The 57,671-nt window shown below is 39.8% G+C and carries 54 protein-coding genes and 5 tRNA genes (2 of these 59 only partly in view); 38 read left to right on the top strand and 21 right to left on the bottom strand.

Features of this window, described 5'->3' with window-relative positions:
• Nucleotides 1-1,338, bottom strand: the 5' portion of a protein-coding gene (locus tag MMU07_RS04080; protein WP_241124563.1) for a tetratricopeptide repeat protein. Its footprint begins 333 nt before the window's first position; only the first 1,338 of its 1,671 coding nucleotides appear in the window; it begins with the start codon at nucleotides 1,336-1,338; its stop codon lies off the left edge, out of view.
• A 705-nt stretch (nucleotides 1,339-2,043) separates the two neighbouring features.
• Between MMU07_RS04080 and MMU07_RS04085 the strand changes: the two genes are divergently transcribed.
• Complete coding sequence (locus tag MMU07_RS04085) at nucleotides 2,044-2,313, top strand: hypothetical protein (RefSeq protein WP_241124564.1); 270 nt, start codon at nucleotides 2,044-2,046, stop codon at nucleotides 2,311-2,313.
• Between the two features lie 138 nt (nucleotides 2,314-2,451).
• Here MMU07_RS04085 and sucD read toward each other — a convergent pair whose 3' ends face one another.
• On the bottom strand, nucleotides 2,452-3,333 hold the full coding sequence (gene sucD / locus MMU07_RS04090) for a succinate--CoA ligase subunit alpha (RefSeq protein ID WP_241124565.1): 882 nt from the start codon (nucleotides 3,331-3,333) through the stop codon (nucleotides 2,452-2,454).
• A gap of 128 nt (nucleotides 3,334-3,461) precedes the next feature.
• On the opposite strand from sucD, the gene MMU07_RS04095 reads away from it, so the two are divergent.
• From MMU07_RS04095 to MMU07_RS04115, 5 genes are all read left to right on the top strand, one after another.
• Nucleotides 3,462-6,902: an ATP-binding protein gene (locus MMU07_RS04095; protein ID WP_241124566.1), complete on the top strand. Its 3,441-nt coding sequence runs from the start codon at nucleotides 3,462-3,464 to the stop codon at nucleotides 6,900-6,902.
• A 51-nt stretch (nucleotides 6,903-6,953) separates the two neighbouring features.
• Nucleotides 6,954-8,132 (top strand): hybrid sensor histidine kinase/response regulator, encoded by a 1,179-nt coding sequence (locus tag MMU07_RS04100; RefSeq protein WP_241124567.1) that lies wholly within the window; start codon nucleotides 6,954-6,956, stop codon nucleotides 8,130-8,132.
• Nucleotides 8,132-8,767, top strand: coding sequence for an ABC transporter ATP-binding protein (locus MMU07_RS04105; RefSeq protein WP_241124568.1), 636 nt, complete (start codon nucleotides 8,132-8,134; stop codon nucleotides 8,765-8,767). The genes MMU07_RS04100 and MMU07_RS04105 overlap by 1 nt, the downstream gene beginning before the upstream one ends.
• Entirely contained in the window at nucleotides 8,764-9,987 is a 1,224-nt protein-coding gene (locus MMU07_RS04110) for an ABC transporter permease (protein ID WP_241124569.1), read from the top strand. The genes MMU07_RS04105 and MMU07_RS04110 overlap by 4 nt, the downstream gene beginning before the upstream one ends.
• Nucleotides 9,988-10,062: 75 nt before the next feature.
• Nucleotides 10,063-10,473: a hypothetical protein gene (locus tag MMU07_RS04115; protein WP_241124570.1), complete on the top strand. Its 411-nt coding sequence runs from the start codon at nucleotides 10,063-10,065 to the stop codon at nucleotides 10,471-10,473.
• A gap of 73 nt (nucleotides 10,474-10,546) precedes the next feature.
• On the opposite strand, the gene MMU07_RS04120 is transcribed toward MMU07_RS04115, so the two are convergent.
• Nucleotides 10,547-11,371, bottom strand: a complete 825-nt coding sequence (locus MMU07_RS04120) for an aminotransferase class IV (RefSeq protein WP_241124571.1) — start codon at nucleotides 11,369-11,371, stop codon at nucleotides 10,547-10,549.
• A 285-nt stretch (nucleotides 11,372-11,656) separates the two neighbouring features.
• Between MMU07_RS04120 and MMU07_RS04125 the strand changes: the two genes are divergently transcribed.
• Entirely contained in the window at nucleotides 11,657-12,082 is a 426-nt protein-coding gene (locus MMU07_RS04125) for a hypothetical protein (protein ID WP_241124572.1), read from the top strand.
• On the opposite strand, the gene MMU07_RS04130 is transcribed toward MMU07_RS04125, so the two are convergent.
• The 3 genes from MMU07_RS04130 to MMU07_RS04140 form a co-directional block, all read right to left on the bottom strand.
• The gene (locus MMU07_RS04130) at nucleotides 12,083-12,523 is read right to left on the bottom strand and encodes a c-type cytochrome (RefSeq protein ID WP_241124573.1); all 441 of its coding nucleotides are present in this window, start codon (nucleotides 12,521-12,523) and stop codon (nucleotides 12,083-12,085) included.
• Between the two features lie 3 nt (nucleotides 12,524-12,526).
• A complete protein-coding gene (locus MMU07_RS04135; RefSeq protein ID WP_241124574.1) occupies nucleotides 12,527-13,189 on the bottom strand; it encodes an SCO family protein in 663 nt (220 codons plus the stop codon).
• A gap of 109 nt (nucleotides 13,190-13,298) precedes the next feature.
• Nucleotides 13,299-13,847 carry a CopD family protein gene (locus MMU07_RS04140; protein ID WP_241124575.1) on the bottom strand — a complete coding sequence of 183 codons (549 nt, stop codon included), beginning with the start codon at nucleotides 13,845-13,847 and terminating at the stop codon, nucleotides 13,299-13,301.
• A gap of 50 nt (nucleotides 13,848-13,897) precedes the next feature.
• Between MMU07_RS04140 and MMU07_RS04145 the strand changes: the two genes are divergently transcribed.
• Genes MMU07_RS04145 through MMU07_RS04155 form a run of 3 tightly spaced genes read left to right on the top strand, consistent with a single transcriptional unit; the run spans nucleotide 13,898 to nucleotide 16,127 of the window.
• The gene (locus MMU07_RS04145; RefSeq protein ID WP_241124576.1) at nucleotides 13,898-14,302 is read left to right on the top strand and encodes a hypothetical protein; all 405 of its coding nucleotides are present in this window, start codon (nucleotides 13,898-13,900) and stop codon (nucleotides 14,300-14,302) included.
• Nucleotides 14,303-14,346: 44 nt separating this feature from the next.
• On the top strand, nucleotides 14,347-15,351 hold the full coding sequence (gene meaB / locus MMU07_RS04150; protein WP_241124577.1) for a methylmalonyl Co-A mutase-associated GTPase MeaB: 1,005 nt from the start codon (nucleotides 14,347-14,349) through the stop codon (nucleotides 15,349-15,351).
• A 14-nt stretch (nucleotides 15,352-15,365) separates the two neighbouring features.
• The gene (locus MMU07_RS04155; RefSeq protein WP_241124578.1) at nucleotides 15,366-16,127 is read left to right on the top strand and encodes a DUF3298 and DUF4163 domain-containing protein; all 762 of its coding nucleotides are present in this window, start codon (nucleotides 15,366-15,368) and stop codon (nucleotides 16,125-16,127) included.
• 56 nt (nucleotides 16,128-16,183) lie between these two features.
• On the opposite strand, the gene dnaA is transcribed toward MMU07_RS04155, so the two are convergent.
• A complete protein-coding gene (gene dnaA / locus MMU07_RS04160) occupies nucleotides 16,184-17,605 on the bottom strand; it encodes a chromosomal replication initiator protein DnaA (RefSeq protein WP_241124579.1) in 1,422 nt (473 codons plus the stop codon).
• Nucleotides 17,606-18,098: 493 nt separating this feature from the next.
• Between dnaA and MMU07_RS04165 the strand changes: the two genes are divergently transcribed.
• From MMU07_RS04165 to MMU07_RS04175, 3 genes are all read left to right on the top strand, one after another.
• Nucleotides 18,099-19,520, top strand: coding sequence for a methylmalonyl-CoA mutase family protein (locus MMU07_RS04165; RefSeq protein WP_241124580.1), 1,422 nt, complete (start codon nucleotides 18,099-18,101; stop codon nucleotides 19,518-19,520).
• Nucleotides 19,517-21,640, top strand: a complete 2,124-nt coding sequence (gene scpA / locus MMU07_RS04170; protein WP_241124581.1) for a methylmalonyl-CoA mutase — start codon at nucleotides 19,517-19,519, stop codon at nucleotides 21,638-21,640. The genes MMU07_RS04165 and scpA overlap by 4 nt, the downstream gene beginning before the upstream one ends.
• Before the next feature lie 150 nt (nucleotides 21,641-21,790).
• Nucleotides 21,791-23,956, top strand: a complete 2,166-nt coding sequence (locus MMU07_RS04175) for a cation:proton antiporter domain-containing protein (RefSeq protein WP_241124624.1) — start codon at nucleotides 21,791-21,793, stop codon at nucleotides 23,954-23,956.
• Between the two features lie 27 nt (nucleotides 23,957-23,983).
• Here MMU07_RS04175 and MMU07_RS04180 read toward each other — a convergent pair whose 3' ends face one another.
• The 4 genes from MMU07_RS04180 to MMU07_RS04195 all read right to left on the bottom strand — a co-directional run bounded on the left by MMU07_RS04180 (nucleotide 23,984) and on the right by MMU07_RS04195 (nucleotide 26,807).
• Nucleotides 23,984-24,304, bottom strand: a complete 321-nt coding sequence (locus MMU07_RS04180) for a 2Fe-2S iron-sulfur cluster-binding protein (RefSeq protein ID WP_241124582.1) — start codon at nucleotides 24,302-24,304, stop codon at nucleotides 23,984-23,986.
• A 15-nt stretch (nucleotides 24,305-24,319) separates the two neighbouring features.
• Nucleotides 24,320-25,324, bottom strand: coding sequence for an NAD(P)/FAD-dependent oxidoreductase (locus MMU07_RS04185; protein WP_241124583.1), 1,005 nt, complete (start codon nucleotides 25,322-25,324; stop codon nucleotides 24,320-24,322).
• Nucleotides 25,325-25,421: 97 nt separating this feature from the next.
• A complete protein-coding gene (locus MMU07_RS04190) occupies nucleotides 25,422-25,853 on the bottom strand; it encodes a MarR family winged helix-turn-helix transcriptional regulator (RefSeq protein WP_241124584.1) in 432 nt (143 codons plus the stop codon).
• Between the two features lie 93 nt (nucleotides 25,854-25,946).
• Nucleotides 25,947-26,807 (bottom strand): toxin-antitoxin system YwqK family antitoxin, encoded by an 861-nt coding sequence (locus MMU07_RS04195; RefSeq protein ID WP_241124585.1) that lies wholly within the window; start codon nucleotides 26,805-26,807, stop codon nucleotides 25,947-25,949.
• Between the two features lie 135 nt (nucleotides 26,808-26,942).
• Between MMU07_RS04195 and MMU07_RS04200 the strand changes: the two genes are divergently transcribed.
• From MMU07_RS04200 to amaB, 4 genes are all read left to right on the top strand, one after another.
• Nucleotides 26,943-28,145, top strand: coding sequence for a pyridoxal phosphate-dependent aminotransferase (locus tag MMU07_RS04200; protein ID WP_241124586.1), 1,203 nt, complete (start codon nucleotides 26,943-26,945; stop codon nucleotides 28,143-28,145).
• Between the two features lie 254 nt (nucleotides 28,146-28,399).
• Nucleotides 28,400-29,110 carry a glycosyltransferase gene (locus MMU07_RS04205; protein ID WP_241124587.1) on the top strand — a complete coding sequence of 237 codons (711 nt, stop codon included), beginning with the start codon at nucleotides 28,400-28,402 and terminating at the stop codon, nucleotides 29,108-29,110.
• A gap of 747 nt (nucleotides 29,111-29,857) precedes the next feature.
• Nucleotides 29,858-30,931, top strand: a complete 1,074-nt coding sequence (locus tag MMU07_RS04210; RefSeq protein ID WP_241124588.1) for a DUF4421 domain-containing protein — start codon at nucleotides 29,858-29,860, stop codon at nucleotides 30,929-30,931.
• Nucleotides 30,932-31,010: 79 nt separating this feature from the next.
• A complete protein-coding gene (gene amaB, locus MMU07_RS04215; RefSeq protein WP_241124589.1) occupies nucleotides 31,011-32,555 on the top strand; it encodes an L-piperidine-6-carboxylate dehydrogenase in 1,545 nt (514 codons plus the stop codon).
• 40 nt (nucleotides 32,556-32,595) lie between these two features.
• Here amaB and MMU07_RS04220 read toward each other — a convergent pair whose 3' ends face one another.
• From MMU07_RS04220 to MMU07_RS04235, 4 genes are all read right to left on the bottom strand, one after another.
• A complete protein-coding gene (locus MMU07_RS04220) occupies nucleotides 32,596-32,898 on the bottom strand; it encodes an outer membrane protein assembly factor BamE (RefSeq protein WP_241124590.1) in 303 nt (100 codons plus the stop codon).
• A gap of 176 nt (nucleotides 32,899-33,074) precedes the next feature.
• Nucleotides 33,075-33,527 (bottom strand): hypothetical protein, encoded by a 453-nt coding sequence (locus MMU07_RS04225; RefSeq protein ID WP_241124591.1) that lies wholly within the window; start codon nucleotides 33,525-33,527, stop codon nucleotides 33,075-33,077.
• A 25-nt stretch (nucleotides 33,528-33,552) separates the two neighbouring features.
• A complete protein-coding gene (locus MMU07_RS04230) occupies nucleotides 33,553-34,767 on the bottom strand; it encodes a hypothetical protein (protein WP_241124592.1) in 1,215 nt (404 codons plus the stop codon).
• 897 nt (nucleotides 34,768-35,664) lie between these two features.
• The gene (locus tag MMU07_RS04235) at nucleotides 35,665-36,138 is read right to left on the bottom strand and encodes a hypothetical protein (RefSeq protein ID WP_241124593.1); all 474 of its coding nucleotides are present in this window, start codon (nucleotides 36,136-36,138) and stop codon (nucleotides 35,665-35,667) included.
• A gap of 278 nt (nucleotides 36,139-36,416) precedes the next feature.
• Between MMU07_RS04235 and MMU07_RS04240 the strand changes: the two genes are divergently transcribed.
• From MMU07_RS04240 to MMU07_RS04265, 6 genes are all read left to right on the top strand, one after another.
• Nucleotides 36,417-36,491, top strand: a tRNA-Val gene (locus tag MMU07_RS04240).
• 345 nt (nucleotides 36,492-36,836) lie between these two features.
• A tRNA-Val gene (locus MMU07_RS04245) sits at nucleotides 36,837-36,911 on the top strand.
• A gap of 25 nt (nucleotides 36,912-36,936) precedes the next feature.
• Complete coding sequence (locus tag MMU07_RS04250; protein WP_241124594.1) at nucleotides 36,937-37,188, top strand: GIY-YIG nuclease family protein; 252 nt, start codon at nucleotides 36,937-36,939, stop codon at nucleotides 37,186-37,188.
• A tRNA-Ile gene (locus tag MMU07_RS04255) sits at nucleotides 37,187-37,248 on the top strand. Before MMU07_RS04250 ends, MMU07_RS04255 begins: the two co-directional genes overlap by 2 nt.
• A gap of 32 nt (nucleotides 37,249-37,280) precedes the next feature.
• Nucleotides 37,281-37,532 (top strand): GIY-YIG nuclease family protein, encoded by a 252-nt coding sequence (locus MMU07_RS04260; protein WP_241124594.1) that lies wholly within the window; start codon nucleotides 37,281-37,283, stop codon nucleotides 37,530-37,532.
• Nucleotides 37,531-37,592 (top strand) — tRNA-Ile (locus tag MMU07_RS04265). The genes MMU07_RS04260 and MMU07_RS04265 overlap by 2 nt, the downstream gene beginning before the upstream one ends.
• A gap of 342 nt (nucleotides 37,593-37,934) precedes the next feature.
• Here the strand turns inward: MMU07_RS04265 and MMU07_RS04270 are convergent.
• The gene (locus MMU07_RS04270; protein ID WP_241124595.1) at nucleotides 37,935-39,776 is read right to left on the bottom strand and encodes a TonB-dependent receptor plug domain-containing protein; all 1,842 of its coding nucleotides are present in this window, start codon (nucleotides 39,774-39,776) and stop codon (nucleotides 37,935-37,937) included.
• A gap of 167 nt (nucleotides 39,777-39,943) precedes the next feature.
• Between MMU07_RS04270 and MMU07_RS04275 the strand changes: the two genes are divergently transcribed.
• A complete protein-coding gene (locus tag MMU07_RS04275; RefSeq protein WP_241124596.1) occupies nucleotides 39,944-41,905 on the top strand; it encodes a M1 family metallopeptidase in 1,962 nt (653 codons plus the stop codon).
• A gap of 17 nt (nucleotides 41,906-41,922) precedes the next feature.
• On the opposite strand, the gene MMU07_RS04280 is transcribed toward MMU07_RS04275, so the two are convergent.
• From MMU07_RS04280 to ruvC, 5 genes are all read right to left on the bottom strand, one after another.
• The gene (locus MMU07_RS04280) at nucleotides 41,923-42,090 is read right to left on the bottom strand and encodes a hypothetical protein (protein WP_241124597.1); all 168 of its coding nucleotides are present in this window, start codon (nucleotides 42,088-42,090) and stop codon (nucleotides 41,923-41,925) included.
• Between the two features lie 209 nt (nucleotides 42,091-42,299).
• Nucleotides 42,300-43,427 (bottom strand): SO2930 family diheme c-type cytochrome, encoded by a 1,128-nt coding sequence (locus MMU07_RS04285; protein WP_241124598.1) that lies wholly within the window; start codon nucleotides 43,425-43,427, stop codon nucleotides 42,300-42,302.
• 3 nt (nucleotides 43,428-43,430) lie between these two features.
• Nucleotides 43,431-44,732, bottom strand: coding sequence for a parallel beta-helix domain-containing protein (locus MMU07_RS04290; protein WP_241124599.1), 1,302 nt, complete (start codon nucleotides 44,730-44,732; stop codon nucleotides 43,431-43,433).
• 126 nt (nucleotides 44,733-44,858) lie between these two features.
• Nucleotides 44,859-45,422, bottom strand: a complete 564-nt coding sequence (locus MMU07_RS04295; RefSeq protein ID WP_241124600.1) for a Crp/Fnr family transcriptional regulator — start codon at nucleotides 45,420-45,422, stop codon at nucleotides 44,859-44,861.
• Between the two features lie 98 nt (nucleotides 45,423-45,520).
• A complete protein-coding gene (gene ruvC, locus MMU07_RS04300; protein ID WP_241124601.1) occupies nucleotides 45,521-46,102 on the bottom strand; it encodes a crossover junction endodeoxyribonuclease RuvC in 582 nt (193 codons plus the stop codon).
• Nucleotides 46,103-46,123: 21 nt separating this feature from the next.
• On the opposite strand from ruvC, the gene MMU07_RS04305 reads away from it, so the two are divergent.
• From MMU07_RS04305 to MMU07_RS04370, 14 genes are all read left to right on the top strand, one after another.
• Complete coding sequence (locus tag MMU07_RS04305) at nucleotides 46,124-47,242, top strand: glycosyltransferase (RefSeq protein WP_241124602.1); 1,119 nt, start codon at nucleotides 46,124-46,126, stop codon at nucleotides 47,240-47,242.
• A 24-nt stretch (nucleotides 47,243-47,266) separates the two neighbouring features.
• A complete protein-coding gene (locus tag MMU07_RS04310; RefSeq protein WP_241124603.1) occupies nucleotides 47,267-47,518 on the top strand; it encodes a hypothetical protein in 252 nt (83 codons plus the stop codon).
• Between the two features lie 11 nt (nucleotides 47,519-47,529).
• Entirely contained in the window at nucleotides 47,530-48,741 is a 1,212-nt protein-coding gene (locus MMU07_RS04315; RefSeq protein WP_241124604.1) for a PP2C family protein-serine/threonine phosphatase, read from the top strand.
• Between the two features lies 1 nt (nucleotide 48,742).
• Complete coding sequence (locus MMU07_RS04320; protein WP_241124605.1) at nucleotides 48,743-49,372, top strand: polysaccharide deacetylase family protein; 630 nt, start codon at nucleotides 48,743-48,745, stop codon at nucleotides 49,370-49,372.
• A complete protein-coding gene (locus MMU07_RS04325; RefSeq protein ID WP_241124606.1) occupies nucleotides 49,369-50,475 on the top strand; it encodes a glycosyltransferase in 1,107 nt (368 codons plus the stop codon). The genes MMU07_RS04320 and MMU07_RS04325 overlap by 4 nt, the downstream gene beginning before the upstream one ends.
• Complete coding sequence (locus tag MMU07_RS04330; protein ID WP_241124607.1) at nucleotides 50,472-51,242, top strand: TatD family hydrolase; 771 nt, start codon at nucleotides 50,472-50,474, stop codon at nucleotides 51,240-51,242. The genes MMU07_RS04325 and MMU07_RS04330 overlap by 4 nt, the downstream gene beginning before the upstream one ends.
• A gap of 2 nt (nucleotides 51,243-51,244) precedes the next feature.
• Nucleotides 51,245-52,318 (top strand): asparaginase, encoded by a 1,074-nt coding sequence (locus MMU07_RS04335; RefSeq protein WP_241124608.1) that lies wholly within the window; start codon nucleotides 51,245-51,247, stop codon nucleotides 52,316-52,318.
• Between the two features lie 384 nt (nucleotides 52,319-52,702).
• Nucleotides 52,703-52,790: transfer RNA gene (locus MMU07_RS04340), tRNA-Ser, on the top strand.
• A gap of 376 nt (nucleotides 52,791-53,166) precedes the next feature.
• Nucleotides 53,167-53,973, top strand: coding sequence for a MotA/TolQ/ExbB proton channel family protein (locus MMU07_RS04345; RefSeq protein ID WP_241124609.1), 807 nt, complete (start codon nucleotides 53,167-53,169; stop codon nucleotides 53,971-53,973).
• A 56-nt stretch (nucleotides 53,974-54,029) separates the two neighbouring features.
• On the top strand, nucleotides 54,030-54,359 hold the full coding sequence (locus tag MMU07_RS04350; protein WP_241124610.1) for a hypothetical protein: 330 nt from the start codon (nucleotides 54,030-54,032) through the stop codon (nucleotides 54,357-54,359).
• Complete coding sequence (locus tag MMU07_RS04355; protein WP_241124611.1) at nucleotides 54,359-55,000, top strand: ExbD/TolR family protein; 642 nt, start codon at nucleotides 54,359-54,361, stop codon at nucleotides 54,998-55,000. Before MMU07_RS04350 ends, MMU07_RS04355 begins: the two co-directional genes overlap by 1 nt.
• 1 nt (nucleotide 55,001) lies before the next feature.
• On the top strand, nucleotides 55,002-55,463 hold the full coding sequence (locus MMU07_RS04360; RefSeq protein WP_241124612.1) for an ExbD/TolR family protein: 462 nt from the start codon (nucleotides 55,002-55,004) through the stop codon (nucleotides 55,461-55,463).
• 113 nt (nucleotides 55,464-55,576) lie between these two features.
• On the top strand, nucleotides 55,577-56,854 hold the full coding sequence (locus MMU07_RS04365) for an MFS transporter (RefSeq protein ID WP_418884503.1): 1,278 nt from the start codon (nucleotides 55,577-55,579) through the stop codon (nucleotides 56,852-56,854).
• Nucleotides 56,847-57,671, top strand: the 5' portion of a protein-coding gene (locus MMU07_RS04370) for an NAD(P)H-hydrate dehydratase (protein WP_241124614.1). The gene runs 651 nt beyond the window's last position; only the first 825 of its 1,476 coding nucleotides appear in the window; its start codon is at nucleotides 56,847-56,849; the stop codon falls past the right edge of the window. Before MMU07_RS04365 ends, MMU07_RS04370 begins: the two co-directional genes overlap by 8 nt.

Below are 57,671 nucleotides of genomic sequence, written 5' to 3' on the forward strand. Positions count from 1 at the left end.
CTGTTCTTCCAGCTTTTCAATTAGGCTGGTTTTCTCAACGATATGAGAGGTAAAGTTATTTATTTGTTCCCTTGCTGTTTGAATTTCCTGTTCCATCAGCATTTTTGCTTTTTCTGCTTTTTCTAATTCCAACTTATCATTTAACCGTCCTCTGCTAACGATCAATAAAACGATCATGGACACAGCAAAGATGGCCGCGATCAAACTATTTCTGATAAATAGCTGCTTCTCCTTTTCTTTATTTATTTTTTGAATTTTGAAACGACTTTCTTCACTGTTTAATCTTGCTTTTGAGATAGCAAGGCTGCTTGTAGCCACTTGTTTTTCCAGTGAATCATTCAGTAATATGTAGCGGTCTGTGAAATAAAATGCACTATCATAGTTTCCCATTGCCCTATGTATTTGATTGAGGGTATAGTATGTATCCCGTCGATATTGGGCGCTGGGCCAAAGGCTTAATAGGCGAAGGGCTTCCATTGCATCAGCTTGGGCAGCCTCCATATTTCCTCTCGCCAGATTTGCCTTGGCCATCCATTGCGATGCGTTGGCTGCTTGGTTATAAGCACTATCGAGTATACTGAAATGGTAATCGGTTTTGAATAGGGCCCATGCTGAGTCATATTGACTTTGTGCATAGATTATCTTGCCGATATTGCCAGATACCTTTCCTGCCAAAACCGTATCCTTATTATCTGTTGCTAATTGCAATGCATATTGCAAGTAAAAAGTAGCAGAGTCATACTCATTTTTATTATAATAACTGCTTCCAATTGTTGTTAAGGCATTTACCTTGTATTTGTAAGGATCCTCATAACTCTCTTCAAAATCACGGGTTTTCCATGCTGCAATTCCTTTTTTTGCATAAATAATAGCTTCATCATATTCCTTTACCTGGTGCAGCAATGCTGCCAGGTCTGTGTAAACCGGAGGCTCAACAGCATAATTTATCTTTTCAAAAAGATCCACCCCGTTTTTTGTGTACATCACCGCCCAACCTGTTTCTCCAAAAGAAAGAATTCGGCGAGCGGAATAAAAATTCACCCACCCAATCAGTAAATCATCCTCAGTATAAAATGCTGCATCAAGAGCATCGGCATAGAGTTCCATCAACTGTTCCTTGATGGGGATCAATGCTACTGAACTGCGGTCCTTATACTTGTCGTATCCGGCAAATTTTTCGTAGAGAACATCTGACTTCACCATACAAAAATAGGTTTTGAAATAATTTCCCTTTGCCTTCGGCGACCTCTCAAGAGAATCTAAAAACTGAATTGTCTGAAGACTATCCCCTTCAATCAATTGCTCCATCAAATTTCCCAAGCTGTTCACTTCATTCAATTTATTTTTACTTAGTTCGATAGCCCACTTCTCGGGATCAAGGCCAAGCTTTTCGGGTTCCTGTGCCAATACGGGAGAAAAAAATCCTGGAAATAATAAAAAACAGATTTTGGAAAAGTGATCTCTCAGTTTTTTCATAAACAGTGCAAACATTTTAAAGAATTTAATACCAAGCCTATATTTCACCTGTTCTATCAGGTGATGGGCTATCAGACAACAGCAAATTAATCGTTCGGTCACGTTTAATGTGGGGGTTTGCTTCTAAGCAGGTGGCATACAAAAAGAAACAGGCATCCATAAAAAAACAGATTTAATCCAGTTTGGCAATGAAATTTTTGATAATTAAAAGCTAAAATAAGTAAATTATCGGAACCATTGACTTTTCAATTTTAAATGCTTCAAAAGAAATTACTTGTTCAGAATCAGAATATCCAGAGCCAAGATATCAATGAGAAAAGTTTCAATTGAGATAAGCTAGAGATTACATACCACACTTTTTAAAATAATCAGCCTAGAAAAAAATTTTAAAGATATCACCTTTCAAACCCTAGGATTTCGTAGAAATCACCATGCTGTTAAGTTTCGGCTTTAAGAAAATATCAAAGTTCTTCCTCTCCTGTCTTGATTTTATTTTTTAAAACAAAAACAATTTTTAATATCACTTAGGAATGGTTATTGTATAATTTATTGAAAAAATCAAATAGTATGGATAACAGAGAGAAATTAGTAAAAATGGATAGGGCTTTGATGTTGTTGGAAGATCTCAAAAACAGTCAGATCGCCATGGTGGAAAAAGCCTCCCAGTTACAGGTGGATGCCATGCAGTTTAATTTTGGAGAAATGGAAAAAAATATCGGCGAATTATTTACCCGATATAATGAATCGTTGGACATGGTCAATGCCGAGGCGGAGAGATTTGAATTGAAGAGAAATGCTTTTGAGAAAAAACATGGCTTGAATATCGTAGAAGAATAAGTTGTCTGGAATTCTTTTTTGAACTCAGCACCAATTTTTATCAAAACAAAAAACCGTTCTGAAATCAATCAGAACGGTTTTTTTAATCTCCAAATATCCAATATCAATAAATATCAGATTACAAATTTTTTATATTGATTATGCTGTAACTCCCAATACCTTCGCCATCACAGCACCGATCTCAGCAGGAGATTCAGCTACATGGATTCCGTTTTCGGCCATGATGCGCATTTTGGCTATTGCCGTATCGTCAGCACCACCGATGATGGCACCTGCGTGACCCATTCTACGTCCCGGAGGTGCAGTCTGTCCGGCAATAAATCCTACTACCGGTTTTTTGTTGCCGTTTGCCCTGATCCACCTTGCAGCGTCAGCTTCGTAATTTCCCCCGATCTCACCGATCATGACGATGGCATCCGTCTCAGGGTCTTCCATCAACAGCTGAACAGCGTCTTTGGTGGACGTCCCGATGATAGGATCTCCACCGATACCGATGGCAGTGGATACACCGAGACCTGCTTTGGCGATTTGATCTGCTGCTTCATAGGTCAATGTCCCTGACTTGGAAACAATTCCGATTCTGCCTTTTTTGAAGACAAAGCCCGGCATGATGCCCACTTTGGCTTCTCCCGGAGTGATTACACCCGGACAGTTAGGTCCGATAAGCGTAGCGCCTCTTTCCTTGATATATGGTTTTGCCCTCATCATATCTGCCACAGGTATGCCTTCAGTGATGGTAATGATGACTTTGATCCCTGCGTCTGCAGCTTCCATGATGGCATCAGCAGCGAATGCCGGCGGAACAAAAATAATCGAGGTATTTGCACCTGTCTTTTGGACAGCTTCTTCTACCGAGTTAAAAACCGGCTTCTCCAGGTGGGATGTGCCACCTTTACCCGGAGTCACACCGCCAACGACGTTGGTTCCATATTCGATCATTTGCTGTGCGTGAAAAGAACCTTCCGAACCGGTAAAGCCCTGCACAATTATTTTGGAATCTTTATTGACTAAAACACTCATGCTGCGATTTTTATAGTTTGCACAAAAATAAAGGATAAACCCCGTCCACAAAAAGAAAAGGGAAACAATATCCAATTAATTTACACTATCAGTATCTTTTTCTAATTTAGACGGCGTACGGTACCCTCATGAAAAAAGCATTTCTATTTATTTTCTTTATTTTGATCGGGCAAAAGGGCTTTTCTCAAACCTTTCAGTTTAACGATCAGATCAAAGGTGTAGAACTGCCTTCGGATATCATTTATCAGGTGATTCAGGACAAAGAGGGTCTAATCTGGTTCAATACTTCACTGGGGATCTTTTATTCTGATGGATTTTTCACTTATCCCATTCCAAGTGAAGTTCAAAATCAACTCAGTAACGAAGTCAGGATTTTTAGGGATGAAGAAGATAAAATCTGGGTAAGCAATTTGACCAAAGAACCAAAAGCTTTTTTTTTCAATGATGGGAAATGGGAAGAGTTTGACCTGAGAGAAAACCTTCCCCTAGACAATTTCCAAAATCATTTGCTTTTTCTACCAAAAAAGACAAACAAAGGGTGGAAATACCTTTTGTTCACAGAGAAAAAATTATTTTTCAGAAAAGAAAATGACAAGGAATGGACTTCTCAGGATTTTGATTTTATCGATTCGGGAGTATACAAATCTGACCTATTTACCGAAGAAGGTATTTTGATCCTTTTCCGATACCAATCATTTATATTTAGTGATGGTGAACTCAGGCCCTTTATTTTTCAAGGGATTGACTTGCCTGCCAAAGTTCAACATATTGCCTTCGATGAGGTCACTGACGGATACTATTTTTTGGGGCTAGATTTTTTAGCTTATGGTAAATTTTACCACTCTCCGGAGAAAATTTTGAGACAAAATTTTGAAAGGGAGATTTTCAGCGTTCTCGACTTCAGTCATCTGCAGGTTTTTGAAGGAAGGGTTTATTATAACTACAATTCACAGCTTTATAAATTTGATCCTAAACTGGACAAAAGCCTCGAAATAGATTCCTATGATGTTTTGAAAGCATATTTTATATTCAGCTTTCTGGTAGACAGGGAAGGTATCAAGTGGGTAGCGACCAACCGTGGATTGGCCAACATCAACTCTCTCCGATTCATCAATTACAGTTCAAAATCCCTTTTGGATGATGAAGTCACAGCTGTCATCAGATTGGATTCGTCTAGGTATTTAATTGGATTTAATAATGGGTTGCAGGTCTGGTCAAATGATGGGAAGATTCAGACCATTTATGGATACAATAGTCTTGTAGGTCATCCAAAGTTCAGGATAACCAATTTTGACAGAGATAGAAATGGAATTGTTTGGATTTCTTCCAATCTCAAGGGATTGGGGAGATTTGACCCAAAGACCTCTAATGTCGAATTTGTTGTCAGTCCGGGCCAAAAATTTGTAACCTCAGTAAGGGTTGTAGGTGACAGTCTGTACATAGGAGCCCGGGATGATTTATATCTTTCCTCTATCAGTAACAGTATGTCCTCACATTTCAAAAATAATATTACAGAAGATGTTGTGAAAAAGCTGGGTCAAAAGGAGATTTTTGTTCGGAAGACAGGCAAATTGAAGGATGGAAGGATTCTTTTAATGCAGGGGGGAAATGCTTCTTTTGATGAGGGATTGGTTGAAGCTGGTGACTTTGTTGCCGCGGTGGGATTTGATTTTGTGGAAGAAGAAAACGGATGCTTGATTCTTGCCACAGAAAATGGGCTAAAACAATATTGTGAAGGCAAGCTTAATTTCTTAACAACAGATGATGGGATCATAGACAGGCCTGTATATTCACTTTTGAAAGATTCAACAGGTTTTTTGTGGGTAGGCACTGATAAGGGCGTTTTTAGGATTAAAGATGGGAAATCTGATCACTATACTGAAATCAGTGGGCTGTCTGGTTTAGAAGCAAATAGGGGTGCGCTCATAGAAGGTGAAAATAACCGAATATGGATTGGGACGAGCAAGGGACTTTCAGTTTTTATCCCTGAAGAAAACATTGAAAGAATAAATTATCCATTTGTTAAAGTTGTTTCTGTCAAGGTCCTTGGAACCGACAAAGGGGAAGTGGACTTGAAAAAAATTCCCTTTGGAATCAATAACATCGAAATTGCTTTCAGGGCTGTCACATTTCTTCAGCCCGATAAACTTGTAATCAGGTACAAGCTTGAGGGTTTTCAGGATGATTGGGTAGAAATTGTAAATCCCAGGACCAATGTGCTTACATTTAACAACCTGCCTGCAGGAAGTTACAAATTACTTCTTCAGGCTGGTATTGACGGGGATTTTATTTCGACGGAGGCTGTTTCTGAGGAATTCAGGATTTTAAAGCCTGTTTACCTTCAGGCTTGGTTTGTGATCTTAGTACTTTTTGTTTTTCTCCTTATTGGATTTTTATTCAATACCTTGCTCAATTCATTAAGAAAGCAAGGATTGTTAAAAAAGACTATTGATGAAAAAATCAAGGAGGTATTTAATACCGAGGATCAGTTTAGGAATGTATGGAACAGTTCCAAGGATGGATTGATGCTTTCGACCGATGAAGGAAAAATCATAGCTATCAATCAAAGTCTTGCCCGTTTGGTTTCAGTTTCAGCAAAAGAACTTGAAAACGGTTTTGTGTCTGATCTTTTTTCTGACCCGGGGTTTTACAAAAGCAAAAAAACTATTATCCAAGAAGCAATCAATAAGGATAAAAATAAGGGTATGACTTTTGAATTTCCAATGCCCTTAAAAGGAGGAACAAAAGAAATAGAACTTTATGTTGCGAGGTTAAAATCTGACTATGCCGGGGATCCTTTGATTTTGACTGTTTTCAGAGACATTACTGAAAAAAAGGCTTTTGAAATGGGGCTTCAAATTGCAAAGGAGAAAGCTGAAGAGGCCAACAAGCTTAAATCCAACTTTCTATCCAACATAAGCCATGAAATCCGTACCCCGCTCAACGGGATTTTGGGAAGTACCGAGAACATCATTTTGCAGAGAAAAGATGATCCCAATCTGATTTCCCAATTGGAGATCATTCAGGAATCAGGGGAACGGCTATTGAGTACAATCAACAGCATCCTTGACCTTTCCCGCATCGAGGCAAAAAAACTGGAGGTGGTCTACAAGGAATCCAATATCAATGACCTTTTGGCCACAATCCTTTTGCCTCTTAAAGGACTTGCTGTCAGAAAAGGTCTTTTACTCTCTGTAAAATATGAAACGCAGCCTTTGAAGGGTTTGATAGACCAAAGATACTTTGAGATGATAATTAATAATCTTGTAGGCAATGCCATCAAATATTCTGATAAAGGAATGATTTCAGTCAGGTTAAAAGGAAATGAGGAAAATATTGAACTTACTGTTTCTGATCAGGGAATAGGTATGAGCGAAGATTTTCAGAAGATTTTGTTCAAACCCTTTGAGCAGGAAAGTAAGGGAAACAGCAGAATTTATGAAGGCACAGGCTTGGGTCTTACCATTACCAAAAATCTCGTAGATATTCTTGGTGGAAGTATTGACATAAAAAGTGCCAAGCAAAAGGGGACTAAGGTAGTTATAATACTTCCCTTAGGTAAAAAATGATTTTTGGAAATGATTTAAACTTGTAATTTGCACCCACATTAAAAAGCAAACATGTTTCCACTTCGGATATTAATTACAGAGGATGACCACGTTTCAGCGCTTTTGTTAAAAAAGGCACTTGAAAAAAATAACCACGAAATCATAGGCATTTCGGACTCGGGTGAAAAGGCCCTTGAAATCCTCGAGCACAATCAGGCTGACATCGTCATGATGGACATCAATCTGGCAGGAGAGTTGGACGGGATAAAGACCACTGAAATCATCAATGAAAAATATGATATTCCTGTTGTCTATCTCAGTGCAAGTTCGGATGCCGAGACGCTCACCAAGGTAGTCGGGACAAATCCGAGTGCTTATGTGATCAAACCTTTCAATATCCGTGAGCTGAACATGGTGATCGAATTGGCGATTTTTAAGGACAGGAAAGAAAAAGAACTCCAAAAACTCAATAATGAACTGGAGGAAAAAGTCAGACAACGTACCAAGGACCTTGCCGAAGCCAACAAAGAACTTACAAGAGCCTTGGAAAAGGAAAGGGAAATCGGTGAATTGAAATCAAGGATAGTGCTGAATGTGTCCCATGGTTTCAAAACTCCATTGACCTCTATTCTTAGTTCTGCTCAGCTACTGCAGCAGTACGCTGAAAAAGAACATCCATTCAAAGCGAAGATCGTCAAGCACGCCAATAAAATTGAGAATTCCGTAAGGAGTTTAAATAGCTTGTTGACTTCTGTTCTTTTCTTCGGAAAGGCAGATGCAAACAAGATTGACTTCAGACCTAAGAAGATGTTTGTAGCTGCGCTTTTTAATGAAATATTGGATGTCGTCAAAGCAGGGTCAGAGCATGATGTCAAAATAAATGTGAAGCTAGAAAACCTTCCAAAAACAATCTTCTCAGATTCTGACTTATTATATCAGATCTTTGAAAACCTACTCTCCAACGCCGTGAAATACTCCAAAGATGGACAGGAAGTTGATTTTACAGTTTGGTTAGAAAAAGGGAACCTCAAAGCAATTGTCAAAGACAAAGGTATCGGTATACCTGAAAAGGAGCATGACCAACTTTATGACCGGTTTTTCAGAGCTAAAAATGTCGGGATCATCGAGGGTTCAGGCTTGGGATTATCCATCGTCAAAAAAAGTATAGAAGTACTAAATGGTGACATCACCTTTGAAAGCGCACAGGGCAAAGGAACCACATTCCAAATCAGCATACCCATACAGGAATAATGATTCTAAGAGCGAATAATATCGAGTTTTATTACGATTCTAAACAAAAGTTTAAGATACCTGATATCAACCTTGATACAGGAGAACAAATGTTGATTCTGGGAAAATCCGGTAGCGGAAAGACGACCATTCTCAATATAATAGCGGGATTACTCAAACCGAGGTCGGGAAAAGTAGAAATCGGCCAAACAGATATTTACGCGTTAAAGGGTTCCCAGTTTGACAAATTCAGGGGGAAAAATATTGGAATAATTTTTCAAAAACCCCATATTCTTGTACCCTTGACGGTGGAGGAAAATCTTCAGCTTGCTAATTTTTTTGTTGAGGAAAACACCCATTTGATAGAACCCCTGCTTAAAGAACTTGGGATCTGGGATAAAAGAAAAGCCAAAATCAACACATTGAGTGAAGGAGAAGCCCAACGTGTATCCATTGCACGGGCATTGGTCAACAAACCGAAACTTATTCTAGCTGACGAACCAACAGCAAGTCTGGATGATGAAAATGCGGCCTCAGTTGTCAGATTACTGCAAGAGCAGGCAAGGAAATACGGAGCAGCATTGATCATCGTCACCCATGACCAGCGTGTCAAGGATCATATTTCCAACCAAATAATCATAGGAGGCCAATTATGAATATGATCAAGTTGAGTTGGAAATACCTGATCGCCAAGCCGCTCAGTACAGGTTTGAATATCCTGCTATTGGCTTTGGGATTGGCTATAATCACAGTTTTGATTTTGATTCAAGATCAATTTGAAAACAAAATGACCAAAGATGCTGAGGGGATCGATCTTGTCGTCGGAGCCAAAGGAAGTCCGCTGCAGTTGATTCTTTCGAGTGTGTACCATATCGATTTTCCTACTGGAAATATTGATTTGAAAGATGCCATGGCACTTTCCAAAAACAGACTGGTAAAGAATATCATACCGCTTGGCCTGGGAGACAATTACCAGGGATATAGAATTGTGGGTACCAACCATGATTATCTAGCTTTGTATTCGGCTACATTTTCTCAGGGGATTGCTTGGGAAAAGCCTTTTGAAGTAGTTTTGGGCCATGAAGTAGCTGAAAAAATCGGATTAAAAACAGGAGATACATTCATAGGTTCACACGGAATCGGGAGCAGCAGCCACGAGCATGATGCGCATCCTTATGTGATTACAGGAATTTTGGCCCCGATGGGAAATGTCCTTGACAAATTGATCCTCACTAGTATCGAGTCTGTATGGTATACCCATGACGAGGAACATGACCACGCCACGCATGAAGCCCCCGTTGCCAAAAAAGGTTTTCCGGTCACTGACCAAGACAGGGAAGTTACTGCTCTCCTGATCCAATACCGAAATCCCATAGCAGCGGTACAGTTACCGAGATTTATCAATAGCAAAAGCGCCCTTCAGGCAGCCTCACCATCCTTTGAAATATCAAGATTGTTCGAATTATTGGGAATTGGGGTCAAGCTGATTCAGGGATTGGCCATCGTCATCATCATCATTGCAGGTTTGGGGATTTTCATTGCTTTATTTAATTCATTGAAAGAAAGAAAATATGATCTTGCGGTGATGCGTACTTTGGGGGCTTCGAGTTGGCAGCTTTTTCTCCATATTGTTTTGGAAGGGGTGATTTTGACCATCTTGGGAGCAGTTGTCGGCATCGCTATTGGGCACCTTTTCTTGGTCATTCTCGTTATGCAAAATGATCAGGGTGCCATCAGTACTTTGAGTGCCGCAGTTTTTCTGAAAGAAGAACTTTGGATCCTCGGGTATGCAGTTATTGTGGGGATTCTTGCCTCTCTTATCCCTGCGTGGAACGCTTATCAAACAGATATTGCCAAACAACTGACCAAAGCATAGATTTGCTTGTCAGATTATCATCAATAATTAATCAAAATGGGAATTACCATGATAGTGAAGAGAACCGTAGTCTTAATGATATTAGCCATTGTTACAAACTTTGCTTATGGACAAAGCACAACTGTTTGGAAGGATTTGGCCCAAGTGACCTACAAGATAGGTCAGGATGAGTTTGGGGAACTTTATATTCCAGTGTTTGGCCCAAGTATCAAAGGCATGGAAGGAAAAGTGGTGGAAGCTGACGGATACATCATTCCTTTTGAAGGCATGTTTAAGCCCGAACATATCATCTTGTCTTCATTGCCGTTGGCCGAGTGCTTCTTTTGTGGTTCGGGAGGACCTGAGACAGTCATGGAAGTAATGCTAAAAACACCGATCAAATACACTTCTAAAAGAGTGAGGGTAAGGGGAAAACTTACCCTGAATGACAAAGACCCTGAAAAACTCATGTACATCCTCAAAGAGGCAGAGCTTCTTGCAAACTGAGAGTGTTAGATAGCAAGTAAAAAAAATGTCAGTGGTTTCCACTGACATTTTTTTTGAGGTTTTTGCTAGGGATTTAGACCAAAACACTCTTTTTTTCCATAGTAGCAAATGCAGCCATGAGTTCAACTGTCTTTGTACCCGGCTTGCCATCTTTGATTTTTACATCATCAATCATGGTGACAGGCAGGATTTTTTTGGTAGTAGCCGTCATAAATACCTCGTCAGCATCTAGTATTTCGCTGAAACTTATAGGCCTGATTTCGATATTTTGGTCAAGTTCCAATACCCTTTTTCTGGTGATGCCATGAAGGATATTTTGATCAGGCGTAGCGATTTTGCCATTTTTTATCACAAAAATATTAGAACGCGAGCTCTCGGAAATATATCCATTGTGGTGGTAGATCAAATCTTCTGCACCTGCTTTTTTCCAATCTGCGCTGTGCCAAACGGGGAATGCATAATTGGTGGTCTTTACATCTGCAATCGCACGTACATGGTCCGCAGATAAAAGTTTGACACCAATATCATATTTTGAGGCTGCAGGAAAATCCAGGTCCTCACAAAAAATGAAAAAAGAACCGGTTGTTGGGGAAAAATGATTGTGTGAAACTCCCCCTGTGAGAAGCATCCTTATTCCTCCTTGTTCCAAGTCATTTTTTTGTATCAAGTCATGGATGACCTGTGCTAGTTCCTCTTTGGAAAAAGAAAGCTGGAGATGGGTTTTTTCTGCTGATCTGATAAATCTGTCAAGGTAATCTGACAAAAAAAGAGGCGTGTACGCAGAAGTTCTAAAAAAATCAAAAATTCCATAACCCCTAATCAATCCAATATCCATAGGATGAATTAATGCGTTTTTAGAATCAATGATCCGGTCGTTGGAGAAGCAAAACTGTTTCATATAATCAGGAATGTAGACAAAGTATTTCCGTTGGTTGCGGGTATTAGGGGTTTTGGTCAAAAATACAAATTCCTGCCGGATATAAACATGATAGATATTTCACTTTTTTCATATTCGTACAGCTTATTTAGGTTAATTGGTTTAAGTTGAAGACAGGGTTTAATAATATGGCATAAAGTTTAATAATCATATTATAAATATGAAAAATTATAAAAAAATGAAATAAATTAAGATTAATTTCTTTTTTTAGTTAAATTGTTTTTTCTTTGGTCAAAACCCAGATTCATGAGCCCAAACTATGTAAGATTTTTATTTGCGATCTTTTTCTTTTTATCTGCCTGTGCACCTGATAAAAATGAATCAAATGATAACCTAAAGGAGGAAGTCATCGCCATTCATGATGAGGTAATGCCCAAAATGGATGAATTGAAAAAACTCCAAAAAGAAATTATACAAAAATCCCAAGACCTAGCAATAGACAGTATTGCAAACTCCCAACAGATAGAAACCCTTAATGCAATTGCTACAGATCTTAATGCTGCTTTTGAAGGGATGTTTGTCTGGATGCGCCAATTTAAATCAACCTATGAAGAAATGACTCCTGAGGAAGTTGAAATATATCTTCTTGACCAAAAAATCAAAGTGCAGGTAGTCAATGATCAGATCAAGTCCTCAATTATTGCTGCCAATAAGGAATTGGGGAAAAACTGATCAGTTTTTTAAGTAATCTTCCACCATTGTGGCATCTATCACCCCCATTTCATTTCCCCATATATTGTATAGGTAAGTCATGATGTGTGCGATTTCAATATTGGTCAGTTTGGAATTGGCGGGCATTTCTTGGTTGTAAGCCACGCCATTTACGATGATTTCGCCTTTTTGGCCATGCTTGATGATTTTAGCAGTTCTTGGGACATCTTCTAAAAAATAGTCAGATTGGAAAATAGGCGGGATAAGTTTGCCCAATCCGGTTCCGTTTTTTTGATGACAGTTGGCGCAGTTTGCTTCGTATAGTGCTTTACCCTCTATGGCATATTGGAGTACTTTGGTATCCGAAATGCTCGCAAGTGTATTTTCAGGATTGGAGGATTTTGGTTTGCAGGAGTTTAATCCAATGATAACAATGGCAAAAGCAAAGATTAATTTATTCATGGTTTACTTCTGAAGCAATTTTGGAATATCATTCATCAGGCGATCGACCTGATCTTCCTTGGTGCCGTCATAGACTCCTCTGATGTGTCCATCCTGATCCACAAGTAAAAACGCGCCGGAATGGAGATATCCTCCGGGTTCGGACTGGTCTGACATTGCGGTGGTCATATAGCTGGTTTGGCCGATTTCAAAGATTTTTTCCTGATCTCCTGTTAGAAAGTGCCATGTTTGATCGTTCTCCACCCCGATTTTGTGAGCAAAATCTTTTAATAATTCAGGTGTATCATGAGTTGGATCCAAAGTGTGGCTTAGGATAAGAAAATCAGGTTGGTCCTTGAATCTTTCATAAACCCGGAGCATTTGGGTTTTCATGACGGGACAAATAGTAGGGCAACTCGTAAAGAAAAAGTCAGCAACATACACTTTTCCTTTCACTGATAGATTGTTGACTTCCTTTCCTTCCTGGTTGGTAAAGGAGAAATCCGCAATTTTGTGGTACACGGTATCCTGTACCTTTTTCCCATCTCTTTCAATTTCCTCGACATGCCTATTGCCTAGGATTGGAAGTGAAAGGTAAGAATTCTCCTGACTATTTTTTTGGGAACAATTCCAAACCAATAACGCTAGAGCGGTAATCAATAATTTATTTAGAAATGATGTCTTCATAATTTTGGTTTTTGAATTTACTCTATTTTTTCACCAACCATTTAAAACTTTGATTGAAAATCCATGGCTGTGGCTATGGACTGTCGACGGTGGACTATGGACCAGTTTTTTAATTTTCGGATTGATTCTTTTCCCTGACTTTTTTATACCATCTGATTCCAAGCATCATCGTGATGCTCAATATCAAAAGACCGCCGATCCCCCAAACCACGCTGATAAGGCTTTTGAGCACAATAAGGAAAACTATCGCAAATAGTAAAATTGTCGCGACCTCATTCCACATTCTTAATTGCGTGGAGGTCCATTTTGTTTTGCCATCCTGTAAATCTTTGTAAATTCTGTGGCAGATGTAGTGGTAAATGTAAAGGACCAAAACAAATCCTAGTTTGGCCTGCATAAATCCCGAATAGATATAACCCCAACGGTAATAAAAGACCCAAGTACCAAAAATCAGAGTTAGGATTGCAGAAGGCCAAGTTATGATATACCAAAGCCTGTTTGCCATCAGGTTCAATTGGGGAGCGAGGATTTTCTTTTCTTCTTCAGGTTTTTCTAAAGCTTCTGTCTGGTAGATAAAAAGTCTGACAATATAAAATAGCCCTGCAAACCACGTAGTTACAAAAATGATATGCAATGCCTTGATGTATTCGAATGCCATCTTGAAATTTTTCTTCTAAATTAAAGCTTAAAATCTAAAAACCTCTAAATATGGGCTCGCGAAAGTTTTTTTATGGATTAATCATTGTGGTAGGAGCTTTGGTAATTTGGATTGTCGTAGATAGTCTTTCACAACCCGGCTTGGGAGAGTTGAAAGGGGAATATACAGAAGTGGCATTTTTCAGAAATGAAAACAATACCGGGCCAATAATCAGGATTTATGCAATACATTCTCCGGATTCTTTGTGGGAAGAAATGGAAAAATATGGCAACTACATGCCACATTCCAAATATGGAAGTACCAAGGTCTATTTCTTCAGTCTGAGGGAAAAAACGCCAAAGGAAGTATTTCCTGAATCCCCGTATTTTGATCCTGTCTATTCTGAATATTGCCTAGCCATGTATGAAAAGGCCGCAATGGGGCAGGTCAGGTTTGTCAAATATCCTTTCAAATAATTCCTTTAACTTTAAGTGATTTATTTCTAAACAACACATCAGTTTTGGCCAAAAACAGACTTTCAGTATCCGAATACATCCAAGGAGTTCTCCATTCTGACAGGGTGATTCTCAGCCGGGCGATAACCTTGGTGGAAAGTACCCTTTATTCGGACCAATTGATTGCCGAAAAGGTCATGGAAGGAATCTTGCCATATTCGGGAAATTCGATCAGAATAGGAATTACCGGAGTGCCTGGTGTAGGCAAGAGTACTTTTATAGAAAGTTTCGGTAAGGCTCTGGTAGATAAGGCTCATAAAGTGGCGGTCTTGGCTGTAGATCCCAGCAGTCAGCAATCTCATGGTAGCATCTTGGGAGACAAGACAAGGATGGAAAATCTAGCCTCTGATAAAAGGGCTTACATCCGCCCTTCTCCCGCAGGAAGTAATCTAGGGGGGGTGAGTGCACGGACTAGGGAAGGAATGTTACTTTGTGAAGCAGCCGGCTTTGACGTGATATTGATAGAAACAGTGGGAGTGGGACAATCAGAAATCGCAGTCAAAGGAATGGTTGATTTTTTCCTGTTGCTGATGTTGGCAGGTGCAGGTGACGAACTACAGGGAATCAAAAAAGGCATCATTGAAATATGCGATGCAATGGTTATCAATAAGGCTGATGGAGTCAATCAGGATGCTGCGAAAAATGCCCAAAGGGAATATGCCAATGCCCTTCATCTTTTTCCTGAAAAGCAGAATGGTTGGATCCCTCAGGTCAAAACCTGTTCGGCGGTAGAAAAAACCGGATTGGATGAAATCCTTGAGATGATCATGGGCTATAGGGAAAGAATGCTTGCAAACGGTTATTGGGACCATAACCGGTCCGAACAGAGAATCAATTGGTTACATGAACATGTTAGGTATCTTTTGGAAAAGCGTCTTTACCAAAATGAAAAAATCAAAAACCATTTGGATCAAATACTGCCTGATATTAGGTCAGGTAGGCTTTCGGCAATCGCCAAAGCAAGGGAATTGGTAGATTTGTTTACAGAAAAAAGTAAGGGGGATAAATAAAAACTATCGCACAAATGAAAAATTTAAGACCAGCCATTTTAATTTTTACAGCTATACTGTTGCATTCTTGCCAATCCGAGACAACGGAATCGGGTGTTTTAGATTTTCAGCAAAAAACATTTGAAAAAGTGGACTGTGCAGGGCAAGATTGCGCCAAAGTCAGTTTATCCTATCCGTTCTTTACTGGATCATCCGAATCAGCCAATTTCCTTAATGCCCATGTGGAGCAACAGTCGGTGATGTTTTTGAATATTGGAGAAAACCAATCAATAATTACTTTAGATTCGGCGATTTCTACATTTCTAAGATCTTATGTGAATTTCAAAAACGAATTTGATTCTCAGCAGGAATGGGAGATTTCAATTGATTCCAAGGTTACATTTCAGGTAGAATCCTTGATTAGTATTGTTTTCGACACTTTCTCCTTTACAGGAGGTGCTCACCCAAATTCTTACCGACTGTACCTGAATTTTGATCTGATCAAAAATTCACCTCTCAAGAATGAAGATCTTGTTTTGGATAAAAATGCCTTACTCGAATTGGCAGAGTCCAAATTCAGGGATCTGCATTCCGTTGCTGACAATGTCACCTTGGCCGAGGATAATAGGTTTTTTCTTGAAAATGGGGAAGATTTTTTCCTCCCTACAGCCATGGGTTTTGAGGGAGAGGAATTTGTCATGTATTATAATCCCTACGAAATAGGACCCTATGTGATGGGTTCGACAGAACTGAGATTTACAAAAGAAGAAATAAAAGGTTTGGTCAGAATTCCATAAAGGGGAAAAAGTTACTAGAATGATTTTCTATTTTATTTTTGAAAGCCTAAAAAAAATCAATATGACCTCATTTTAAACTTTTTCTTCAATTCATTCACAGAGTTTCTAAAAGTAGTATCAGTTTCCATCAAGTCATTTACTGTTTGCACAGCATGTATGACCGTACTGTGGTCACGACCGCCAAAGTGGTATCCGATGGACTTCAAAGAATGATTGGTAAATTCCTTGGCAAAATACATGGCCACCTGACGGGCAGTCACAATTTCTTTTTTCCTGGTCTTTGCTTTGAGGTCGTCTATCTTGATATCGAAGTAATCAGAAACAGTCTTTTGGATAAAGTCTATCCCGACTTCCGTTTCAATGTCCTTGACAATATTTTTCATGATTGCCTTGGCCAAAGCAAGGTCGATTTCCACCCTATTCAACGAGGCATGTGCCAAAAGTGAAATCATGACACCTTCAAGTTCCCTGACATTGGTGTCAACGGTGTAAGCCAAATATTCGATCACATCATCGGGAATATAGATTCCCTCTGACTGCATTTTGCGCTTGATGATAGCCACTCTCGTCTCAAAATCCGGCATCTGCAGATCAGCTGTCAATCCCCATTTGAACCTGGAAAGTAACCTTTCTTCCAAGCCCTTCAAATCCTTTGGGGGACAATCGGAAGTCATGATGATTTGCTTTTTGTTCTGATGAAGGTGGTTGAAGATATGAAAAAACATTTCCTGTGTCCTGTCTTTTCCTGCCAAAAATTGAATGTCATCAATGATCAATACATCTACCTGCATGTAAAAATTAGTGAAGCTCTTTACGTTTCCGTCTTTGATGGAATCCATGAACTGATTCACAAACTTTTCTGAAGAAACATACAGTACAAATTTCTCTTCAGGACCGTTTTTGATTTCGTTTCCGATTGCTTGTACCAAGTGGGTTTTTCCCAAACCAACACCGCCATAAACCATAAGGGGATTGAATGATGTTACGCCGGGTTTGGTTGCGACAGCAAAACCCGCTGATCTAGCCAATCTGTTACAGTCACCCTCAATGTAGGTGTTGAAAGTATAATTTGGATTTAGATTGGACTGCAGCAAGGTATCACTATTGAGCGACTGCATGTCAAAAGGGCTTCGGTTCTCTGTAGGTAAAGGAGTTTTTTTTGTCGGCGTATTGGAGTTTCCCTGAGGGAAATTAACCATGTAGGGTTGATTCTGCGAATTGCCCCTGTCGACTACCACCGCATATTCTAACCTTCCGGAATTACCCAAAGTTGATTTAATGGCGAGTTTCAATACATTGACATAATTATCCTCTAACCACTCGTAAAAAAACTGACTTGGAACTTGTATGGTTAAAGTTCCCCCTTCTAATCGTACAGGATTGATGGGTTTAAACCAGGTCGAAAAACTCTGTTCATTGACGTGTTGCTCTATCACACGCAGGCATTCATTCCAAACTGCATTTGCCTCTGAACTCATTTATTTTTTAATAAACTATAGATAGTGTATTGAGAAAACCCTCCTCTTTTTTGAAGGGCTTCAAAATTGCGGAAAATATATTTAAATAAAAAATCCAAAAGCCCTTGACTTTTGAATAAATAGACAAACTTTTTTTCCTTTTACACTCATTTTTTTTTTATTCCAAAAGGACAATCTTATAATTATCCGGCACTTTGTCAATATCTAGTGTTTTAAAGAGCAATTAGCGGTAATTGGATTCATTTTTTCCGGAATCAATATTTATAGAATAAAGAAAGAAAAGGCTCAGGAAAATGAATGTAATGAGATTTTGATTTGAAACTATAAAGACACTACTTGTTTGGATAATTCTACTTTGAATTCCAATCAAAAAATGGGTTTTGAAAGTTGTAAACCCTATTTTTACTTACCTGAAAAAGTACCCATCTACTCCTTCGTTTTATATAATTTGAAGTGAGGGTAGGAGTTTTTGGATAAATTTATAAACCCAAATATGAAAATTAATTTGTTTGAAAACTTTCCCGTTCATTCCAAGGAGGATTGGATAAATCAGGTCATCCTTGATCTCAAAGGAAAGGATTTTGAAAAAACCTTGACATCTTTTACAGAGGATGGGATTAAAATCAATCCGGTCTACACGAAAGAAGATAATGACAATTTAGAAGACCTTTTTTTTTACCGGAATAGGGTCAATGTGGAACCTCAAATTCCAGGTTTGCCACCTAGGATTTGGGCCAATGTTTCCTCATTTGATGGGGCCAACGAAATCCTGACAAATCAAGAAATCCTTGACTCCCTTCTTAATGGTGCAGATGCCCTGATGCTGGAGCTTTCCGGTAACGAAAACTTTGATGTATTGCTTCAGGGAGTCTTACCCCAATATGTTCAGATTTTTTTGTCACCAAAAGAGGATCCTGCTAAAGTTTTTAAGCAGTTCATTGAATGGATAAGCCGGAATCATTGGCAAAAAGAATCCATCAAAGGGGGGATTTTATGGGATGGCTTTGGATCCGCCCTGACCAATAAGACCCAAAAAAAGACTCTTGTAGAAACGGCCAAAACGCTCCTTCAATTGGGAGATGATATGGAAGGATTTAAGATTTTTTGTATTGATGCTGCGATTTATCACAATTCAGGAGCAAGCCCTGTACAGGAATTAGCTTTTGGCTTGGCGTCTTGGGTGGATTTGATTGATGCCATGGTTGGAGAAGGGTTTTATCCCTTTGAGATCATTCAGAAGTCAATGTTTAAGCTTGCAGTAGGTTCAGATTATTTCCTTGAAACGGCCAAATTGAAAGCGGCCAGAATATTGATGCACAGATTGATACAACTTTATCAGGTAGATATTCCGGCCGAGGATATTTTTCTTTTTGTGGAGACAAGTTTTTGGTCTAAGACAATGAAAGACGCAGATACCAATATGTTGAGAAATACTACAGAGGCAATGGCAGGGATTCTTGGAGGTGCAAATGCACTTTATGTGCTTCCCCATGATGTTGTATCCGGAAATCCTGGTTCGTCATCAAAAAGAATGGCTAGAAACGTATCAAATATTTTGAAAGAAGAAAGCTATTTAGATAAGGTTGTAGACCCGACGGCTGGATCTTATTTTATCGAAAGTATAATTTACTCGATTTTTCAAAACGTGAAAGAGGCCATACAACAGATAGAAGAAAAGGGAGGGTGGTGGACTTGTTATGATTCAGGATTTGTTCAAAATGAAGTCAAAGCCCGACGAAATGATAAAATGAGGAAAGTGCTCGAAAAGGAAAAAACCAAAATTGGAATCAATAAATATATCAATCCCAAAGATGTCTTCTCCTCAGTTGTTTTTGTTTTTGAAGAGCAGGAATGGGCTTTATTGCCTTGTTTTGAAAGTATGTTGGTCGAAAAATTCCAAATGACAAATCCATGAGACCGGACCTAAGCCAATTAAATCTTAATCCTGTTTTAGGAAAGGGGCCGGTTACTTCTACACATGTTTGGGAAACTGCCGAGAAAATCAGTGTTCCAAGTGTGGTTTCTGAAATAGAAATGAAGAAATTCACCCATACCGAATATGTAGCGGGATTACCTCCTTATTTACGAGGTCCTTACAGTACCATGTATGTGATGCGTCCTTGGACCATCAGACAATACGCCGGGTTTTCGACAGCTGAGGAGTCCAATGCCTTTTATCGCCGAAACCTTGCCGGAGGGCAAAAAGGACTTTCCGTTGCATTTGATTTGGCTACACATAGAGGTTATGATTCGGACCATCCAAGAGTTGTTGGTGATGTCGGCAAAGCAGGAGTAGCTATTGATTCTGTTTTGGATATGAAGATACTTTTTGACGGGATTCCATTGGATGAAATGTCCGTGTCAATGACCATGAATGGGGCAGTAATCCCCATTCTTGCATTTTATATCATCGCAGCGGAAGAGCAAGGTGTCAGTCCCGAGCAACTCAGCGGTACCATTCAAAATGATATTTTGAAAGAATTTATGGTGAGGAATACCTATATCTATCCTCCATTGCCATCGATGCGGATCATTGCCGATATTTTTGAATATACTTCCAAGCACATGCCGAAGTTCAATTCCATCTCGATCTCAGGCTACCACATGCAGGAAGCAGGCGCTACGGCGGAGTTGGAGTTGGCTTATACCTTGGCAGATGGATGGGAATACCTGAGAACAGGAGTCGCCACCGGTCTTGATATCGATGACTTTGCTCCTAGGTTATCTTTTTTCTGGGCTATTGGGATGAACCATTTCATGGAAATTGCTAAAATGCGGGCTGCACGATTGCTTTGGTCAAAAATCGTCAATCAATTTAATCCCAAAGATCCCAAATCACTTGCCTTGAGGACCCATTGTCAGACATCAGGTTGGTCGCTCACTGCGCAGGATGTTTTCAATAATGTAACAAGGACAACGGTCGAGGCATTGGCAGCTGCACTTGGACATACCCAATCCCTTCACACCAATTCTTTTGATGAAGCGATTGCATTGCCCACGGATTTTTCGGCAAGGATAGCGAGGAACACACAGCTTTACCTTCAGGAAGAAACCGGAATTACCAAAGTGGTCGATCCATGGGCAGGCTCCCATTATGTGGAGTATCTGACAGACCAATTGGTTGAAAAGGCTTGGGGCCTGATCATGGAAGTGGAGCAAGTTGGAGGAATGGCCAAGGCAATCGAAGCAGGAATACCTAAAATGCGCATTGAAGAAGCTGCAGCAAGAAAGCAGGCTAGGATTGACAGCGGCAAAGATGTGATCGTGGGTGTCAACAGGTACCAAAATGAGGACAAAGCGGAATTTGAAATCAGAGAAGTTGACAACGATGCAGTCAGACTTTCTCAAATCGAAAGATTAAATAAATTGAAAAAAGAGCGGAATAGTGAAGAGGTCGAAATGACGTTAGCTGCTATCACTCAATGTGCCAAAACCGGAGAAGGCAACTTGCTGGCTATGGCTGTGGAGGCAGCAAGAAAAAGAGCTACTTTAGGAGAAATATCAGATGCTATGGAAAAGGAATTTGGCCGACATAAAGCCACGGTAAAATCCATCTCTGGAGTTTATTCGGCAGAAGCAAAGGATGATTCAAGCTTCAAAGAAGCAAAGGAATTGGCTGATAAATTTGCGGAAATGGAAGGACGGAGGCCTAGAATCATGGTGGCGAAAATGGGGCAGGACGGACATGACAGAGGAGCCAAAATCATTGCTACAGGATTTGCAGATTTGGGTTTTGATGTGGATATCGGGCCGTTGTTTCAGACACCTGAAGAAGTCGCCATGCAGGCCGCAGAAAATGATGTCCATATTGTGGGTGCTTCATCCTTGGCGGCTGGACATAAGACTTTGGTCCCGGCATTAATTAATGAATTGAAAAGATTGGGTAGGGGAGATATCATGGTCATTGCAGGCGGGGTCATACCCCCAAATGATTATGAATTTCTGCAAAACGCCGGAGTTGCTGCAGTTTTTGGACCCGGGACAGTGTTGTCCAAGGCAGCAATTGAAATATTAAAGAAGCTTATGGAAGCGTAAATACCCTACACTAGTGGGAGTCATAAATTCATCCTCAAAATAAATATAACCTGAATAATAATCAGTCTATATTTTTTTGAAAGCAGATTTTGCAAAGGATTTTATTGGGATATTTTATCGTAATTTAGAGTTTATTTGAAATTCGATACTATGGTTTTTTGTGCAGACTTGAGCTTTAAACTTCCCTGGGAAAACCCAGTCTTGATTTTTTCGAGCATCCTTTTTATCATTTTATTTGCTCCTATTTTATTGAATAAAATAAAAATACCCCAACTGATAGGTTTGATCTTGGCAGGTGCGGCTATCGGGCCAAATGGGATAAACCTTTTGGAGCGGGATAGCAGTGTTGTTCTATTTGGGACTGTAGGATTGCTGTATATCATGTTTTTGGCCGGACTTGAAATTGATCTTGGTGACTTTAAGAAAAATAGCAGCAAAAGCATGGTGTTTGGTATGTATACCTTTTTGATTCCCATGGCATTAGGAACCTTGGCGGGGATTTATGTGCTTAATTTCAGTATTCCGACTTCCGTTCTTTTGGCAAGTATGTTTGCTTCCCATACCCTGATCGCCTATCCGATCATCAGTAAGATGGGCGTGATCAAAAACAAAGCAGTGAGCGTCGCTGTGGGAGGAACTTTGATCACTGATACGCTTGCTTTATTGGTCCTAGCCGTTGTCGTAGGAATGTCCACGGGTGAAGTGACCGGAGGCTTTTGGTTGAAACTGGGTGTATCAATTCTGGTTTTTGCAGGGATTATCATTTTCCTGTTTCCAATACTTGGAAGGTGGTTTTTCAAGAGGAATGATGACAATATTTCCCAGTATATTTTTGTTTTGGCCTTGGTTTTCCTTGGAGCTTTTTTGGCTGAAGCTGCAGGTATTGAAGCCATCATCGGAGCATTTCTTGTGGGATTGGCCTTGAACAGGCTTGTTCCCCATACCTCACCATTGATGAATCGGATCGAGTTTGTAGGCAATGCATTGTTTATACCATTTTTCCTTATTGGTGTCGGAATGTTAATAAATTTTAGGGTTTTTTACATGGACAAAGAAACCATATTTGTTGCCATAGTGATGACTGTTATCGCTACCCTGTCCAAGTTTTTAGCAGCTTATTTCACTCAAAAAACATTCAATTTTTCACGGGCTCAGAGAGATGTTATTTTTGGATTGAGCAATGCCCAAGCAGCCGCGACATTGGCTGCGGTTTTGGTAGGTTACAAAGTTATTGTAGGAGAAACGGAATCAGGTGAACCTATCAGGTTGCTGGGCGACAGTATTTTGAACGGAACAATTTTGATGATTTTGGTGACTTGTACCATAGCATCTCTTGTGGCACAAAAAGGTGCTGCCCAACTTGCATTGGAAGAGGATGCAACTGAAAGTGACGCTGACAGTGAGAAAGAAGTTGAAGAAAGGATTTTGATCCCCGTCAATTATCCTGAAAATATCGAGGAGCTGATTCATCTTGGCGTAACCATCAAATCCAAAGCTTCAAAGAATTCCCTCTATGCTTTGAATATTGTTCCTTCTGATTCCTCAGACGAAAGCAAAGAGAAATTTGCAAAAAAGCTTTTGGAAAAAGCAAGCATCAGTGCAGCCGCTACTGATAACAAATTGACCGAATTGATCAGGTATGATTCTAATCTGGTCAACGGAATCACCAATGTGGTTAAAGAAAACAAAGTCACAGACATTATTTTGGGGCTTCACAAACAACATGGAATCTCTGATTCATTTTTAGGAAAACTTACAGAAGGGATTTTGAGCAAAAGCAACATCACGGCTTTTATTTACCAAAGTCATCAACCGCTAAATACTGTAAGCAGGTACATTATAGTAGTACCTGAAAATGCTGAAAAGGAAATGGGATTTGTTTTCTGGCTATTGAGAGTCTGGAATATAGGAAGAAATACCGGCTGTAAGTTGGTGTTTTATGGCGCCAAAGAAACGCTTAAATACATTGCAGAAGTACAGAAAAAATACAGCATCGAAACTGGGTTTGTTGAATTTTCAGATTGGGAAGATTTTTTGATTATCTCAAGGGATTTGAAGGAAAATGATGCACTGATGGTGGTGTTGAGCAGAAAAAGTGGCGTGTCGTTTGATCCTGTGATGAATAAGATCCCTAAATTTTTGAACAAATATTTCAATAAGAACAATTACATCCTCATTTATCCCATGCAGTTTGACCTCGAAGAAGGTGGACGGCACAATTATATCGGAACTTCCATTATCAATCCGTTACTTTCCGGGATTCAGGATTTTGAGGGATTCTCAAATACTGTTTCTAAAATTTTCAGGAAAAAATAAAACCCCGTTTTTGGCCGGGGTTTTTAATCAATTGTCTTCTCCTCTTAACTTGACTACAGCTCCTTCAAGCATGGGGCTTATCCTGACCTGACACGCAAGTCTGCTGGTTGGATAGTATTCGGGAAGATTTTCTAATTGGTCAAGCTCCGCATCCGAAGCATGACCAAGTTCATCCTTCCCTTCTAAAATCTCTACATGGCAGGTAGCACAAAGTGCCATGCCACCACAAGTGGCCAAGACAGGATATTCACAGGCTTTTAATATTTCCATTAAGTTCAACCCCATATCAATGGGAGCTTCCACAGGTTGACGGTTGCCGTCGTGATCTTCTACAGTAAATGTAACCATGTTCCAAAAGTAAGATTAAAATGAATTGACACCATTGACGGTAGTATATTTAAAGCTTAATTTTTGGTCAGGGTATACAAATTTGAATGCCGAATGCATCATGATGGCCGCCTCATGGAATCCACAAAGTATCAGCTTCAATTTTCCGGGGTAAGTGTTGATATCACCGATGGCATAGATTCTTTCCACACCGGTAGAATAATCCCGCGTATCGACTTCGATGGCATTTTTATCAATGTTTAGTCCCCAATCCGCTATAGGGCCGAGTTTTGGACTCAATCCGAATAGGGGAATCAAGTAATCAGTATCGACCGAAATCTCTTCTTTGCTTTTTCCTTCCAAGACCACTTTTTTCAGTGTTCCGTTTCCGCCAAGTTCCTTCAGATTGGCAGAAAGAATCAAATCAATTTTTCCCTGATTGGCAAGGTCGTATACTTTGGCAGCAGAGTCGGGCGCGCCTCTAAATGTTTCATTTCTGTGTACCAAAGTGACCCTTTCCGCCACATTGGAAAGGTATATCGCCCAATCAAGCGCGGAATCACCACCACCTGCTAGCATCACTTTTTTATCTCTGAAGTGCTCAGGATTCTTGACCATATAAGTCACTCCTTTACCTTCAAATTTCTCAAGATTTTCGAGAACAGGTTTTCTTGGTTCAAATACTCCCAAACCTCCTGCGATGATGATTACCTGTGCATGCACTTGGGTTTTATCATTGGTCGTGACAATGAATGAGCCGTCGGCTTGCTTTGCCAAATGATCCACCCTTTCTCCCAAAGTAAAAGTCGGTTTGAAAGGCTTGATCTGTTCCATCAGATTATCCACCAAATCCTGTGCTTTGATTTCAGGATATCCCGGTATATCATAGATGGGCTTTTGGGGGTAAATTTCTGAAAGCTGTCCGCCTACCTGAGGAAGGTAATCGATCAGATGACAACGCATCTTAAGTAAGCCTGCTTCAAATACTGCGAATAACCCAACAGGTCCGGCTCCGATGATACAAAGGTCAGTAGTAATCATGATGTTTGCTTTTTATTTTTTTAAACCAACAAGCAGTCTTATTGTTCGTGCAAATATAATTAGTATAACAAGTATATTTTAATCCTTGTCATTTATTCTATTCGAGATTGTTATAAATGGTATTTAGAATCCTTTTGAATTCATCAAAATCAGTTTCCCCAAGGTTTTCCCAAGCCTTTTCTCTGATTGAGGCAATCTTTGGTTTCAGTTCTTCCACTTTAGAAATACCTTCAGGAGTCAATATCAAATGAAAACTTCTCCTGTCCAAAGGATGGGGGACACGCTCTACATATCCTTTTTTGGTGAGTATATCAATAATCCTAGTTAGTGTAGGTTGGTCTTTGAATACCATCTGTGCCAATTCTGTCTGGCTTAGCAGTTCATTTTCAGAAAGGTTTTTCATGATCAGCCATTGATCCACGGTAATGTCAAAGTCCTCCAATTTGAATTTCCTTTGGGCATACTGCTTCACTCTTTTGGCTGTTCTGTCTAGCAGGAATGAGTACTTACTGAATTGTTCTTGTGTCATACCAATTATTAGCATGACAAATATAGGAATAAGAAAACATTTAAAAATATAAACCTATAAAAATTATAGGGATAATAGATTTTTTGAATAGGTCTAATTTGATGCCAACCCCTCTTTTCTATAGACAAGATTGCCGTCTTTATCCCATTCAGCTCTGATGTAAGGGGTAAAATTTTTGGTGAAGGGATGTTCTTGGTATTGGATTTCCCTCTTTCTGACTGTTTTTCCTTTGGTATTCCAATATTCTGTCCAAAGTCCCACTTTTTCGCCAAAGTGGTATTCGCCGACTACGCCGACCTGTCCATCCTCATGGAAGTGGAAAAAATTTCCTTCCATCAAATCATATTCTATTGGAATCAGCTTTTCAATTTTCTTTTGTTCTCTATTGTAATAGGTGACTTTGGAGTCTTTTGGCCAACCTTCTGAGTAATGCAATTTGTCCTGAAGCACTGTCTTGGTATCAAAGGTAAGCCAGGTCCCATGTTTAGTGCCAAAAAAGAAATACCCTTTTTCGACTAAAACTTCTCCTATTTCCCTTTCATAAGGGCCATGGAGAAGATACCCTCTAGCCGGATCAAAATCTTTGCTACGGATGACTTTGTCCCTGCTGTCAATCCAATAAATGTCTCGGATATAAGGGTCAGCAGGCCTGTTTTGGGTAGTATAGTTATAAATCTGATATTGGGTCTGATCTCTGATGTTTTGTTTGACGTATCCTTTTTTGGTTTTTTCTCCGAAATAAATATTCTTTTTAACTTTTTTCTTATCAGCTTTCTTTTTTTCGGTTTTTGTGTTGTCATCAAATAGAAGCAAAGGGGCTGCTGTGGGAAGAAACCTGTCTGAAACGATGCCTGAGGAATCTGGGTCAACCGTTTCAGTTTTTTTATCCTTTTGTCCAAACACCGAGTTGGAAAAAAGAATGAATGTAAAAATAAATAAATGCCTTGTTTTCATGTATTTGTTTAACGATTTGTCGGGTGACATTATTTTATTGTAAAAATATAGATTCCTCACCAAATCAGCTCTTAAGTTTAGAATTAATCATTGTAATCTGTATTTTTGGCGGAATTTAAAACAACAACCAAGAAAATGAATTCTATATTATCCGATCGCATCATTCAGATGGAGGAGTCGGCCACACTGGCCATGGCAAAGAAAGCCCGGGAACTCAAAGCCCAGGGTAAAGATATCATCAGTCTGAGTTTAGGCGAGCCTGATTTCAAAACACCAAAACACATTCAGGAAGCTGCAAAAGCTGCCATCGATGAAGGCAAATATTTTGCGTATTCCCCGGTGGCAGGATATCAGGACCTAAGAGAAGCGATTGCTAAAAAACTCAGAGATGAGAATCAGATATCCCAGGCAAAAGCGGAAAACATAGTAGTATCTACGGGTGCAAAGCATTCTATAGCCAATGTCTTTATGTGTATCATCAATGAAGGTGATGAGGTGGTCATTTTCTCTCCCTATTGGGTGAGTTATGCTGAGATCATCAAATTGGCCGGAGGTGTTCCGGTGTTAATCGAAGGTAATCTTGAAAATAATTTTAAAGCAACTGCAGGACAGCTTGAAGCAGCTTTGACCGATAGGACTAAAGCAGTGATCTATTCCTCTCCATGCAATCCTACGGGATCTGTATTCAGCAAAGAGGAGTTGGAAGCCATTGCTGAAGTCGTCAAAAAGAAAGAAAATCTTTTTGTCATTGCAGATGAAATATATGAATTGATCAATTTCAAGGGGAAAAATACAAGCATCTCCTCCTTCCCGGGAATGTTTGATAGAACGATCACGGTCAATGGTTTTTCAAAAGGATACGCCATGACAGGATGGAGAGTAGGGTATATCTGTGCCCCTTTGTTTATCGCCAAAGCTTGTGAGAAAATGCAGGGACAGTTTACTTCAGGTGGTACGGGCATCGCCCAAAGAGCCGCATTGGCTGCCATTTCCGGTGACCAGTTACCTTCTAAAGAAATGGAGAAAGCCTACCTTAGAAGAAGAGATTTGGTTTTGGGTTTGATTACAGAAATTCCGGGAATCAAAACCCATATCCCAGAGGGGGCATTCTATTTCTTTCCGGATATTTCTGATTTCTTCGGAAAATCCGCCGATGGGCACAGCATCAAAACGGCAGATGATTTCTGCCTTTATATTCTTGAAAAAGCAAATGTTTCATTGGTAACAGGAGAAGCATTTGGTGCACCAAATTGTATCCGCTTGTCTTATGCTGCTTCTGATGAGGAGCTTGTGGAAGCATTGAAAAGGATGAAAGAAGCCTTGGCTTTGTTAAAATAATATATGAGTATCCTCAATGTTGCACGTTGGGCTGTAGGAGGTTGTGTCGAATACGGATACTGGTTCACATAGGACAGTCCACTGGGTGTTTAATGGCTCCTCCCACAAATTATTGTTTGGCTACGTGCAAGAAAGCGTATACGTATAAATTAATAAACGTCAAATAGTTTCAAGCAACCCTGAGGTCAAAACCTCAGGGTTTTTTTATGCATTTTAATCTGATAACTTTGTGTTTTTAACCCAATCACATTTCTATGTCTGAAGCTTTAGTCATCACACCCGTCAAAAATTCCCTTGATAGTACTTTGGAATGCGCTCAGGCAATCGCAGATTCAGACTATTCTGTAAAGCATATCATTTTCAACGATTTCAGTTCAGAAGAAACCAAGCAGCGCTTAGAAGAAGAAAAAGACAAGATAGGGTATCAATTGATCCACTTGGAAGACATTACCGACACACCTTCCCCGAATTATAAGCTTGTACTTCAAATGGCACAAAAGGAAGCCGTTAGTTTGGGCTTGCCTTTGATTGTCGTCGAATCCGATGTGATTATCAAGAAAAATACAATCAGTGAGATGATTGAATTTTTGCGGAAAAACTCCAAATCAGGTTTGATAGGAGCTATAACTGTAGGAGAAGACGGACAAGTCAATTTTCCTTACCTCAAATTCAAATCTTCAAAAGAAGCTGTAATCAAAACGCAGAGAAGTCTGAGTTTTTGTTGCACTCTGTTTTCCCCATCATTTTTGGAGAAATATGATTTTATGGAACTTGATGATTCCAAAGATTGGTATGATACTTTTATGTCAAAAAAAACAATAGAACTGGATTATGACAATTATGTACTGATGAAAACGGCTGTTCTTCACAGGCCCCATGGAAGCCGTCCTTGGAAGTTGTTGAAATACAGCAATCCTTTTAAGTATTATTTTTTAAAATTCTGGAAAGGACGAGATAAAATATAGTTTTTGATTTCCTCTCAGACAGTATTTGCACTTTTGGAATTCTTTTTTTGGTTTTCATTGAATTTATTTTTCTGATCCGTTATGTAATGGTTTTTTTTTCGAATAATAGTCAAAACACATGTAGTTCAAGTTAGGCGCTTGTGTTGAAAGTTACCTGTTCTACGTATTATATTATTCCTCTATTGGCCTCAAATATTGTGATATGCTTATCTTTGAATTTAAATAATATGAAAATTTCAAGAAAAATTTTACTTTACAATTTTTCAATTTGTGCTGATAAAAATTCATGGGTATGGTAATCTAAATTTTTTAACAAGAAACTAAAGGGAGGGAACTAATACTTACTAATTATTTAATAAATTGAAATTCAACTAATTAGATTCATTTTTTTGGGAAAAAAATGGAAACCATACACCTGTAAAATAAAAATAAATATTTTTATTTTATCGATTGCTAAATAGTTTTAACAGCCTTATAACCTTGATTTTAAGCTTTTAATAAAAATGATTTATAATTTTTTGGCTAATTAATCAAAAAATACCGTGAAAAGGGTGTTGTAATATTCAACAAAAGTTTTTTATATTTGTCTCGGGTGATTAAGCAACTTTTTCTGCTAAAGACTTTTGAAATAAAACTGAATGGAGATTATCTAGATAATAACTTTTCCTGATCTCCATTTGACATTATAAAATCCGCAAGTATTGCGGATTTTTTTATTTGTAGACCTGATATTGCTTATTTTTGGATATGGTTAATCTACGTAGCTATTGTTTCAGGCTTTTTGGTTTAAGATTTTTAATTGGCATTTCAGTGACCTTAGGTTTCATTTTTCTTTTACCCTCTAATATTCTAGCCCAAGAAGATACCTCTTATTATGTTTCCTATAAGAAGATGTTGACCACAAGACTATATACTTCGCGAAAATATACCTCCTTGATGATAACAGAAATAAATGAAAGTGCAAGAATTGTACTTGAACCCAATTCGACACTTAATCTCGGGGTGGGTGCTACCTACAATGACTTCACATTGAATCTCGCTTATGGGTTTGATTTTATGAATAGAAACCGAAACCAGGTAGAAACAAGTTACCTAGATCTGCAGGCACATGCTTATCCGAAGAATTGGGTTATTGATTTGTTTGGTCAATTCTATCAAGGTTTTTTTCTCCGCAGTTATACAGGCCCAATGGCTAATATTCCTTCAGAGTTGGCGTTTCCTGAGATGCGTGTGCGAAAATTTGGAGCCAATGTCCAATACCTTTTTAATGGAGACAAACTTTCGCTCAAGGCAGCTTTCCTTCAAAGTGCTTGGCAAAAGAAATCTGCAGGAAGTGTTGTGGCAGGAGTAGAGTTTTATGTTGGTAATGCCAGGGATGATCAAAACATCCTTGCTGATTTTATCCCTGCCCCTTTACAATTTAACAGGATGGATTTTTTTGAATTTGGACCTAACTTAGGTTATGTTCACACATTAGTTTTTGCCAAACATTTCTTCATTACAGGAATGGTTTCAGGAAATATCGGCTTAGGGAATACCACAATTTCTTCTGACACCAATAAAGAAGGAGGATGGGGGTTCAACACCAATTATTTCTTAAGGGGATTTGTAGGATATAACGGACCTGTTTGGTCTATCAATGCCAACTATGTACACAATAACGTACGGATAGAGGAAGCGAGGAGTTTGGTTACTGATTTTCGAACAGGCAATTATAGGATCAACCTTATATATCGATTTGACGTTGGTCCCAAACTTAGGAAATATCTCGATTATGTGGATATCAATAAATATCTTCCAAAGAAGAAGTCTGAGGACTAAATAAAATCAGGCATTCCAGACATTTTTTTTAGTTTTATAGAAAATTCAGAAAAATCAAAAACCCAAATAAATCAATATCATGTCAGATCAATTCGGCATCAAATCAGCTCTTCAAAATCTTGGGATTAAGCCTGAAAACTTAGGAACTTCCACAGGCAACGAGTGGGTCAATACAGGAAAAGAGTATATCAGCTCCTATTCTCCAGCCGATGGAGCACTTATCGGCAAAGTGCAGGTGACAGACCGTCAAAGTTATGAACAGGTCATCGCCAAATCCCAGGAAGCATTCCAAATATGGAGAACTACACCTGCGCCAAAGCGCGGTGAAATCGTCCGCCAAATGGGCAATGCACTCCGTGAAGTAAAAGCCGACTTAGGTAAATTGGTATCTTACGAAATGGGCAAATCCTATCAGGAAGGCCTGGGAGAAGTGCAGGAGATGATCGATATCTGTGATTTTGCAGTCGGGCTTTCCAGACAACTTTACGGTCTGACCATGCACTCAGAGCGTCCGGGACACAGGATGTATGAGCAATGGCACCCGATCGGGGTTGTTGGGATTATCTCAGCATTTAACTTCCCGGTGGCAGTTTGGTCGTGGAACAGCATGATTGCATGGGTATGCGGGGACGTCTGTATCTGGAAGCCATCTGAGAAAGCGCCGCTTTCCGGAGTTGCCTGTCAGCATATTATCAGTAAGGTCCTAAAAGAAAATAACTTGCCCGAAGGAATATCAGGTTTGATTGTAGGAGATTACAAAGTAGGGCAGATGATGACCGAGGATCCCCGGGTTCCTTTGATTTCCGCTACAGGTTCCACCCGTATGGGAAAAATCGTTGGCCAAGCAGTGGCTGCTAGATTAGGCAGGTCATTGTTAGAGCTCGGAGGAAACAATGCCATTATCATAACCGAAAACGCTGACCTGGAAATTGCCATCCGTGGTGCACTTTTCGGGGCAGTGGGGACAGCAGGACAGCGCTGTACTACCACAAGAAGGCTGATTATCCACGAATCCATTTATGATACTTTCAAGCAAAGGTTGGCTGCGGCCTACACCAAATTGGTTATAGGAAATCCTTTGGATGAGAAAAACCATGTAGGTCCTTTGATCGACAAAGAAGCCGTGGACATGTATCTCAAAGCCATAGAAAAAGTAAAAAAGGAGGGAGGAAAAGAGTTGGTCGAAGGTGGAGTACTCAGCGGGTCAGGTTATGAATCCGGCTGCTATGTGAAGCCTTGTATCATTGAAGCTGAAAACCATTTTGAAATGGTACAGCATGAGACTTTTGCACCGATCCTCTATATTATGAAATACAATACCCTTGAAGAAGCCATCGCTATGCACAACGGTGTGCCTCAGGGATTGTCCTCAGCCATCATGACGCTAAACATGCGGGAGGCGGAAGCATTTCTTTCGGCTGCAGGTTCCGACTGCGGTATTGCCAATGTCAATATCGGCACATCGGGTGCAGAGATAGGCGGTGCTTTTGGCGGAGAAAAAGAAACCGGGGGAGGCCGTGAATCAGGCTCCGACTCTTGGAAAGCCTACATGCGTCGTCAGACCAATACCATTAATTACAGTACTTCCCTGCCTTTGGCGCAGGGGATCAAGTTTGATATATAATAAAAAATCCCACTGAAAGCTGAGTGGGATTTGGATTTATTTATTCATAAAGCTGAATATGAATTACAACACCTGAAGAATCTATGCCGAAATTAATCCCGTCTGAAGAAGCAAAAGGAGCAGTATAATAGAAAGTGGAATCATTTTTTTCGTTTCCTCCCTTTAAAACAGGAGTGCCCATGATTTCTAAAAGTTGCTCTTTGTGGATTCCTATTTTTATTTTTTTGGAATTTTCCACATTTTTTGAGGCCATTCTTGCTTCAGGGCTTAATTTGGCAATATACAAGTAAGCCGCAATTGGCATGATTACTATCAGCGATAAAAGAATAAGAACTTTTTTCATTTGTTATTTGCACCTTTTATGACTTGATATTCCATTTCTCTTCGTTTCATCGTTAAGAAATGTTACTGAATAATCTACTGTTGCAGTTGGATTGTATTTAATTGCCTCGCCAAATTCCTTGAAAAAAAGCTCTAAGCAATGATTCCAAAAACCTTTAACTGATTGTTGAAATAAAGTTATTCGATTGCAGAAAGGTAGAGGTTCACTTGATATGCATGAACTTTAAAGCCATAAATGAATCGATCTTTATGCATCAATTCATCTTGAAAGATTACATATACAGCAGATCCTTTTGCGGTTTTTGACCAAACAGTTGCCCAATCATTAAAATTGAGATCTAAGTCCCAAATTTTTTCTTTTTGATTTAATTGGCCCATTGACAATTCCAAAGTTTTATGAGTTGTTATAAGAGAATAAATACCAACCTCCATGTTCGGATCATCGAAGCCACCACGGACATATGAAAAAACATAATTCACTGATTGGAATTCTTTTGTGAAATGAGCTTCACGGTTGAAAACAATTAGGACTGTGTCTTTTTCATTTTTTATTAAATCCTTGCAATAGGAATGAGTAAATACGAATTGAAGGATAAGGATGAGAATTGTGTTTAATATTATTTTTTTCATTTTTTCAGAAGTCTTTTTAAAGTGCCTAATCACGTTTAATTTCCAGATTACATTCTTTACTTCCATAAGTTTCCAATAACAGTTTTGCTTCATTTCTTAGGTCATTAGGTGATCTTAAAGGAGGATGAACAGTAATTTTTTCCATCAATTTGAAAGCTGTGGTTCCGGTAAGTCCCTCCCAAGCCAAAGACTTATAGAAGCTTTTCGGAATTCCGTTAGGATATACATTTTTCATGGCTAAGGCAAATGCATTGTAATCCAATTTTTTATGTATTTCCTCAAGGATGCCTGCCATGACATCAATATATCGTTCAGCCATCAAATTATGATGCTGGTCAGCAGAACCTTGGTATCTGATAACATATTGATTAAACGTGTTTTGAAACATTAAATCATTGTAAGAAGGGTACTTGGTTTTTACAGCTCTGTAAAAATCAGCATGAATCATTTCATGAAGTAATGTTCTAGCTACCTCAAGGGAAGATCGATCTGTCAATCTCATTTGGTTTATAGTGATATGAATGTTTTTACCATCCCCCATCCATTGTGCTTGACCATTTATACTTGGAGGAAGGTCGTTTAAAAACAAAGTAAGGTTAATATCAGGATAAACTCCTTCAAATTGTTGTGCCATTCTTTCAAAATACTCATTTTCTCTGAGTTTATTTAAAAGACAGATTGCTTTCATGTTTTTTCTAAATGTTTCATCCACAGAAATCTTAATGACGGGCGCAGGGATAGGTGGAGGGATATAGTTTATTATACCGGTATTTGAAGTTGTCCCTCCAACCCCTCCATAATCTCCTATTCCTGTTGGAGGACTATAGTCATATATAACAGGCGTATCTTGATGGGCTATACTTCCACCGCTACATTCCATGACTATTCCTGTTTTATAATGTTCTGTAGTCACGCCTCCTGCACTTACAGTGTAAGCCAAGTAGGTTACTTGATAATATTTGCAAGTAATGTCAAAGTTCGCACCCAAAGGATTTTTCTTTTTGGCATCAATTCCAGTTTCACCTGCTTGATTAATTACACCGATTATTTCACCGTTTATAATCCTGAATCCAATAAAAAACCTTTCATCATAAGTCCATATATCTACAAGTCCGGACCAATCTAAAGGGATTTTGTTATAATAGATTTCCCCAAATTCCTTTATGGAGGAGTCGTTGTTAGGATAATAACTGGAAATAAGAGGGCTGAACCCTCCAGTTTCCAGACTTTCGACAAACATTATATTTTGAATTACTCCTTTAGAAGGATCGGAAAGATTTAGGCTGTCTTTAAGGTATTTCGGGAAATATTTTTCAGCATTTGCTAAGTTGATTTCATAAACCTCCCTGCCATCGGGGAATGTATAATGGTGAAATTTGTCCCAATCAGGCTCCTTTTCGAAAAAGGGTAGGATCAGTTCTTTCGATTCTGTCATAAAGCTGATCCCACCGTCTGGGATGCGGAGTTGATGTTTGTTGGCCTCAAACCAGTCTTTGACTTTTGCAATTTGATTTGGGTTTTCAATCTCAGGAACTAATTTCGTTTGCTCCTCGAGACAAGATGAAAAAGCTATCAGAATAATCAGGAATGATAAAAATTGATATAACAAATGCGTAAATGAAAACTTCAATTTTCGGTTGATGGGGGGGGGTAAAATTTAACTTTGTCATAAGAATTGTTTAGGGTGTAAAAAGATGAATTGTATAGTTCTTGAAAAAGAAAAATTGAAAACTGAACCTGCAATTCTGGAAATGAAATTAGTCGACTAAAATCTGAATAGAGGCTTTTGCCAATTTTGGCTAATTGAGATTTAAGTCCAATACGATCAATTATTGAACTTCCCTAGTTTTGGCAAAGGGGAAAAGGTTTGATTTATTTGTTTCTTCGAAACTTTCGCTTATTGTCAATTGAAATTCAGGCATTTTAGGGATTTTGATTAGAACCTTTTTCCTAATTTCTAAATAGGTAGAACCCAATGCCAATTGCCTTGTTTCTTGTGAATCCTGATAAGGTTTTTAAGGAAATTAATTTCCTTGAATGTTTAATCGGGAATGTTTACACCCAAAAAATTTTGGAAATAATAAAGACCCCTTATTTTTTCAGTAGACTTATTAAAAGATAGAAATAGAATTTTACCTCAATTTTCCTTGTCTTCCTTAATTTTTTGATAACTATTTCGGAACCTTACAGGTTTTTGATCCGCGTCTAGATAGACCAAAATAAGCTCATTTTCAGTCAATTTTACGACCTTTACCTGAAGTACTTTAGGATGAAACCTTATTTGCCAAGTGACGACGGAATCAGCATATCTGAAATTCCAAAGGGATTTTTCCTGGATTATCTTTTTTCCATCCACTATTGTCGAGCTCATGGAGTCTAGGCTAAAAAAATTCATGAAGGTTTGATCATGGACTTTTTCAATCCAATCAACGAATGTTTCTACTTCTTCCTTCGAGGAATTTATAGCTTCTGGCGTGTTCATGAAAAACTCAAATCCTTCGTCTTTAGTCAATTTCCATTTTCCTAATAACTTTTCTTCAAAAGATTGACTAAAGCAATTCCCAAATAATGAAAAGAACAAAAGGAAAAGCAATTTGGAGACTTTTTTCATAGTTATGGTTTTTTTATCACTGATCTTTAGTGTAAAAAAGTTACAATAATATGACAAGAAGCCCAGTGTTTTTTTGAGGATTTCGTTAAAAAAAGAAGTTCTTTAGACATTGGCTTCTTTCAAAACTGAAAGAAGGAAAATTGATGGGGTTGGTAATCCAATAAAATCCCTTCATTTTCAAGGGATTATTGAAATATGGATATTTTTTTCATTTTATAATTTGTACCAAATCAAATTAAATCTACCTTTGCAATCCGTTTAGTAACAAAGGTTATTTCGGGAGTTTAGCTCAGCTGGTTCAGAGCATCTGCCTTACAAGCAGAGGGTCGGGGGTTCGAATCCCTCAACTCCCACAATTCTTATTTACACCTAATTATTGGGAGTTTAGCTCAGCTGGTTCAGAGCATTCCGATCTTAAATCTGAAGGGTCAATGGCTCGAATCAAAAGAATATTTATTGGGAGTTTAGCTCAGCTGGTTCAGAGCATTCCGATCTTAAATCGGAAGGGTCAATGGCTCGAATCAAAAGAATATTTATTGGGAGTTTAGCTCAGCTGGTTCAGAGCATTCCGATCTTAAATCGGAAGGGTCAATGGCTCGAATCAAAAGAATATTTATTGGGAGTTTAGCTCAGCTGGTTCAGAGCATTCCGATCTTAAATCGGAAGGGTCAATGGCTCGAATCAAAAGAATATTTATTGGGAGTTTAGCTCAGCTGGTTCAGAGCATCTGCCTTACAAGCAGAGGGTCGGGGGTTCGAATCCCTCAACTCCCACATAGCCTCAAAAGAGGCTTTTTTTATGCCTTGTAGTTTTTATATCCTCTACTCAAAAAACCTTGACAAATATTACGTCGGACATACTTGCGATGTAATGGATGAAAGATTGCGAAAACACAATTCAAATCACAAAGGATTTACAGGCAATTCTCCGGATTGGGTCTTGGTATACAAGGAAGAATTTGAAGACAAAAAATCAGCCTATGCCCGAGAACGACAAATAAAATCAATGAAGAGCAGAAAAAAAATCATTGAATTGATCAATCATAAATAGCTCAGCCGGTTCAGAGCATTCCGATTTATAATCGGAAGGGTCGGGGGTTCGAATCCCTCAACTCCCACATAGCCTCAAAAGAGGCTTTTTTTATGCCTTGTAGTTTTTATATCCTCTACTCAAAAAACCTTGACAAATATTACGTCGGACATACTTGCGATGTAATGGATGAAAGATTGCGAAAACACAATTCAAATCACAAAGGATTTACAGGCAATTCTCCGGATTGGGTCTTGGTATACAAGGAAGAATTTGAAGACAAAAAATCAGCCTATGCCCGAGAACGACAAATAAAATCAATGAAGAGCAGAAAAAAAATCATTGAATTGATCAATCATAAATAGCTCAGCCGGTTCAGAGCATTCCGATTTATAATCGGAAGGGTCGGGGGTTCGAATCCCTCAACTCCCACAAATACTCAATTCTAAAAAGATTTTTTAGAATTTTGTCAGAGGGTCGGGGTCCCGATAGCTATCGCGGACGAATCCCTCAACTCCCACATTGCCTCAAACGAGGCTTTTTTTATGTTTAAAAAATTTTTTCTGTCCTTTTAAATTATAGGATTTTTTCGAAATACATAGTTGTTTTTACTTCTGTTTGCATTGATATCAATAAGGGGAAACACAAAATAATTCTTGGTATGAAACTTAAATGTCCGGTACTTCGGTCTTCTGACTTCGGTCTTCCGTCCTGCTTTTCAAGGAATATTGGGTTCCTGGCAAAGAAATGGTAAACCACTTAATTTTTCAATCCAGATTAATCATAAACCCGGCCTTAAACCATCTTCCCGGCATCTGCACAAATCCCGCTTCGACATAATCGGCATCGGTGATGTTAGAGGCTTCCAAGAATAACCCGAATTTCTTTAGCCTGTTGTAATCTAATCTTGCATCCAATAGGAAATAAGGTTCCAAAGCCATCCTTTCAATATACCTTCCCTTGATGGTGAGTTCGGCACGGTTGACAAACTCCGCCTGAATGCCCCCGATCACCTGATGTCTAAGCGAATTCAATGCATAACGAGATTCGACACCTAGGGCTTGATTGAGGTCCGCATTGATATAATTGTAGCTGAACATCAATTCCTTGATTTTGGCATTTTCGCCTCCCAAGTCAGCAAGGTATTGGATAGATGTCTCGATGCCGTTAAACCGCACCTCAGAGATATTCTGCGGTGTCCACTTGTTGGGATTGGGTTGGGTTTCGCTTGGTTCTCTGTTCCAATCGATCAGGTTTTGGGTGAATCTGTGAAAAAACACCAACTCGGTTCGCAACCTGCTTTTGTTGTATTTCCAGCCGATTTCAAAGTTCTCGGCCTCTTCGGGCAAGAGATTAGGATTGCTTTGGTTGCTTGGATCTTCATAATACAATTCGGTGAAAGACGGGATCCGGAAGCTGATTCCATAATTGGAATAAAGTCTGGAATATGCATTGATCTGATAACCGATTTCTGCTCCGGGAAAATGCTTCCATTTGTATTCGTTGTAGTAATTGGAATAAAGTCCAGCCCGGAAGTCAAACTTCTCGGCAAATTCAATCCTGTGTTCTGCAAAGATTCCCGCAAAAGTCCGGCTTCTGCTGCCAAGGTTGGTGCTTTCGATTTTCTCTTCCCTGCCTTCAATTCCCAATCCTGTAGTTCCGATTTTGGAAGTGTAGGTGCCGTTCAGCTCCAAGGCAAATACATCCGAAGTGTGTAGATTGGTGAAAAAAGCCGGTTCATTCCTCCTGAGTCTGAACTCATCATCATTCCTTCTCCAATATCCGCGTGTCTGAAAATAGAGTTTGTCAAATCTGTAAGTATGGCTCAGGGCTGCAAGAAAAGTCTGTACACTTTCCCATTGCTCGGGAAAGGAATTGGTGTAGAAGCCATTTGCCCCAAAGTCCCGATCTGAATATCCTGCCATGGCCCGGACTTCATTTCGGTCATTGATGTCAAACCCTGATTCATAGAATAGGTTGGTCACTTTAAAATCTGAATTGTACCAATGTCCATCTGAAGCATCATGGGAAGCAGAGATAGTTTGTTTGTATTTGCCTAAAGGAAGGGAAGAAACGATACTTCCCCCGCGCATTCCAAAATCCCCTCCAAATCCCTGGATATTTAGACTCTTTTTATCTGAAAGGGTAGTAATGACATTGACAGCTCCCGCAAAAGCATTTTGTCCAAAAATCCTCGACCCCGGTCCTTTGAGCACTTCCACCCTTTGGATGGCTTGAAGGGGAACAGGAATATTGACCATGTGGTGACCTGTCTGCGGATCGGTGAGCTTGATGCCGTTGATCAACATCAGCGTCTGTTCAAAATTTCCCCCACGAATTCCGATATTGGCCTGTACCCCGCTGACTCCCCGTTGCCTGACATCGACTCCCGGAGTAAATGAAAGTACCTCCTGCAAACTTCTCGCAGGAGTGGTTTCAATGGCTTTTCTATTGATGACGGTAATGTTTCTGGAAACCTTATTAAAAGGTATTTCCATCCTGTTTTCCATGATGGTCACTTCTCCCAAATCCACAGTCGTGGTATCCTGAGAGGCTTTCGCAGTGCCAAATGAAAGTAACAAACCCAAAATAGTAAATCTAATCCGCATGAATAGCTGTGGTTTTTGATCCGGCAAAGTACCTAGGATTTATTTCGATTTCCAAATTTCCCTTTTTGCGTGAATGTTTGGTTATTTAGGATTTGGGAGCTTCAAAATGAATTTTTTCTTCTGATCCTATTCTGTATTTTAGCCGAAATATTAAATAGTTGAAATTTATGATAAGAATTAAAAGTGTAAAAATTTTTGCATTTGTTATTGCATTGGTTTTTGGACAGGACATTCGGGCCCAAGTAGTCACAGACAACAGAGACGGAGCATTTACCGAATTTGGGTATAGACAAGGCACAGCCTATCGGACTGCTTCCGGTAAGCCCGGCCCGATGTACTGGCAAAACGGTGCCGATTACCTGATTGATGTGGCTTTGGACGAAACCAACCATCTCCTAAAAGGAAAAATCACCATCACCTACAAAAACAACAGCCCTGAGAATCTGGATTTTGTATGGCTCTATCTTGAGCAAAACAGGTTTACCGCAGACTCAAGGGGACAACTCACCACTCCTGTACAGGGCAACCGCTACAACGGTGATGTGGACGGCGGTTACAAAATCGAAAACCTCAAAGCCCAAGTCATCGGAAAAAACAAACCTGTTTCGGAGAAACACCTGATCAGCGACACGAGGATGCAGGTGTTTTTTGCAGAGCCTATTTCCGCCAATGGTGGAAAGGCGACGGTTTCTATGGACTTCGAATACAAAATTCCTGAAAAAGGAATGGACCGCATGGGCCGCCTCAAGGTCAAAGACGGAACCATCTACGCCATGGCGCAGTGGTATCCAAAAGTAGCAGTATTCGACGATGTGACAGGTTGGAATACTGATCCCTATCTTGGTGCAGGCGAGTTTTACCTCGGATATGGGGATTTTGAATACAAAGTCACTGTTCCTTTTGACCATATCGTAGTAGCTTCCGGTGAATTGCTTAATCCCACTCAAGTGCTTACCAAAGAGCAGCAGAACAGGATGAATAAAGCTGCTCAAAGTGATGAGCGTGTGTACCTCATCAGTCCTGAAGAAGTTACAGATTATGCCAATCATCGTCCAAAACAAGAAGGAACCATGACTTGGCATTTCAAAATCAACAATGCAAGAGATGTGGCTTTTTCCTCTTCCAAAGCATTTATCTGGGATGCAGCTAGGATCAACTTGCCAAGTGGCAAGAAAGCCATGGCGCAATCTGTCTATCCAAAAGAAAGTGACGGTCAGGAAGCTTGGGGAAGGTCTACAGAATATAGCAAAGCTTCTGTGGAGCATTATTCCAAAAAATGGTACGAATACCCTTATCCGGTTGCCGTCAATGTGGCCGCAGAAATCAACGGCATGGAATATCCGGGAGTCAACTTCTGTAGTTGGCGATCCAAAGGTGCAGGACTTTGGGGAGTAACTGACCATGAGTTTGGACACAATTGGTTTCCCATGATAGTGGGCACCAATGAAAGAAGACACGCATGGATGGATGAGGGTTTCAATACTTTCATCAATTATTACAGCTATCTTGAATTCAATAACGGTGAATATACCAATTCGCTCATCCAAACCAGAAGGTACCTTGGTTGGCTTACCAACAAAGACCGTGAACCGATCGCCACGCATGCTGACAGGACCCAATCCAACAATCTTGGAATGGTCGCTTACATGAAACCGGCTTTGGGTCTGATGATGTTGAGAGAATATGTTCTCGGTGCAGAGCGCTTTGACAATGCCTTCAGGTCCTATATCAAAACCTGGGCTTACAAGCATCCACAGCCCACGGATTTTTTCAACCATATGGAAAATGTAGCAGGCGAAAACCTGGATTGGTTCTGGAAAGGATGGTTCTATAGCAATGCCAACATCGATCTAGCCATCAATAGCGTGCAGCCTTACGGAGCCAATTATTTGGTTTCACTCTCTAACCTAGGTGAAATGCCGATGCCTGTACTTTTGGAAATCACCTACGAAGATGGACAAAAGGAAAGAAGGATGCTACCTGTAGAAATCTGGTTCAAAGGCAACCAATGGACGCACCTGCTCAAAGTCGATAAAAAAGTTGTAGGAGTAGAAATCGATCCTGACAAAGTTATCACAGATATCAATGTTGCCAATGACAAATGGCCGAGTGGGGTGTATAAAGATTAAAAAATCAAAAGGCCGGATCAATCGATTCGGCCTTTTTGTTTGTGGAGTTCTTTTGCTTCATTGATGGTTTCCTCCATATCCTCCAACATCGCTTTGGAAAATGCTACAGGATTTTCTAAAGCCAAATTTTCCATTTCTTGATCAATTAGGGCCTGTTCATTTTTGGAAGCGGTTCTATACTGCATTTTAAGCTCCTTTATTTTTCTTCTATGTATTTTGGCTGTTTTGATTCTTAAAGAAGATTTTTCTCAATAAGTTTTTATGGATTGATGGGTTGGCTATCAAAGCCTTTCAAACGGTTGGTTAACAGCACAATATCCATTAATATCCAATTGCACCTAGATAAATGGTCGCTCCAAACAAGTTAAGTCAAATATTTTTTGATGGTACTATTTCATTTCAACCCATTAATCCACTCCCTGATTAATTCCAGTCCTTCCTGATGTACAATAACCCTGCCGATTTCGGGCATGGCGGCACCCACCTGATTGGTGGACATGCGGTAAGTCAGGATGGATTGGTCTGCCTGTCCGGGTACGATATCGTATTTGAATGTCCCGGCACCGAAACCTGCCGCAACGGGGGTTTTGTTAATGCCAAGCTTCAAGGGATCTGTTTCCTCATAAGTCAAAAACAAACCTGAAGTGCTTGCGGGTCCATCCGCTCGGTGGCAGTGTCCACAGTTGATGTCTAGATAAGCTTTTGCGCGGAGTTCTAAGGAATGGGAAGGAATGTTGTAATCCACCATGGCTGGATAAGTTGTTGGATCATTCAGATCCGAGAGGTATCCCATTTCTTGCCATTTTACGAGTTGGTTTTTTTCTCCTTCGGCAAATCTGATTTCATGGTTGAGGTGCTTGGCTTTGACACCGATAGGAACAAGTTGCTCTTTCTCATTGTGGCAGCTTTTGCATTGGTTTTTGTTGGGTACGATGTAGTTGATGACTTGCTCTTTCCCCTGAAGGTCTGTCCAAGCAACCTCGATTTCTGCTCCCACAACTTTATATATAGCATCGCTTTGATCTTCTTTCCAAACGTATGGGTAGGCATCCCAAACCCCGTTTCTTTTGACCATCAGGCGGGTTTCTATGATTCTTTTTTCCGCTTCAGGTTTTCTGAAATCTGCCGGATAATAGAAGTTCTTGATGATGACCGTATTGTCAGGGAAATCCATGCTGCCTTCGTCATCTTCCCGGATGCTGGCAGCAGTACCTTCAGGCATCCAGATAAATCTGGACTTGTGTGCATAATCTGTGAAGAGGGAAGAAGCAGGTTCATACAAAAGCACGCCTTCATCTGGATCTAGCGATTTGAGCTTTCCTTTGAAAAAACCATAATCCGACAGGTTTTTGAATGGAATCTGACTGAAATCCAGAGAAGCAGTCTCGACCAAAGGCGCTTCTGTTTCTGAGATTTCGACCTTACTGTTTGTAGTTTCTTCCTGTTTTTTTTCGCAGGAAAGAACCAAAAGCAGTAGGCCTAAAGCCAGGTTAATCGAAAAGTACTTTTTATACGATTTCATAACTTAAAGATTCGCAATGGCACTGACATCCGTTTTGACCTGCACTTCACAATTGAAAGGCGCATAATCCTTGGATGATTTGATATTGTCCTCACCTTCCCAAAGATCGAAAAGGGTAAAATGTATCTTCTCCATTTCCTTTTCCCTGATACAGATTTTCATTGGGTTTGATTGGATATTGTCTGATATGGTCTTGTCCCAAAATCCATCATAGATGATGTCCTGAGTTCTTGCAAATCCATGGGCATTGTACACTGAAATCAGTTGCCCAAATTCCTTTGTGAAATCAGGGAAATGCCAGGTTCTTTGGTAGTCATTGTCATGTACAAAAATATTGGAGGTAAAGGGAGACCAATTTGGGGCATCCATCGGGAATCCTGTGACATGGTAGTTGGCAATGGCGAGCCCCACTGTTTTGTTTTTGTGGATTCGGTTGTCAAAAATTTCCACTTCCTTGGCAGCCAAGATAACGATGCCCGAACCGGGAGGAATCATCGTTACGGTATTCCCGTTGGGATCCTCACTCAGCGCAGTGGCAAAATTTTTATGGTTGTTGTGGAGGATTTCGTTGTTGTAGATTTTTGTGCCCCGCCCATCGGACTTTGGAAGGCCGGGGAGATTAAATACCAAAATCCCACCTGAATTATCCCTAACTGTATTTCCGTAAACTTCAGCATTGTCGGAGTTTTCGATTTCGATTCCCGCCACATTGCCAAAGGCTAGCGAATTCCGGACAATGATATTTTCGGATTGGCCGACATAAATCCCGGCATCTTTAGAATGCGAGGCGATGCATTCATCGATCAGGACATTTTTACATTGGACAGGATAGATGGCATAAGTTCCGTTTTTGGATTTGTCGCCATTGGTCCAGGTGACATTGACTTTTCGGAAGGTGATCCCGTCACAATGCTGTGATTTGATGCCGTCTCCCGGTGCATCTTCGACACTCAGGTCTTGGATAGTAATATTGTTGCCTACCAATTTGACACCTTCACCGCCGGCTTTGAGGTCCCGGAAAGAAAGGACAGTTTCGGTCAATCCTGCCCCTTTGATGGTGATGTGGTTTTTGTTGTCAAGGATCAGTTGGGTTTTCAGGGCATAAAATCCTGCGGGGATTTCGATAACCATGCTGTCTTCTGCCATGATAAACTGCTCGATGACTTTCTCTGTTTCTTCCTGTGTCGCCTTCCTCAATTTGGAAGAATCAAAAGTCATTTCAGTCGTGCTGCTGTTGCAGGAGAAAAGTATAGGGTACAAAAATACCAAAGCAAAAAAGGGAATATATTGGCGAAGACCTTTCATAGTTGATTTTGGGTTTTTTGGAAAGAAATTTGAAATTGGATAAATAGAAAATACGCTTTACCAATTCTGATAATTAACAAAATTACAATTTATTGTGAGGGAAGGCTATTGATAAAAATCAAAAAATCAGATGCTTGCGCGGATTCTGCTCAGCGTTTCCAGGCTCATATCGAGGTAAGAAGCAACCTGACCGACGGAAGCTTTTTGGATGATATAAGGTTTGGTTTCTATCAACTCAAGATACCTCTCCTTGGCTGTTTTGAACTTTGAAAAAATGAGGTGCTCCTCCAAAGACACATAGTATTGCTCCAGAATCAGCCGGTACAAATGCTCCAAATGACTGTCTTTTCCAAACAAATCCATCAAATCTTGGTGGCTGATTTGGTACAGGTGGCAATGTTCGAGGGCTTCAATGGTTTCATAGGAAGGCTTTTGGGAAATAAAGCTGGCCATAGAGGCGATGAATTCACCCGTCATGCTGAAGCTGATGGTGATGTCCTTTTTATCCTTGAAATAAAAACTCCTGACAAATCCTTTGTTGATGAATGAAAGCTGATTGCAAACTTCCCTTTCTCTGATCAAAGTTTCTCCTTTGGGAATGTTTGTTTCTTGAAGTTTCCCGACAAACCGCTCCACGGATTCTTGAGGGATGTTTGAAAATTTTTGAAGGATATTGAGGATGGCTTCCATCTTTGGAATATTTGGTATACCGAAAGAAATGTCAAATCAGATATTCAATGGATATGTGGTTTATCTGAAAACGTCAACCTAAAGTAAGATAGAAAACTTCATTTTGGGCTTTTTACCCGGTTTGGGTTGTCTTCCAGGAATGATTTCCATCCTGCCGTCCGGCCTCTTGTCTGCAGCCTTCCATCATGAAAATGATGGCAGAGGGCAACTGCAAGCGCATCAGTCGCATCAAGAAGCTTTGGGATTTCATCTATTTTGAGTAGCGTTTTGAGCATTTCTGCCACTTGGATTTTGGAAGCATTTCCATTTCCGGTGACAGATTGCTTGACTTTTTTGGGAGAATACTCCGTAATCGGAATGTCCCTTGCCAAAGCTGCTGCCATGGCGACTCCCTGTGCACGTCCCAGTTTGAGCATGGATTGGACGTTTTCACCATAGAATGGCGCTTCCAAAGCAACCGTGTCTGGATGAAATTCTTCAATAATGCCTGTGACTCTTTCAAAGATCTTTTTCAGCTTCAATTCATGTCCGACATATTTTTTGAGATGGATGACACCAAATTGGAGCACGCTGTATTTTTTGCCCTCCACGAGCAACAAACCGTAACCCATCACATTGGTACCGGGATCAATCCCCAAAATTATTTTTTCCTTTGCCTCTTTTTTGTCTTCTTTACTCATTACCGCAAATTAAACCAATTCATGCTAACATTTTACCTTTTGTTTGGGATAGTTTATGGGCTTTTATTGCTTTTATTGCATAAAATTTGGAAGCAAAAGCGCCGGATATTCCCTAAATTTAGAGAACCTGAGTTGGTTACCATTTTGATTCCTTACAGGAATGAAGAACAAAAAATTCCAACACTTTTTGGCCAATTGTCAGGTCTTTCCCAAAGGCCACTACAGCTTGTTTTTATCAATGACCATAGTGAAGATGCTGGGAAAAAGAAGCTTGATGAATTGATTGAATCACTATCAGATGAGCAATTGGACGTCTTTTCGCTGGAAGGCGAAGGTGAAGGAAAGAAAGCCGCACTGAAAACCGGCATCAATAAAGCCTTTGGAGGTATTGTCCTGACTACCGATGCAGATTGTTTTCTTCCTAAGAATTGGGTGGAGGAAATGATCCGGCCTTTTTCCGATGAAAGCATAAAAATGGTTGCAGGTTCTGTTTTACCTAAAGGAGATATCGGTTTTTTTGAACAATTCCAACAGATCGAATGGGCAAGTATTTTATTGGTGACACAGGCCGGGTTTCATTTAGGTTCTCCCATCATGTGCAGTGCTGCCAATATGGCTTATAGAAAATCGGCCTTTTTGGAAGTAGAGGGATATCAGGGGAATGAGGATTTTTTATCTGGTGATGATGAGTTTTTATTGAAAAAGATGGTCAATAAATTCGGACCTGAATCTGTTGTCTACCTCCAAGAAAGCCTTGTGTACACGCAGCCACAAGGTTCTTGGAAGGCACTTTTTTCACAAAGAATCAGATGGGCATCAAAATGGAAATCCCACAAATCATTGTCCCATGCCTTGGCTTCAGTCTTGCCGGTTGCTGTTCAGGTTGCCTTCCTCTTGAGTTTTTCCCTCCTTTTTATGGGAATCCCCGGGATGTTGGTATTTGCAGCAGTCTGGATTTTGAAGATTTACTTTGAAACAAAAGTCTTAGGAAATGTTTTGAGGAGTTTTGGGATCAGACCACACTGGATCTGGTTTTTGTTCACGGGAATAGGCCATCCTGTTTACGTTCTTGTTAGTGCTTTCGGGGCTTTATTTGTAAAATTTGAGTGGAAAGGAAGATATTCTTCTGGGAAGGGTTAATTTTGGGTCTGAATACAAAATAAAATGACTGACAATGAGTTTGATTTACTGGATGAATTGTATTTTGTTCAGCCCTTTAGTTACCTGAAAGAAACCTTGGGATGGGAAGACCATAGGCTTTTGGATACCTTGAAGTCTCTCCATTCGAAAGGATATATCAAATGTCTTTTTGCACCTGACGATGAGGTTTTCGGTACGGTGGATTTTGAAGCAAAGGGAAAGGATTTATTTTACCTCGCCACCAAAAAAGGCCTTATGGAACATAATGCCCTCTAAAAAAAACTAACGTGACCGTACAACTAGTCAAATATCAAAAGAAGGAACTTGAGCTCAAAGCACTCTTGGAAATCACCCAGGCAATCAATGAAAATAAGTCTGCGGCGGTGCTTTTTGATATATTCAAATTTACCTGCTTGGTACATTTGAATATCAAGTCGATTCTTTTGTACTTGTCAAACCATGACCACTTCGAAAAAAAGATCAGCCATGGAATCAAAAGCAAAGTCCCTGATGCGATTCTTTCTGAAAGAATAAATTTTGACAAAGCGAGCGGGGAATTGAATATTGAGGTGGGTGAAGGTTTTTCGTTTGCTGAACTTGAAAATTACCTTCCTGTTTTCCACAAGGAGAAAATGCTTGCCATTCTTTTTCTCAAAAAGAAAGATGAAAAAGAGGACTTAGACCTTGATTTTACCCAAGCCCTGACCAATATCATGGTGGTGGCATTGGAAAACAAGCGCTTTGCCAAGCGGCAACTTGAGCAGGAAAGGCTCAACAAAGAAATGGAAATCGCCTCCAATGTGCAGCGGATGCTTTTTCCTGCAGTCCTTCCGCAGACTGATAAGCTCAAAGCCAAAGTGACTTACATTCCCCATTCTACGGTAGGCGGGGATTATTATGACCTGATCCAAAAATCTGAGGAAGAGGTCTTTTTCTGTATTGCCGATGTATCAGGCAAGGGCATGCCGGCGGCTTTGCTCATGTCCAATTTCCAGGCAGCATTGAGGACTTTACTGAGGAGTTCTTCAGATTTGAAAATGATTGTAGAGCAGTTGAATTATACCATCTTTGACAATACCAAAGGGGAGCGCTTTATTACTTTTTTTCTAGGTTATTACAATTACAAAAAAAGGGAACTGACCTACGTCAATGCCGGGCACAATCCTCCGGTGTTGTGTTGGGAGGGAGAAAAAAGGACGGAGACATTGGGTGCAGGGACAACTGTACTTGGTGCTTTTGAGGAATTGCCATTCCTGGAAGTGGGTAAAAGAATCCATCTTAAAGGCTTCACACTCCATCTTTATACGGATGGCTTGACCGAAAGCTTTGACAAGAATGAAAAGGAATATGGAGATGACCGCTTCAATCAATTTGTCAAAAGCCACCTTTGCCTTGATCCAAGTGTGTTTCATCAGCTGTTTTTTGAGGAATTGAGAATTTTTTCCACCGGTGGTGAGCAAAGGGACGACATAACCCTGCTCAGCTTAAGATTGCAATAGCATGGTTTGGATGCATCACGTTCCCTCCTTGATTCCGAAAGTTTTCGATAAATTTATCTGGAACAAAAACCGGGATGAAAAGAATCTGTATCTGACATTTGATGACGGGCCGGTACCGGGGATTACGGATTTCGTATTGAATGAACTTTCAAAAAGAGATATGAAAGCCACGTTTTTTATGGTCGGGGCAAATGTCGAAAAGCATCCTAACCTTGCCAAAGAAGTACTCCAAGCAGGAAATGGAATCGGTAACCACACTTTTAACCATTTGGACGGATACCGAAATCCTGATGCCCTATATTTGGAAAATATTGAAAAGTGCCAAAAGATCCTTCAGGATACACTTGAGGTAAGTCCGGTAAATTTCCGTCCACCTTATGGAAAGATAAGTAAAAGCCAATCAAAGCTTGTTCTTTCAAATCATCAGATCGTCATGTGGGATGTTTTGTCTGGAGATTATGACCCGGAACAAAGTATTGAGAAATGTCTATATAAAACCATGAAGTACAGCAGAAACGGATCCATCGTACTTTTTCACGACCAACAAAAAACAGAATGGGTTGTTAAGAAGGTATTGCCCGATTATCTGGATTTTATAAAAGACAAGGGCTTCCAAACAGGCTTGTTATGATTTATGGATTGGCGATAGTAGTGGTTTTTTTATTGCTGTTGCAGGATTTTTTGCTTGTGGCTTTGCTTCAGGTGAATTTTAATAAATATGAAGAAGACCAAAATCCGGATTTTCCAAAAGTAAGTGTTTTGATTCCCTGTAGGAATGAAGCTCAAAGCTTACCGCACTGTCTTGATTCCATAGAGAAACTTGATTATCCAAAAGACAGGATCCAGTTTGTCTTTGGAAATGACAGAAGCACAGACGAGACAGCCGAAATCCTCGGTGCTTGGGTGGCCGGCCATTCCAATTCCATATTGGTGGAGGTGGTTGAAGGGGATGGTAAAAGAAGGAACGGCAAGGCAAACGCCCTCTTCCAAATGGCTAAATCCGCAGCGGGAGACATGTACCTTTTCACGGACGCAGATTGTAAAGTGCCGTCTAAATGGGCCAAATCCATGGTTTTGGCTCAAAAAAACGCGGATGCCGGTATAGTAACCGGTATTACTCATATTGGGGCCGAATCTTTATTCGGAAATATGCAAGCCTTCGATTGGTGGCTTTCCTTAGGAATGGTCAAGGTGATGAATGACCTTGGCATATCTGTGACCTCTATGGGAAATAACATGCTGATTTCAAAAAAGGCGCATGACTCTGTGGGAGGATTTGAAGGCATTCCATTTTCCCTCACAGAAGACTTTGAAATCGGTAAATCCATCGAAAAGGAAGGATACAAAGCGGTACATCACGTCTCGGTGGATAACCTTGTGGAGACTTTGCCACAACAGAATCTGAAAGGGTTATTGGACCAAAGAAAGAGGTGGATGCATGGCGCAATGGATTTACCGATGTATTGGAGGGCTGTTTTGGCGATGCAGGTCTTATTTTTTCCTGCTATTATTTATTTGTGTTTTTTACATCCTTTTGAAGGAGTCGTGGTTTGGCTGATTAAAGTGGTAATCCAATCCTTATTTATTTACTTATTTTCACTCAAAACAGGTCAAAAATTAAAAATTGCCTCTTTGTTCCTTTTTGAAATATATTATTTGTTTACCTCATGGTCCACAATAGTTTATTATTTTTGGCCGTCAAAAACAGACTGGAAAGGTAGAAAATACGGATGAAGTTTACAGATACACATGCACATATCTATTCTGACAAATATAATGCGGATAGGGATGAAGTGATAAGGAGAACTGTGGAGAATGGCGTTCACAAAATCTACATGCCAAATGTCGATGTGGATTCCATCGATGCGATGTTGGAAGCTGAGTTGAAGAATCCAGGTGTCTGTATTCCCATGATGGGCTTGCATCCCTGTGATGTCAACAAGGATTTTGAAAAGCAGCTCTATATTATGGAGGAATGGATCGGAAAGCGGGAGTTTGCAGGAATAGGAGAGACGGGACTTGACCTGTATTGGGACAAGACTTTCTTTGAGCAGCAAAAGGAAGCGCTAAAAATCCAGATCCAATGGGCAAAGAAAATGAAATGGCCGATTATATTGCATTGCAGGGAATCCATGGACGAGACCATCGCCATAATCAGGGAAGAAAAAACGGATGACCTGAAAGGGATCTTCCATTGTTTTACAGGGTCAGTCGATCAAGCCAAGGAAATCATTGAGTTGGGTTTTTTGCTTGGTATAGGGGGGGTGTCAACCTACAAGAATGGAGGATTAGACAAAGTGTTGCCGGAAATCGGTTTGGAACACCTGGTTTTGGAAACTGACGGACCATACCTTGCACCGGTGCCACATCGAGGCAAAAGGAATTCCCCGGAATACATTCCCTTGATTGCGCAGCGTGTGGGAGACTTGACGATGAGTGCCTTGGATCGGGTTTCTGAGGTTACAGAAGAAAATTCAAGAAAAATATTTCATCATTTTTAGTTATGAATTATAAAATAATCAGGATCAATTCAGCCGCCAAAAATGCAGTACATTCTTCTGTGCTCATTATTTATACAGGAGGAACCCTGGGCATGGCCTATGATGAATCAGGAGCTTTGGTACCCTTCAACTTTGGGCAGATCATGGAAAAGGTCCCGACCCTCACCAATATGAACATTGCGATTACCGTCATTTCCTTTCCTGAACCGATTGATTCCTCCAATATCAACATGCAGCATTGGTTTGACATGGCTTATATCATTTATGAAAATTATGATAGCTATGATGGTTTTGTGATTTTGCATGGAACTGATACCATGGCCTATTCTGCCTCGATGATGAGTTATATGCTCAATGGACTGAGCAAGCCAGTGGTATTTACCGGAGCGCAGTTGCCTATATCTGCGATGCGGTCTGATGCCCGGGAAAACCTGATGACTGCCTTGGAAATCGCTTCCGCAAAATCAAACGGAAAGCCGGTGGTACCTGAAGTCTGTATTTTTTTCAACCATATGCTATTGAGAGGCAATCGATCCAAGAAGGTTCAAAGCGTACATTTTGATGCCTATGAATCCGAAAACTATCCTGCCTTGGCAGAAGCAGGGATTATCATTGATTATAACCTGGCAGCGATCAGGCCTTACGAGGAAACCAAAAAACTGAAGTTTTTTAACAAGCTGGACAACAACGTGATCATCATCAAGCTTTTTCCCGGCATCACAGCGGCAGTTTTGGATTCCTGTTTCAGCATCAAGGGACTGAGGGGAGTGGTATTAGAAACTTACGGTTCCGGCAATAGCCCAAGTGAAAAGTGGTTTATTGAATCCTTGGAAAAAGCAGTCAAAAAAGGAATCATCATCCTCAATGTGTCGCAATGCAACGGCGGAAGGGTTATTCAGGGAAGATACCATACCAGCAAGGATTTGAAAAGAATCGGAGTACTGAGTGGCAGCGATATTACCACCGAGGCGGCGGTTACAAAGATGATGTTCCTTTTGGGAAATGAAACGGATGATGCCGAAGTCAGGAGAAAACTTGTATTACCGATAGCCGGAGAAATGTCCCCACCGAATTAAGGGAAAAAGCTTTAGACTACCATTTCATTAAAACTCCGGCTATTTATTTCCTGAGTTTTATTCAATAAGCCCAATTCATCCAACATCGGTCAGCGGTTACTGGTCATCTTTACTTATTCCTGCTCTTAAACTTCAAGCGCCCCCAACTTCCGTCTTCTGTCTCCTTTTCCCCACCTACCCCCAACATCCGTCATCGGTCATCTGACTTTTTTACAGATTCCCTGATTTAAATTCCAGTGCCCCCAACTTCCGTCTTCCAACTTCCGTCTGTTAAAAAATGAAGACTTGGTTCTTGTCAAGATTGAAGCTTATTTTTCTAGATATGCTTGGATAGCCTCCGATTAATTTATTTCTTTGCACTCCGATTCAGAAATGAATCAAAATAGAGAGGTGTCCGAGTGGTTGAAGGAGCACGCCTGGAAAGTGTGTATACCTCTAAAGGGTATCGAGGGTTCGAATCCCTTCCTCTCTGCAAAAAAAAAGATAAGTCCTAGGCTTATCTTTTTTTTGTCCTTTTTTTGAATGATATCATTGTTTTTTTTTATCTCGTATTAAGTGAAATACCCGTTTTAAATCAAAATTACGAAGGATTTAATCGAAAATAATCCTCAAATCACCTTTTCATTCCTTTTATTTCCCATCTAAGTCCATTTATGTAAATTTCCCAAACCATTCATTATACTTGATTTAGCTTTCGGGAATTTCGAACAGATGAATGAAAAATTCATTCCAAAAAAATTTATGAAAGTTTCCTTTGCAATTTGAAATGAAAAAATGATAACTTTAAAATCTCATAATTAATTTAGAAACCGTTTAACCTTTATTTAATTCTCTTTAAAATCTACTCTATGAAAAAGTTAATCGCTTTGTTCATGCTTTCCGGAATATTGATGTTTCCGGTAACTACGAAAGCTCAAGATGCAGAATCACAAGATTCTGCCGCAGTTGAAACAACTGAAGTTGTGGAAGCAGCACCCACCGAACCAGCAATCGTCGATGACGAGGTTATCGCTGAAGAGCAGGGTTTCCACCAAGTTATCAAGGAAAAGTTCATTGAAGGTGATCCTACCTTCATGTCTCCGGTATTGATCTGTTTGATCCTAGGTCTTGCTGTAGCACTTGAAAGGATAGTTACTTTGAACCTTTCTACTACAAACACAAAGAAATTATTATCAAAAGTAGAAGCGGCTTTGGAACAAGGCGGTATCGAAGCAGCCAAAGATGTTACTAAAAACACTAAAGGCCCTGTTGCATCGATCTTCACTCAAGGTCTGATGAGATATACAGAAGGTATTGAAATGGTCGAAAAATCAATCATTGCCTACGGTTCCGTTGAAATGGGAAGATTGGAAAAAGGATTGGTTTGGATATCCCTTTTCATTTCGCTTGCTCCGATGTTGGGTTTCATGGGTACGGTTATCGGTATGATTGGTGCGTTTGATGCGATCGAAGCTGCCGGTGATATTTCCCCTTCTCTTGTTGCCGGTGGTATCAAAATCGCCCTTTTGACCACGGTAGCAGGTTTGATCGTTGCGATTATTCTTCAATTATTTTACAACTACTTGGTTTCCAAAATCGATTCTTTGGTGAATGATATGGAGGATGCTTCCATCTCTTTGGTTGATGTCTTAGTGAAGCATAAATTATCAAAGTAATATTGATTGAGCACTAGTTCAATTGATTCTTCACATTAACTAAAGAAAAACTAAATATGGATTCTATAGATATTTTCCTATACGTAGCTGATATTTTAGTAATTGTCGGAATAATATTGGCAGTTGTAATGCCTTTAATTAAATCATTTGACGATCCTAAAAGCTTGCTAAAATCAGCATTAGCAATAGTGGCATTAGCAGTATTATTCTTCATTGCTTATTCCATTTCTGACGGGGAAGTCCTACCAAAGTTTGCCAAAGAGCCTTTCAACTTGACTGAAGGCATGTCCAAATTTGTAGGAGGTTCTCTTATAATGACTTACGTTTTGACACTTCTTGCATTGGCAGGTATAGTAATTACTGAAATCACTAAAGCAATAAAATAATGGCAAAAGGTAAAAGCAGAACATCTCAAGAGGTAAATGCAGGTTCCATGGCGGACATTGCTTTTCTGTTGCTTATCTTCTTCCTGGTTACTACTACTATTGCCTCTGATAAAGGTATTCAAAACCTTCTTCCTCCTAAGCAGGATCCAAATGTTCCACCACCTGATATCAAATTGAACGAAAGAAACATCTTCAATATCTTGGTGAATGCGAATGACCAGCTTCTTGTGGAAGGAGAGTACATAGAAAATACCGAATTACTTTCAGAAGACATCAAAGATTTTCTTTTGAACTTTGGCGCTCCTGATGAGGATGCGGTTGCCTTATTCAACGGGCTTCCTCAATCATTGAAAGCGAGAGCCAATAGGGACCCTAAATCTTCTGATCATCCAATGAGCGGTGGTGCAGTAGTTTCTATTAAGACCAACAGGGGGACTAGTTACGAGAAATACCTAGAGGTACTTGACCAGGTTAAAAGAGCTTATTTTGAAATTTATGCCGAAAGAGTAGGTTTGACATCTGATCAATACAGAGCATTGACAGGGAAAAATCCTGCTGAAAAAGCATTAATTGACAAGGGCAAAGAAGGTATTCCTTTGGCGATCTCAATTGCAGAACCGGATAAAATAGGAGGAAATTGATATGGCAAAGTTTAAGAAAAAAACCAAAACATCGGAAAACATACCGACTTCGGCACTACCCGATATCATTTTCATGCTTTTGTTCTTCTTCATGGTTACTACTGTGTTGAGGGAGCAGGACATTCTTGTAGAGCAAAAACTTCCTCAGGCAACACAGCTTCAGAAGTTAGAGAAAAAGACTTTGATCTCCTACTTGTTTGTTGGGAAACCAAAGAATGCCAATCTCTATGGAACTGAACCTAGGGTTCAAGCTAATGATGTTTTGATTAATACAAAGGACATCATCCTTTGGGTAAATCAGGAAAAAGATAAATTGTCTGAAGCTGAAAGGGATCAAATCACAATATCCATGAAGGCCGATAGAGACGTAAAAATGGGTCCAATCTCAGACATTCAATTTGAGTTAAGAGAAGCGGATGCACGTAAACTATTGTACGCATCTACCGGAAAGGTTCAGAATTAATACAATTCAGATTTCAAACTATAAAGCTATCCCATAGGGATAGCTTTTTTACTTTTGTTTAAATGAATGTTTTGAAAATAAGTGAAAAGAAGAAAGTTCAGAATGCTTGGGCAATGTATGACTGGGCCAATTCTGTCTATAGTTTGGTGATAACTTCTACCATCTTTCCAGTTTACTTTAATGGTGTCACCAAATCAGAGGAATATGGGGATGTTGTTTCTTTTTTTGGTTTTAAGATTGTGAATACGGTTTTGTATTCCTATTCAATTTCATTTTCCTTTTTGGTAATAGCAGTGATTTCTCCTTTGCTATCAGGAATGGCGGATTACGGGGGCAAGAAGTTATTGTTTATGAAAATTTTTGCCTATTTGGGTTCTATGGCTTGTTTGGGTTTATTCTTCTTTGACGGGGACAATTTGGAATATGGAATAATATGCGCAGTTCTGGCGAGTATTGGTTTTGCGGGAAGTATTGTCTTCTATAATGCTTTTTTGCCTGAAATTGCGGAAGAAGAAGAGTTTGACTTCTTGAGTGCAAGAGGGTTTGCCCTTGGCTATATTGGAAGTGTAATCTTGTTAGTTCTCAATTTATTCATGATTCAATCACCCGAAACATTTGGATTGACCGATGGGGGTCAAGCTGCAAGATGGTCTTTTTTGATCACTGGATTTTGGTGGGCAGGTTTTGCACAAATACCATTCAGATATTTGCCGGATAATCCGTACAACAAAAAAGTGAAAAAAGCACTTTTACTTCAAGGCTATAAAGAAATCAACAAAATTTTTCAAATTGTAAAAAGAACAACTGTGATGCACAGGTTCTTGGCAGCATTCTTTTTTTATAGTATGGGTGTACAAACAGTCATGTACCTGGCAGCGACTTTTGGAGACAAAGAACTTGGTATGCCAGGAGACAAATTGATTATTACAATCTTGATCATTCAGATTGTTGCAATTGGGGGCAGTTACTTATTTGCCTATTTGTCCAAAGCTTTGGGAAACAAAATCTCATTGGTGATTATGGTGTTTATATGGGTTTTGATATGTGGTGCCGCCTATTATGTCATCAATGAATATCAATTTTATGCCCTGGCATTTGTGGTAGGAATGGTTATGGGTGGGATACAATCCCTTTCGCGCTCTACCTATTCCAAGTTAATTCCAAAAGACACAACCCAACATGCTTCATTCTTTAGTTTTTATGATGTGACAGAAAAAATCGCTATTGTTTTGGGTACTTTTTCATATGGTATCATCGAGCAGATTACCGGAAATATGAGAAACAGCTCTTTGGCTTTGGGTTTGTTTTTCTTTGTCGGGCTTGGTTTTTTGCTTCTTTTAAGGATTCCCAAACAGGATTTTCAAAACATTGTCGAAATAAAAAATGCTTGAGATCATTAAAGGAAATAGGGTGTCAGAATTGGACAAGGCTTTTATCCAATCAAAGGGGATATCATCCTGGGATTTGATGGAAAGGGCTACAAACTCTTTTTTGGAGTGGTTTATGTTGCGATTTCAAGATTCAGGGAAATCTGTTTTTATTTTTTGCGGACCAGGCAACAATGGTGGAGATGGGTTGGCCATAGCCCGAATGTTGGAAATGGAGGGCTTTAAGGTGACTGTCCTGACTTTTGAAGATCCCAATTATTGTAGCCACGATTATCAAATCAATTTTAAAAAGCTACCAATCGGTGTTAGGATTATAAGCCATGAAGGTTTTGATTACAATCAGCTAAAGGATCAAATTTGTGTAGATGCAATCTTTGGTGTAGGTGTGAACAGGCCACTTTCAGGTAAATATTTGGACTGTATAAATTCACTGAATCAGACGAAAGCTCTAAAAATCGCTATTGACATGCCTTCTGGAATTCCATCAGATGGAATTTTGGAAGGAACAGGATTTAATGCGGATTTTACCTGTTCTTTTCAATTCCCAAAAATGGGACTCTTGATTCCGGAACATGGAGATTATACAGGTAATGTTGAGATATTAGAAATTGGTATTCCTTCTCTTTTTTTGAAATCCTTTAGCCAAAATAGATTTTTCTTACAGCGACAGGACATCCCACTTTTTCATAAGCACTTTAATAATTTCAGTCACAAAGGAGATTTTGGAAGGATTCTCCTGATTGGGGGCAGCAAGGGTAATATGGGAGCCATATTGCTCAGTGCAAAAGCTGCTTTGCGGACCGGGAGTGGACTTGTCCAT

Source organism: Cognataquiflexum nitidum (assembly GCF_022538055.1).
Taxonomy (GTDB): Bacteria; Bacteroidota; Bacteroidia; order Cytophagales; family Cyclobacteriaceae; genus Cognataquiflexum; species Cognataquiflexum nitidum.

Excerpts from the sequence above, each read along its gene's own strand:
- MMU07_RS04205 (WP_241124587.1), top strand. The coding sequence starts at position 28,400 with ATGTCTGAAGCTTTAGTCATCACACCCGTCAAAAATTCCCTTGATAGT.
- MMU07_RS04195 (WP_241124585.1), bottom strand. The coding sequence starts at position 26,807 with ATGAAAACAAGGCATTTATTTATTTTTACATTCATTCTTTTTTCCAAC.
- MMU07_RS04275 (WP_241124596.1), top strand. The coding sequence starts at position 39,944 with ATGATAAGAATTAAAAGTGTAAAAATTTTTGCATTTGTTATTGCATTG.
- MMU07_RS04120 (WP_241124571.1), bottom strand. The coding sequence starts at position 11,371 with ATGAAACAGTTTTGCTTCTCCAACGACCGGATCATTGATTCTAAAAAC.
- scpA (WP_241124581.1), top strand. The coding sequence starts at position 19,517 with ATGAGACCGGACCTAAGCCAATTAAATCTTAATCCTGTTTTAGGAAAG.
- MMU07_RS04180 (WP_241124582.1), bottom strand. The coding sequence starts at position 24,304 with ATGGTTACATTTACTGTAGAAGATCACGACGGCAACCGTCAACCTGTG.
- MMU07_RS04235 (WP_241124593.1), bottom strand. The coding sequence starts at position 36,138 with ATGAAAAAAGTCTCCAAATTGCTTTTCCTTTTGTTCTTTTCATTATTT.
- MMU07_RS04280 (WP_241124597.1), bottom strand. The coding sequence starts at position 42,090 with ATGCAGTATAGAACCGCTTCCAAAAATGAACAGGCCCTAATTGATCAA.
- MMU07_RS04145 (WP_241124576.1), top strand. The coding sequence starts at position 13,898 with ATGGGCTCGCGAAAGTTTTTTTATGGATTAATCATTGTGGTAGGAGCT.
- MMU07_RS04270 (WP_241124595.1), bottom strand. The coding sequence starts at position 39,776 with ATGCGGATTAGATTTACTATTTTGGGTTTGTTACTTTCATTTGGCACT.
- MMU07_RS04365 (WP_418884503.1), top strand. The coding sequence starts at position 55,577 with ATGTATGACTGGGCCAATTCTGTCTATAGTTTGGTGATAACTTCTACC.
- MMU07_RS04155 (WP_241124578.1), top strand. The coding sequence starts at position 15,366 with ATGAAAAATTTAAGACCAGCCATTTTAATTTTTACAGCTATACTGTTG.
- MMU07_RS04350 (WP_241124610.1), top strand. The coding sequence starts at position 54,030 with ATGGATTCTATAGATATTTTCCTATACGTAGCTGATATTTTAGTAATT.
- MMU07_RS04140 (WP_241124575.1), bottom strand. The coding sequence starts at position 13,847 with ATGGCATTCGAATACATCAAGGCATTGCATATCATTTTTGTAACTACG.
- MMU07_RS04110 (WP_241124569.1), top strand. The coding sequence starts at position 8,764 with ATGAATATGATCAAGTTGAGTTGGAAATACCTGATCGCCAAGCCGCTC.
- MMU07_RS04335 (WP_241124608.1), top strand. The coding sequence starts at position 51,245 with ATGAATTATAAAATAATCAGGATCAATTCAGCCGCCAAAAATGCAGTA.
- MMU07_RS04190 (WP_241124584.1), bottom strand. The coding sequence starts at position 25,853 with ATGACACAAGAACAATTCAGTAAGTACTCATTCCTGCTAGACAGAACA.
- MMU07_RS04250 (WP_241124594.1), top strand. The coding sequence starts at position 36,937 with ATGCCTTGTAGTTTTTATATCCTCTACTCAAAAAACCTTGACAAATAT.
- dnaA (WP_241124579.1), bottom strand. The coding sequence starts at position 17,605 with ATGAGTTCAGAGGCAAATGCAGTTTGGAATGAATGCCTGCGTGTGATA.
- MMU07_RS04225 (WP_241124591.1), bottom strand. The coding sequence starts at position 33,527 with ATGAAAAAAATAATATTAAACACAATTCTCATCCTTATCCTTCAATTC.
- MMU07_RS04115 (WP_241124570.1), top strand. The coding sequence starts at position 10,063 with ATGATATTAGCCATTGTTACAAACTTTGCTTATGGACAAAGCACAACT.
- MMU07_RS04130 (WP_241124573.1), bottom strand. The coding sequence starts at position 12,523 with ATGAATAAATTAATCTTTGCTTTTGCCATTGTTATCATTGGATTAAAC.
- MMU07_RS04305 (WP_241124602.1), top strand. The coding sequence starts at position 46,124 with ATGCTAACATTTTACCTTTTGTTTGGGATAGTTTATGGGCTTTTATTG.
- MMU07_RS04320 (WP_241124605.1), top strand. The coding sequence starts at position 48,743 with ATGGTTTGGATGCATCACGTTCCCTCCTTGATTCCGAAAGTTTTCGAT.
- MMU07_RS04290 (WP_241124599.1), bottom strand. The coding sequence starts at position 44,732 with ATGAAAGGTCTTCGCCAATATATTCCCTTTTTTGCTTTGGTATTTTTG.
- amaB (WP_241124589.1), top strand. The coding sequence starts at position 31,011 with ATGTCAGATCAATTCGGCATCAAATCAGCTCTTCAAAATCTTGGGATT.
- MMU07_RS04285 (WP_241124598.1), bottom strand. The coding sequence starts at position 43,427 with ATGAAATCGTATAAAAAGTACTTTTCGATTAACCTGGCTTTAGGCCTA.
- MMU07_RS04085 (WP_241124564.1), top strand. The coding sequence starts at position 2,044 with ATGGATAACAGAGAGAAATTAGTAAAAATGGATAGGGCTTTGATGTTG.
- MMU07_RS04100 (WP_241124567.1), top strand. The coding sequence starts at position 6,954 with ATGTTTCCACTTCGGATATTAATTACAGAGGATGACCACGTTTCAGCG.
- MMU07_RS04330 (WP_241124607.1), top strand. The coding sequence starts at position 50,472 with ATGAAGTTTACAGATACACATGCACATATCTATTCTGACAAATATAAT.
- MMU07_RS04230 (WP_241124592.1), bottom strand. The coding sequence starts at position 34,767 with ATGTTTGTCGAAAGTCTGGAAACTGGAGGGTTCAGCCCTCTTATTTCC.
- ruvC (WP_241124601.1), bottom strand. The coding sequence starts at position 46,102 with ATGAGTAAAGAAGACAAAAAAGAGGCAAAGGAAAAAATAATTTTGGGG.
- MMU07_RS04310 (WP_241124603.1), top strand. The coding sequence starts at position 47,267 with ATGACTGACAATGAGTTTGATTTACTGGATGAATTGTATTTTGTTCAG.
- MMU07_RS04260 (WP_241124594.1), top strand. The coding sequence starts at position 37,281 with ATGCCTTGTAGTTTTTATATCCTCTACTCAAAAAACCTTGACAAATAT.
- MMU07_RS04095 (WP_241124566.1), top strand. The coding sequence starts at position 3,462 with ATGAAAAAAGCATTTCTATTTATTTTCTTTATTTTGATCGGGCAAAAG.
- MMU07_RS04220 (WP_241124590.1), bottom strand. The coding sequence starts at position 32,898 with ATGAAAAAAGTTCTTATTCTTTTATCGCTGATAGTAATCATGCCAATT.
- MMU07_RS04185 (WP_241124583.1), bottom strand. The coding sequence starts at position 25,324 with ATGATTACTACTGACCTTTGTATCATCGGAGCCGGACCTGTTGGGTTA.
- MMU07_RS04210 (WP_241124588.1), top strand. The coding sequence starts at position 29,858 with ATGGTTAATCTACGTAGCTATTGTTTCAGGCTTTTTGGTTTAAGATTT.
- MMU07_RS04325 (WP_241124606.1), top strand. The coding sequence starts at position 49,369 with ATGATTTATGGATTGGCGATAGTAGTGGTTTTTTTATTGCTGTTGCAG.
- MMU07_RS04200 (WP_241124586.1), top strand. The coding sequence starts at position 26,943 with ATGAATTCTATATTATCCGATCGCATCATTCAGATGGAGGAGTCGGCC.
- MMU07_RS04105 (WP_241124568.1), top strand. The coding sequence starts at position 8,132 with ATGATTCTAAGAGCGAATAATATCGAGTTTTATTACGATTCTAAACAA.
- MMU07_RS04125 (WP_241124572.1), top strand. The coding sequence starts at position 11,657 with ATGAGCCCAAACTATGTAAGATTTTTATTTGCGATCTTTTTCTTTTTA.
- MMU07_RS04165 (WP_241124580.1), top strand. The coding sequence starts at position 18,099 with ATGAAAATTAATTTGTTTGAAAACTTTCCCGTTCATTCCAAGGAGGAT.
- MMU07_RS04345 (WP_241124609.1), top strand. The coding sequence starts at position 53,167 with ATGAAAAAGTTAATCGCTTTGTTCATGCTTTCCGGAATATTGATGTTT.
- MMU07_RS04135 (WP_241124574.1), bottom strand. The coding sequence starts at position 13,189 with ATGAAGACATCATTTCTAAATAAATTATTGATTACCGCTCTAGCGTTA.
- MMU07_RS04360 (WP_241124612.1), top strand. The coding sequence starts at position 55,002 with ATGGCAAAGTTTAAGAAAAAAACCAAAACATCGGAAAACATACCGACT.
- sucD (WP_241124565.1), bottom strand. The coding sequence starts at position 3,333 with ATGAGTGTTTTAGTCAATAAAGATTCCAAAATAATTGTGCAGGGCTTT.
- MMU07_RS04175 (WP_241124624.1), top strand. The coding sequence starts at position 21,791 with ATGGTTTTTTGTGCAGACTTGAGCTTTAAACTTCCCTGGGAAAACCCA.
- MMU07_RS04355 (WP_241124611.1), top strand. The coding sequence starts at position 54,359 with ATGGCAAAAGGTAAAAGCAGAACATCTCAAGAGGTAAATGCAGGTTCC.
- MMU07_RS04295 (WP_241124600.1), bottom strand. The coding sequence starts at position 45,422 with ATGGAAGCCATCCTCAATATCCTTCAAAAATTTTCAAACATCCCTCAA.